The organism is Actinomadura sp. NPDC047616, assembly GCF_040642915.1.
Classification (GTDB): Bacteria; Actinomycetota; Actinomycetes; order Streptosporangiales; family Streptosporangiaceae; genus Spirillospora; species Spirillospora miaoliensis.
The window spans coordinates 1-57,671 of sequence record NZ_JBEYTB010000007.1 but is presented as its reverse complement, the minus strand read 5'-3'; the positions used below and the strand labels follow the sequence as shown (position 1 = coordinate 57,671).

Sequence of the window (57,671 nt, the reverse complement as noted above, 5' to 3'; positions counted from 1 at the left end):
GTGACAGGCTGCGAGTATGCCCAGGCTAACGCAGGACGCCGCCTGGGGGCGGCTCACCTCGGTCCCGGTCGTCCGGCTGGCCACCGTGGACGAGCACGGCCGCCCGCACCTGGTGCCGGTGACCTTCGCCGTGCGCCGGGGCGTCCTCTACACCGCCGTCGACCACAAGCCCAAGCGGTCCCGCGACCTGCGCCGCCTGGCCAACATCCGCGCCAACCCGCACGTGTCGCTGCTGGCCGACCACTACGACGACGACTGGGAGCGCCTGTGGTGGGTGCGCGCGGACGGCCACGCCCGCGTCATCGAGGACGACGCGGGGATGGCCGAACCGATCGCCCTGCTCCGCGACCGCTACGCCCAGTACCGCGACCGCCCGCCCGAGGGGCCCGTCATCGCCGTCACGATCGACGCCTGGAGCGGCTGGTCCGCCTCCGGGTAGCTCAGTCCCACGCCCGGCCGAGACGCGCCAGCCGGTCGGCGTACTCGATCCGCGCCGCCCATTCGGCGGGCCAGGCGTCCATGCCCAGGTGAGCGCCCGCGAACGCCCCCGCCAGGCACGCGATCGAGTCGGAGTCGCCCGAGCTGGCCGCGCCGCGCCGGATCGCGGCCACCGGGTCGTCCGGGAACAGCAGGAAGCACAGCAGCGCCGTGGCCAGCGCCTCCTCGGCGATCCAGCCGCCGCCGGTCGCCTCGCACGGGTCGGCGCCGCGGTCGGCCACGGCGAGGGCCGCGTCCAGGCGGTCGAGCGCCGCCAGGCATTCGTCCCAGCCCCGCGCGATGAACTCCTGCGGGGTGTCCACGCCGGGCCGCTGCCACAGCTCGCCCAGCCACCGCTCGTGGTACGTGGTGCGCTGCGCGTGGCAGCGTTCGCGCAACGCCCGGGGCAGCTCCTCGGGGGTCACCAGGCCCTCCCGCAGCCACCACACCGCGTACGCCGTCAGCTCGCTGGCCGCCAGCCCCGTGGGATGGCCGTGGGTGAGCGCCGCCTGAAGCTGCGCCGCCCCCGACCGCTGCTCGTCCGTCAGCCCCGGGGCCAGCCCCACCGGCGTGACGCGCATGTTCGCGCCGCAGCCCTTGGAGTCGCGGATCGTCGCCTCCGCCCACGGACGCCCCTCGGCCAGCCCCGCGATGGCGCGCAGGCAGGTGTTGCCCGGGGCCCGGTTGTTGTCGGGGCTGCGCGCCCAGTCGATGAACCTGCGCCGCCAGATCGGCGTGATCAGATCGGGTGTGAACGGCGGGTTTCCCAGCGCGTCGAGCAGCCCCTCGCCCACCGCGAGGCCCATCTGCGTGTCGTCGGTGACCAGCGCCGGGTCGCCCTCCGGCTCACGCGGCCCGCCGGGCCCGTACTGCCGTTCGATCCGCCGCATGTCGAGGAACTCCGTCGGCTTGCCCAGAGCGTCCCCGTACGCCAGCCCGAAGATGCTGCCACTGGCCCGTCCCGCCACGACCCCTCCTCACCGTTGCCTCGCCGGGCATTCTGCCGTAATCGCCGCATCACCGGACGGCGCGGCGATACGCGGCGGGGGTGACGCCGTAGCAACGCACGAACCAGCGGGTCAGGTGGCTCTGGTCGGCGAAGCCGGTGCGCGCGGCGGCCTCGGCGATCGGCTCGCCGCGGGCGATGCGGCGGCGGGCGGCGCGCAGGCGCAGCTGACGCTGGTAGTCGCTGGGGCCCATCCCGTACGCCCGCCGGAACGCCCGGTACAGCGCGAACCGGCTGCATCCGGCCTCGCGGGCGAGCTCGTCGGCGGAGAGGTCGTCCAGGAACCCGTCGTGCAGCCGTGCCCGGGCCCGTTCGACCACCCGCGCGTCCCCTCGCCGCAGCGTGGGCGCGGACACGCGGCCAGGGCGGACGGCGGCGCGGCGCACCATCGACGCCACGGCCGAGGTCAGCAGCTCGTCCCGCCGCAGCCGCGACGCGTCGCCGAGAAGCGCGCGGTGCAGGGCCCGCAGGTCGTGCGCCAGCAGCGGATCCTCCACCACGGGAGAGGCGAACAACGGGAGCCCGGCCGGGCGCCCGGCGATGTCGGCGAGCACGTCGCCGACCAGCTCGGGACCCAGATGGACGATCCGGTAGGTGAACCCGATCCGGTCGGCGGGCCCGCCGTCGTGCGGGTCGTCGGGGTTGAAGGCCATGACCATCCCGGCCGCGCTGGTGTGCGCCGCGCCCCGGCACCGGAACGCCTGCTGCCCCTCCTCGGTGACGCCGAAGGAGTACGTCTCGTGGCTGTGTCGGTGGTAGGAGTGCCGTTCGAAGCGGGCGTGCATGGCCTCCAGGGGCCGGTCCCCGGCGCGCCAGTAGCGGGTCCACTCGCCGGTCACGCGCACGAGCGTACAAGACGGCCGGCGACGCCCCCGGCCAGCATGGCCCGCATGCGCTTCGACACCAAGATCGCCATCGTGGTGCGGGACGACCTGGCCGCCTGGCAGCGGCTGAACGTCACCGCGTTCCTGGCCGGCGCGGTCGCCGCCGGGCACCCCGACCTGATCGGCGAGCCCTACGAGAACGCCTCGGGCGACCGCTACCTGCCGACGTTCCGCCAGCCCGTGCTGGTCTACGCGGGCACCGCCGAGGACCTCGCCCGCGTCCACGCCCGCGCCCTGGCCCGCGAGACGAGCATGGCCGTCTACATCGAGGACATGTTCAAGACCGGGCACGACGCCGACAACCGCGCCACCGTCCGCGCCGTCACCGCCGAGGAGATGCCGCTGGTCGGGCTGGCCCTGTACGGGCCGAAGAACCCCCTGGACAAGATGCTCAAGGGCCTGTCGCTGCATCCGTGATCCCGGCGAGCCCGGCCAGCCGGGCCCGATACGCCGCCGGGGACCCGAACAGCTCCTGCGAGGACTTCGCCCGCTTGAAGTACAGGTGCGCGTCGTGCTCCCAGGTGAAGCCGATGCCGCCGTGGAGCTGGACGGCCTCGGCGGCGACGTGGAAGAACGCCTCCGAGCAGTACGCCTTGGCCAGCGCGGCGGCGGCGGGCAGCTCGTCCGGGTCGCCGTCGGCCGCGTCCGCGGCGTGCATCACCGCCGACCGTGCCGACTCCACCAGCACGAACATGTCCGCGCACCGGTGCTTGACCGCCTGGAAGCTCCCGATCGGCCTGCCGAACTGGCGGCGCACCTTGACGTACTCGACCGTCATCTCCAGCGCCCGCTGCGCGCCGCCGAGCTGCTCGGCCGCCAGCGCCACCGCCGCCATGTCCATGACGCGCGGGCCGTGGACCCCGACCGGCCGGGCCCTCACGCCGTGGAATTCCAGGCGCGCCATCTTCCGTGTCTGGTCGAGCGTGGTCAGGGGCGCCCGGGTGAGCCCGTCCGCGCAGCCGCGCACCGCGAACAGCGCGAGCCGCTCCTCCTGACGCGCCACCACCAGGATCAGGTCGGCGACATGGCCGTCCAGCACGTAGGTCTTGACGCCGTCGAGCACCCAGCCGTCCGGAGCGGGCCGGGCGGCCATCTCCACGTGCCGGACGTCCCACCGCTCGTCCTCCATCCACGCCAGCGTGGCGAGCGTGCTCCCGTCGGCGATGCCCGGCAGCAGCTCGCGGGCGGCGTCCTCGTCCCCGGCGTCGAGCAGCGCGTACCCGGCCAGCACCACCGAGGACAGGAACGGCGCGCACACCAGCGCCCGCCCCATCTCCTCCATGACGACGGCCAGCTCCCGCATCCCGAACCCGGCCCCGCCGTACTCCTCGGGGATCGCCAGGCCCTGCAGCCCCACCTGCTCGGCCATCTGCGCCCAGACCTTCGGGTCGTACCCCTCGTCGGTCGCCATCAGCCGCCGCACCTGCGCGCTCGGCGACTTGTCGGTGAAGAACCGCCGCAGCGTCTCCCGCAGCTCCCGCTGCTCCTCGGTGCCGGCCAGCCCCATCCCCGGACCTCCCAACCAAACGCCCGCTTGGTAGTACATCCTGCCGCACGACCGCAGACGCGCACCACCCCCAACCCGTAGGCTGGAAACGAAGGGTTGGTCACTACGATTCGCACACGGAAGGTGGCGCTCTGCTACTGCGATCTCGGCAACGAGGAAGGGAGCAGGGCATGACCGTCATGGCTCATGAACCACAGGCGCAGGAGGACACCCTCCTCGAAGGATTCCTCGCCCTCCAAACTCCCGAGGGTTTCCGAGCAGAGCTGATCGACGGAGAGATCGTCGTGACACCACCCCCCGGCGGCGGGCATGACAAGAACATCTGGAAGCTGGTCCGGCAGGTCGTCGAGAAGAGCGATACACGGTTCGACTTCTGGGGCAACAAGGGCCTCGTCACTCCGAGCGGCGGCCGATGCCCGAAGAATCACGTCATCCCGGACGGCACGTTCGTCCGTGAAGAGGCCGACCTCTACAACGACGACGAATCATGGTCGCCTGCCGAGGGGATCGACATGGTGGTAGAGGTGACCTCCTCGCGACCCGGACCGGATCGGGTGGCCAAGCGGCACTGCTACGCGCGGGCCGGGATTCCGCTGTACCTGCTGGTGGACCGGGAGAAGCAGAGGGTCACGCTGTTCAGCGAGCCCGAGGACGACGACTACCACAGGGTCGTGTGGGTCCCCTTTGGCAAGCCGATCGCGTTGCCGGAGCCGTTCGACTTCGAGCTGGACACCTCCGAGCTGTTCTGACGGCCGCGCGTAGGATCTTGGACGAGATCTACGCGAGGGCGGTGTGATGGAGTACGTGCGGCTGGGCGGCAGCGGGCTCAAGGTGTCGCGGATCTGCCTGGGCATGATGACCTTCGGCGCGAGCGAGTCGCGGGCCTGGGCGGTGGACGAGGCCGCGGCGGCGCCGATCGTGCGGGCGGCGGTCGAGGCGGGCGTCAACTTCTTCGACACCGCCGACATGTACAACGAGGGCACCAGCGAGGAGATCACCGGGCGGCTGCTGCGCGAGTACTTCGCCCGCCGCGACGACTACGTGCTCGCCACCAAGGTCTACAACCCGATGGGGTCCGGGCCCAACGACCGGGGCCTGTCGCGCAAGCACATCATGGACGGGATCGACGCGTCGCTGCGACGGCTCGGCACCGACTTCGTGGACCTCTACATCATCCACCGCTGGGACTACGAGACGCCCATCGAGGAGACGATGGAGGCGCTCCACGACGTGGTGCGGGCGGGCAAGGCCCGCTACATCGGCGCGTCCAGCATGTTCGCCTGGCAGTTCGCCAAGGCCCAGCACGTCGCACAGCTCAACGGCTGGACACGGTTCGTGTCCATGCAGAACCACTACAACCTGGTCTACCGCGAGGAGGAGCGGGAGATGATCCCGCTGTGCCTCGACCAGGGGGTGGGCGTCACGCCGTGGAGCCCGCTGGCCCGCGGCCTGCTGGCGGGCACCCGCGACCGCGGCGGCAGCCGCCACACGCTGCGGTCCCGTACCGACCGGTACGCCGAGAGCCTCTACACCGACGAGGGCGACTTCGACATCGTGGACGCGGTGCGGGCGGTCGCCGGCGAGCGGGGCGTGTCGATGGCGCAGGTCGCCCTCGCGTGGCTGCTCGACCGGCCCGGGGTCGTGTCGCCGATCATCGGCGCGAGCAAGGAGACCCATCTGACCGAGGCGATCGCCGCGGCCGAGGTGACGCTCACCGACGACGAGAAGGCCCGCCTGGAGGCCCCCTACCGGCCGCATCCCATCAGCGGCCACTCCTGATCAGGGGCGGTTCACGGGGACCAGTCGTGCGAGCCGAGGACGAAGCCCGCGCCGCTCGAACGCAGATGGCCCACGGCCAGCAGGTGAGCCAGTGCCGCGCGGATGTCCTCCTCGGGGCGGTCGATCTGGCGGTTCAGCGTGGCGAGGTCGGCGGTGCCGCCGTCCGTGTCGATCTCGGCGACCGCCTCGTACACCGTCAGCTCGAAGTCGGTCAGTTCCTGGACGTCGCCGCGTTGTTCCCTCATGCCCGACCCATGCCCGCAGGGAGGCGGGCGATTCAGCCGTAGCGGTCGAGTTCGTGGAAGAAGCCGGGGACGGTGTGCAGCCCGCCCGCGGCGGCGACGTGCTCGTAGACGTGCAGCGCCACGGCCAGGTCGAGGACGCCCAGGCCGAACGGGGAGAAGATCACGGGCCGGTCGGCGGGCGGGACGAGGGCGCCGGTCAGCACGTCGTGGAGCGTCCCGGCGACGAAGCCGCGGTGCCCGACGAGCTGTTCGGTCAGGTGCGGGGAGGTGCCGGCCTTCAGGCAGTGGTCGACGTCGTCCAGGACGTTCCAGGAGGCCAGGATGATCTCGGGGGACAGGTCGCGCAGCGAGATGTGCAGCACCAGCGGCGCGTGCGCGAACCAGCCGGGGTCGGTGACGTGCGGCTCGCCCGCCACGGTCGCGAAGACCACCAGGTCGCAGGAGCGGATGAGGTCCTCGGCCTTGTCGTGGACGGTGACGGCGGTCTCGCCCGCGCGCCGCAGGTAGCCGCGGAAGCCCGCGGCGTGCGCGGCGGACAGGTCGTGCACGCCGACCTCGTCGAAGACGAACCCGGCGGCGCGCAGGTAGGTGTGGACGTAGCGGGCGATCAGCCCGGCGCCGACGAACCCGGCGCGGCGGGGGCGGGCGCCGCGCGCGTCGGCGAGCCGGGCCGCGGCCAGGGCGGCGGACGCGGCGGTGCGGGCCGCGCTGATGATCGAGCTCTCCAGGCAGGCGAACGGGTAGCCGGTCTCGGCGTCGTTGAGGATCAGCACGGCGGACGCGCGGGGCAGCCCGGCCGCGACGTTCTCCGGGAAGCTGGAGATCCACTTGATGCCGTGCACGTCGCCGAGCGAGGCGGGCAGCGCGATGATCCGCGCGGACGGCCGGTCGGGGAAGCGCAGGAAGTAGGAGTCGGGGTTGACCGTGCCGCCCTCGCCGTGCCGCCGGTAGGCGGCCTCGACGGTCTCGATGACCCGTTGCTCGCGGCCGCTGAGAGCGTCCTGCACCTGGTCGCCGGGGATCACGGCGAAGGAGGGGGGCTGGTTCATGTGCGGCTCCGTCGCGGGTCGGTGAGGTCGGTGACGGCGGTGAGGTCCCGGGCCGCGTCGTCGGCGGTCGCCTCGGCCGGCGCGTCGGCGGGCGGGCCGGGCGCGGTGCCGGGGAACAGGTCCGGCACCAGGTCGGGGAAGTGGCGGCGCAGCCAGCGTTCCTCGTACAGCGAGTCCAGGTAGCGTTCGCCCAGGTCGGGCGCGATCGCGACGGCGACCGGGTCGGCTCCGGGGTACTTGGCGGCCAGCCACCGTTCGGCGCCCGACACCACGGTGCCGGTGGAGCCGCCGAACAGGAAGCCGTGCGCCGACAGCCGGTGCACGGTGCGGATGGTGGCGGACTCGGCGACGTGCACGACGTCGTCGACGTAGGACTCGTCGACCAGCGCGGGGCGGCTGCTGGTGCCCAGGCCGGGGACGAGCCGCCGCTCGGGGACGCCGCCGAAGGTGACCGAGCCGACCGCGTCCACCGCCACGATCGTGACCGGGCGCCGCCGTTCGCGGAAGTAGCGGGCGCAGCCCATGAGGGTGCCGGTGGTGCCCGCGCCGACGAACAGCACTTCCAGGCCGGGGAAGCCGCGGTCGATGGCGGGCGCGGTGCCGTGGTAGTGCGCCAGCCAGTTGTTGGGGTTGGCGTACTGGTTGAGCCACAGGTAGCGGTCGTCGGACGCGCACAGCTCCCGCACGTAGGAGATGCGGCTCTCCAGGTAGCCGCCGGCCGCGTCGGTGCGGGAGACGATCCGGACCTCGGCGCCGAGGGCCCGCATGAGCCGCATGGTGGCGGGGTTGCAGCGCGGGTCGGTGACGCAGACGAACCGCCGGCCGCGGGCGGCGGCGATGATGCTCAGCGCCACGCCCAGGTTGCCCGAGGACGACTCCACCAGGATCGAGTCGGGGGTCAGCGAGCCGTCCCGCTCCGCCGCGTCGATCATCTGCGCGGCCGCCTTCAGCTTGACCGACCCGGCGAAATTGAAGCCCTCGCACTTGAGGTAGAGGGGACAGCCGAGCACCGGCCGGAGGTCCACGTAGAGATCCTCGACATTGAAGTCCTGCGGCGAGCTGATGATGGGCACGCTGCCACCCTCGAACAAATATCAATTGGCGGTTCGGTGGAGGCCCCGGAACCGTGCCGAATTCTCCGGAATGGCTTTCCGTGCGTTTCCCGAGTTCCCCCCGAATCCGCGCCGGGGACGAAGAGCCCCATGGCGGATCATCACCGTACCTTCGGGCATGTCGCCCCGCAACCCCCTACTTACCGATGAGTAGTGTGGAAAGCGGGAATCTTCCCGGAAGGCGCCATAAGCTGGCGCGGCGGTGGTTTTCCGCTGATGACGGGGACGACGTCGGATCTCACGGAGAGTGATCATGAGTGCTCGCGGACGGGCCGTCGACCGGCTGCTCACCCTGGACGAACTGCCCGTCCCGCCGCTTCCGGAGACCGAGGTCGTCCGCGCCCGGGAGCTGGCCGCCCGGCACGGGATGACCCGCGAGCACGCCGTCGACCTGGACGATCCCGTCATCGCGCGGGTGGAGCGGGTCGCGGCCGAACGCGACCGGCCCGCCGTGCGCGACCGCGACCGCTCGCTGACCTACGCCGAGCTGGCCGCCGAGGCGCGCCGGCTGGCCACGCTGCTGGAGCGCTCGGGCGCCGGGCCGGGCACGGTCGTGGGCGTCGGCGGCGAGCGCTGCGCCGCCGTGGTCGCGGCGTTCCTGGCGATCGAGCTGGTCGGCGCCCTGTACGTGCCCGCCGACGCGACCTGGCCCGCCGCCCGTGTCCGCGACGTCCTGGACCAGGCGGGAGCCGGCCTCCTGCTCGTCGCCGACGACGCCTCGGCGGAGGGCTCGGCGCTGGCCGAGGGGGCGCGGGCGGCGGGGTGCCGGATCGTGCGGGCGGCGGACGCGGACGGGTGCCCGCCGTGGGCGGGCCCGGCCCGGCTGCAGTCCCTGGACCAGCCCCGGTACGTGCTGTTCACCTCCGGGTCGACCGGCCGCCCCAAGGGTGCGGTCGTCGAGCACCGCGGCATGATCAACCACCTGTACGCCAAGATCGTCGACCTGGAGCTGACCGGGGCCGACGCGGTCGCCCAGACCGCCCCGCTGGGCTTCGACATCTCGGTGTGGCAGATGCTGTGCCCGCTGCTGGTGGGCGGCCGGGTGGAGGTGGTCGACGACGAGGTGGGGCACGACCCGGTCGCGTTCGCGCAGGCCGTGGAGCGGCGCGCCATCACGGTGGTGGAGCTGGTGCCGACCATGGTCCGGCACCTGCTGGACGACCTGGCGGCCACACCCGGCCAGGCCGGCGCGCTGGCCGGGCTGCGCTGGATGATCGCCACCGGCGAGGAGCTGCCCGCCGAGCTGGCGCGCCGCTGGCTGGCCGCGATGCCGCACGCGCGGCTGCTCAACGCCTACGGCCCCACCGAGTGCTCCGACGACGTCACCCACCACACCGTGACCGAAGGCGACCTGGACCTGCTGCGCCTGCCCATCGGCACGCCGATCCTCAACACGCGCCTGTACGTGCTGCGCGCCCCCTCGCCGGAGGAGGGGGAGGACGGCTCCTGGAGCGCCTGCGAGATCGGTGAGACCGGCGAGCTGTTCGTCGGCGGCGTCTGCGTGGGACGCGGCTACCTGGGCGACCCCGAACGCACCCGCGCCGCGTTCTACCGCGACCCGTTCGACCAGGGGGGACGCCTCTACCGCACCGGCGACGCGGTCAGGTTGCTGCCGCCCGGGGAGGGCGGGCGGGACCGGCCCGTGCTGCAGTACCTGGGACGGGTGGACCGGCAGGTCAAGATCGCGGGCGTCCGGATGGAGCTGGGCGAGATCGAGGCCGTGCTGCGGCGGCATCCGTCCGTCGGCGCCGCCGCCGTGATCGTCCACGAGGCGCACCGGCCGTCATAACGCAACGTAATCACATCGTCCCTTACCGGTTGTCGTCCTTTGTCACATCCCGCGCGTCCGGCGGGCGCGGCGCCGGACGGCGGACGCGCTTTTTTGTCACGGTCGTGAGCATTTCACGTGGTCAACTTCTACTTTTTGGGGGATTGCCAGTCCGCTGGGCGGGCTGGTTGACTGTGGGCCCGCTACTCGGCGGTAGACGAGGTCGGAGGGCGGACCCCCATCCGGGCCGGCGAAGTGGCGGTCGCGCGCACCCGTCCGTGAATCCGGACCGCGACCGCGGCGGCGCGCTCGGTGCGCGGGGCGCCGGGCGGTACTCGGGGAAAGGGGACGGGGAAACAGCCCGAAGTTCGGTGATCACTCTTCGCGAAAATCGAATCCCCCCGCGACCGGGAAAGCATTTGCCTTGATGTCCTCCATTGAGTACGTGCCCCTTTCGGCGGCGCAACGCGCGGTCTGGTACGCCCAGCAGCTGGCGCCCCGGACGCCGATTCACATCGCGCAGTACATCGAGATCGAGGGCCCGGTCGACCACGAATTGCTCGACCGCGTGGCGCGGATCGCCGCGCACGAGGTCGAGGCGATGCATGTGCGCCTGGTCGAACGCGACGGGGAGCCCTGCCAGATTCTCGACCCGGCCCCCTCGGCGGCGATTCCGCTCGTGGACCTGAGCGGGGAGGCGGACCCGCGCGCCGCCGCCCGCGCGTGGATGCGCGCCCGCCTGGCCGAGCCGCTGCCGCTGGACGCCGACCGGCTGTACGTGACCGCGCTGCTGCGGCTGGCGCCCGGCCTGCACTGGTGGTTCATCCGCGCCCACCACGTCATCCAGGACGCCTACTGCGGCTCGATCATCAGCCGCCGCGCCGCCGAGATCTACACGCGGCTGGCCCGCGGCGAGGAGTACGAGCCCGCCCCGCGCGGCTCGTACCGGGAGGTGCTGGCGGAGGAGGCCGCCTACCGCGAGTCCGAGCGCTTCCAGCGGGACCGCGCCTACTGGACGGAACGGTTCGCCGACCGCCCCCTCGCGGTCGGCCTGAGCGACGGCCTGGCCGAGCCGACCGCCGACTACCTCAGCCGCGTCGCCGCGCTGTCACCGGAGGAGACGGCCGCGCTGGCGGCCGGCGCGCGGCGGCTGCGCACCGCCTCGCCCGCGCTGGCGATCGCCGCGACCGCCGCGTACGTCGCGCGGATGACCGGCACCGACGACGTGATCCTGGGCATGGCGGTCACCGGCCGCGCGTCCCGGCTGGCGCTGGACACGCCCGCGATGCTGGCCACGATCCTGCCGCTGCGGGTGACCGTCCGGCCGGACATGACCGTCGAGGAGCTGGTGCGCACCACCGCCCGGGCCGCCGCCCGGCTGCTGCGCCACCAGCGCTACCGGCGCGAGGACCTGCTGCGCGACCTGCGGCTGCTCGGTGAGCGGCGCCGCCTGCACGGGCCGGTCATCAACATCATGGCCTTCGACTACCGGCTGGACTTCGCGGGCCTGCCCGCGCGGATGCACCCCATCACCACCGGGCCGATCGACGACCTGTCGATCAACATCTACGACAACTTCGACGGCGCCGGCATGCGCGTCGACTTCGACGCGCACCCCGCCCTCTACACGCCCGACGAGGTCGCCGCCCACCAGGAGCGGTACCTGCGGCTGCTGCGGGCGCTGGGCGATGTCGATCCGGCCACGCGGCTGGGCGACGTGGAGATCCTGGACGCCGCCGAACGCGCCCTGGTGCTCAAGGAGTGGAACGACACGGCCATGCCGGTGCCGCCGGCCGTCGTGCCGGAACTGGTGGAGGCGCAGGCCGCCCGCACGCCCGACGCGCCCGCCGTCACCCATGGCGGGACGACGCTGACGTATGCGGAGCTGAACGCGCGGGCCAACCGGCTGGCCCGCCATCTGATCGGGCAGGGGGTCGGCCCCGAGGATCGGGTCGGGCTCGCGTTGCCGCGTGACGCGGATCTGGTGGTGGCGGCGCTGGCGGTGCTCAAGACAGGGGCCGCGTATCTGCCGATCGACCCCGCCTATCCGGTGGACCGCATCGCGTTCATGCTGGACGACGCCGCCCCCGCCTGCGTCATCACCATGAGCACGACGAGGCTGCCCGAGGGCGGGCGGCGGGTGCGGCTGGACGCGCTGGACCTCGCCGTGCACTCCGCCGCCGACGTCACCGACGCCGACCGGGTGCGTCCGCTGCGTCCCGGCAACGCCGCCTACGTCATCTACACCTCCGGCTCCACGGGACGCCCCAAGGGCGTCGTGGTGTCCCACGCCAACGCCGTCGACTTCTGTGCGTGGGCGGCACGCGACTTCGGCGCCGAGCGGCTGCGCCGCGTGCTGTTCTCCACGTCGCTGAACTTCGACGTGTCGGTGTTCGAATGGCTGGCGCCGCTCACGGTCGGCGGCCACGTCGAGGTGGTGCGGGACCTGCTGGAGGTCGCCGAACGCGGCGGCTGGCACGGATCGCTGGTCAGCGGCGTCCCGTCGGCGATGTCGGCGCTGCTCGGCGCGGGCCGCCCGGACCTGTCGGCGTCGGACGTGGTGCTGGCGGGCGAGACGCTGCCGCCCCGGCTGGTGCGCGAGCTGCGGGAACTGCTGCCGGACGCGCGTATCTCCAACATCTACGGCCCGACCGAGGCCACCGTCTACGTCACCGCCTGGTACGACGACGGCAACGCCGAGGGCATGGCGCCGATCGGCCGTCCCCTCGCCAACACCCGCGCCTACGTGCTGGACGCGGCGCTTCGCCCGGTCCCCGTGGGCGCCCCCGGGGAGCTGTACCTGGCGGGTGACGGCCTGGCCCGCGGCTACCTCGACCGTCTGGCGCTCACCGCGCAGCGGTTCGTGGCCTGCCCGTTCGGCCCGCGCGGCGAGCGCATGTACCGCACCGGCGACCTGGTGCGCTGGACCCGCTCCGGCGACATCGAATACCTGGGCCGGGCCGACCACCAGGTGAAGGTGCGCGGGTTCCGCATCGAGCCCGGCGAGATCGAGACCGCCCTCACCGGCCACCCCGACGTGGCGCAGAGCGTCGTCATCGCGTGCACCGACGCCGCCGGGGACACGACCCTGGTCGCCTACGTTGTCCCGGCCCCGGGACGGACCGCCGATCCGGCGGCGCTGCGGGCGTTCGTCGCGAGGACGCTGCCCGACTACATGGTCCCGGCGGCGGTCGTCGTGCTGGACGAGCTGCCGCTCAACCCGAACGGCAAGCTCGACCGGGCCGCCCTGCCCGCCCCCGGCTTCGCCGCGTCCCCCGAGAGCCGCGCCCCCCGTGACGCCCGCGAGCAGACCCTGTGCGGCATCTTCGCCGACGTGCTCGGCGTGGAACGGGTCGGCATCGACGACGACTTCTTCGACCTGGGCGGCGATTCCCTCAAGGCCACCCGCGTGGCCGCCCGCGCCCGCGCCGCGCTCGGCTGCGACCTGGCCGTCCGCGCGGTGTTCGAGGCGCCCACCGTCGCCGCCCTGGCCGCGCGCCTCGACGCGTCCGGCGGGCGGCGCCCCGCGCTGACGGCCGGGAGGAGACCCGACCCCCTCCCCGTGTCGTACGCGCAGCGGCGGCTGTGGTTCATCAACGACCTGGACGGCGGCTCGGCCGTCTACAACATCCCGATCCCGCTGCGGCTGACCGGCAGGCTCGACCTGGACGCGGTGCGCGCCGCGATGGACGACATGCTGGCCCGCCACGAGGCCCTGCGCACCGTGTTCACCGAGATCGGCGGCGAGCCGCACCAGCGGATCCTGCGCTACCCCGACGAGGTGGACCCGGTGCTGACGGTCGCCGACCTGGCCGCCGCCACCGACGCCGAACGCCGCCGGGAGATCCTGGCCGCCGCCACCCGCGGCTTCGACCTGACCCGCGACCTGCCCGTCCGCGCGCACGTGTTCCGCCTCGGCCGCCGCGACGACGGCGACGAGCACCTGCTGCTGATCGTGCTGCACCACGTCGCCGGGGACGGCTGGTCGATGGAGCCGCTGGCCACCGACCTGATCACCGCGTACGCGGCGCGCGCCGAGGGCCGGGCGCCGGTGTGGGAGCCGCTGCCCGTCCAGTACGCCGACTACGCGCTGTGGCAGCGCGCCCTGCTTGGCTCCGAGGACGACCCGGGCAGCCTGGCCGCACGGCAGCTCGCCTACTGGAAACAGGCCCTGGCCGGGCTGCCCGACCAGCTCGAACTGCCCACCGACCGGCCCCGCCCCGCGCGGGCGTCCCACCGGGGCGCGCAAATGCCGTTCACGCTGCCGGCCGGCCTGCACGCCGCGCTCGCAGACCTGGCCCGCGAGCACCGCGCCAGCCTGTTCATGGTGCTGCAGGCGGCGCTGGCCGGGCTGTTCACCCGGCTCGGCGCGGGCACCGACATCCCGATCGGCTCGCCGGTCGCGGGCCGCGCCGACCGGGCGCTGGACGGGCTGGTCGGCGTGTTCGTCAACACCCTCGTCCTGCGCACCGACACCTCCGGCGACCCCGCGTTCACCGAGCTGCTGGCGCGGGTGCGTGACACGGACCTGGCGGCGTTCGCCCACCAGGACGTGCCGTTCGAACGCCTCGTGGAGGTGCTGAACCCGCGCCGCTCCCTGGCCCGGCACCCGCTGTTCCAGGTCATGATCTCGATGCAGACCGACCCGTCGGCGCGGGTGGAGCTGCCGGGGCTGACGGTCGCGCTGGAGCCGGTCGACACGGGCGTGTCCCGCTTCGACCTGGCGCTGCTGGTGGACGAGCGCCGCGACGCCGCCGGCGACCCCGCCGGGATCGACTGCCGCCTCGAATACGCCGTCGACCTGTTCGACGCCGGCACCGCCCGGTCGATGGCCGCCCGCCTGGAACGGCTGCTCGCCGCCGTCGCCGCCGACCCCGGCCGGCGGCTCGGCGCGGTCGATCTGCTGGAGGAGACCGAACGCCACCGCCTGTTCGGCGAGTGGAACGACACCGCGCTGCCCGTCCCGGACGCCCTGGCACCCGAGCTGGTGGAGGCGCAGGCCGCCCGCACACCCGACGCGCCCGCCGTCACCCATGGCGGGACGACGCTGACGTACGCGGAGCTGAACGCACGGGCCAACCGGCTGGCCCGCCACTTGATCGCGCGGGGCGTCGGCCCCGAAGACCGGGTCGGGCTCGCGTTGCCGCGTGACGCCGATCTGGTGGTCGCGGCGCTGGCGGTGCTCAAGACAGGGGCCGCCTACCTGCCGATCGACCCCGCCTACCCGGCGGACCGCATCGCGTTCATGCTGGACGATGCCGCCCCCGCCTGCGTCCTGACGACCCGCGGCATCGCGCTGCCGGACGGCGCGCCGCGCGTCGAGCTGGACGCGCTGCCGCTGCCGGAGCACCCCGCCGGCGACGTCACCGACGCCGACCGGGTGCGTCCGCTGCGGCCGGGCCACGCCGCGTACGTGATCTACACGTCCGGGTCCACCGGCCGCCCCAAGGGCGTCGTCGTCCCGCACGCCGGCCTGGCCGACTTCTGCGCGGGCGGCGCGGCGTTCTACGGCGCCGGCCGGCTGCGCCGCGTGCTGTTCTCCACGTCGCTGAACTTCGACGTGTCGGTGTTCGAATGGCTCGTCCCGCTCACCGTGGGCGGCCACGTCGAGGTGGTGCGGGACCTGCTGGAGGTCGCCGAACGCGGCGGCTGGGAGGGCACGCTGGTCAGCGGCGTCCCGTCCGCTTTGGCGGTGCTGCTGGCCCGCGACGGCCTGCGGCTGCGCGTCGACGACCTGGCGTTCGGCGGCGAGGCGCTGCCACCGCAGCTGCTGCGGGACGCCCGCGAGCGCGTGCCCGGCGCGCGCCTGTCCAACATCTACGGGCCCACCGAGGCGACCGTGTTCGTCACCGGCTGGTTCGACGACGGCGACGACGGCGGCGTCGCCCCGATCGGCCGCCCCATGGCCAACACCCGCGCCTACGTGCTGGACGCGGCGCTGCGGCCGGTGCCGGTCGGCGTGCCCGGCGAGCTGTACGTCGCCGGAGACGGCCTGGCCCGCGGCTACCTGGGCCGCCCGTCGCTCACCGCCGAACGGTTCGTGGCCTGCCCGTTCGGCCCGCCCGGCGCCCGCATGTACCGCACCGGCGACCTGGTGCGCTGGACCCGCTCCGGCGACATCGAATACCTGGGCCGGGCCGACCACCAGGTGAAGGTGCGCGGGTTCCGCATCGAGCCCGGCGAGATCGAGACCGCCCTCACCGGCCACCCCGACGTGGCGCAGAGCGTCGTCGTCGCCCGCACCGACGCCGCCGGGGACACCGTCCTGGCCGCCTACGTCGTCCCCGCGCCGGGCGCCACCCCGGACACGGCGGCGCTGCGGGCGTTCGTCGCGAGGACGCTGCCCGACTACATGGTCCCGTCGGCGATCGTCGTGCTGGACGCGATGCCGCTCACCCCCAACGGCAAGCTCGACCGGGCCGCCCTGCCCGCCCCCGACCTCGCCGCCGCCTCCGCCGGGGGACGCGCCCCGCGCGACGCCCGCGAGGAGATCCTGTCCGGCATCGTCGCCGACGTGCTCGGCCTGGAACGGGTCGGCGTGGACGACGGGTTCTTCGACCTGGGCGGCGACTCGCTGAAGGCCACCCGCGTCGTCGCCCGCGCCCGCGCCGCCCTCGGCGTGGAGCTGCCCGTCCGGGCCCTGTTCGAGACCCCCACCGTCGCCGGGCTCGCCGAACGCGCCGCGTCCGGCGCGCGGGCCGAACGCCCCCCGCTGCGGCCCGTGCCCGCCGAACACCGCCCCGACCCGCTGCCCGTCTCCCACGCGCAGGAACGCCTGTGGTTCCTCAACCGCCTGGAGGGACCGACCGCCACCTACAACATGCCGATCCCGCTGCGGCTGACCGGCGCGCTGGACTACGCGGCCATGCGCGCCGCGCTGCGCGACGTCGTGGCCCGGCACGAGTCGCTGCGCACCGTCTTCGGCGACCACGACGGCCGCGCCCATCAGCGCGTCCTCGACGACGCCGACCCGCCGCTGGAGATCACCGACATCGCGCCCGGCGGCGACCTGCGCGGCGCGTTGTTCACGGACGCCACGCGCGGCTTCGACCTGTCCCGCGACCTGCCGGTCCGCGCCCACCTGTACCGGCTCGGCGAGCACGAGCACGTGCTGCTGATCGTGCTGCACCACATCGCCGGGGACGGCTGGTCCATGGCGCCGCTCGCCCGCGACGTCATCACCGCCTACCTGGCCCGCCGCGACGGGCACGCCCCCGGCTGGGAGCCCTTGCCCGTCCAGTACGCCGACTACGCGCTGTGGCAGCGCGACCTGCTCGGCTCCGAGGACGACCCCGGCAGCCCGGCCGCACGGCAGATCGCGTTCTGGCGGAAGGCGCTGGCGGGCCTGCCCGACGAGATCGACCTGCCCGCCGACCGGCCCCGCCCCGACCGCGCCTCCTACCGGGGCGGCCAGGTGACCTTCGACGTGCCGGAACGGCTGTACGAGGCGCTCACCGCCCTGGCCCGCCGCCACCACGTCAGCGTCTTCATGGTGCTGCAGGCCGTGCTGGCCGGGATGCTCACCCGGCTCGGCGCGGGCACCGACATCCCGATCGGCTCGCCGGTCGCGGGCCGCACCGACCACGGCCTGGACGACCTCGTCGGCGTGTTCGTCAACACCCTCGTCCTGCGCACCGACACCTCCGGCGACCCCGCCTTCGCCGAACTGCTGGCGCGGGTGCGCGAGACGGACCTGGCGGCGTTCGCCCACCAGGACGTGCCGTTCGAACGCCTCGTGGAGGTGCTGAACCCGCGCCGCTCCCTGGCCCGGCACCCGCTGTTCCAGGTCATGCTCACGTTGCAGAACAACCCCGAGGCGTCGACGGACCTGCCGGGCCTGCGGGTGGCCGTGGAACCGGTGGACGCCGCGGTCGCCAAGTTCGACCTGGAGTTCCTGCTGGAGCGGGCCCGGGACGGCCGCGGCGGCCTGACCGGGACCGTCGAGTACGCCCTCGACCTGTTCGACCGCGCCACCGCCGAACGCCTCGCCGCCTGGTACGTCGACGTCCTGGAGGCCGTCGCCGCCGACCCCGAGGTCACGATCGGCGCCCTGCGGCTGCCCGGCGCCGACGACGTCCGCCGCCCCGCCGCCGCGGCCCCGGTGAAGAGGCTCGTCGCGTACGTCGTCCCCGCCCCGGGCCAGACGGTCGACATCGAGGAACTGCGCGCCCACGTGCGCGAGCACCTGCCCGAGGCGATGGTGCCGTCCGCCGTCGTCGTGCTGGACGAGCTGCCCCTCACGCCCAATGGCAAGGTCGACACCAAGGCCCTGCCGCACCCCGAGCCGTCGGCGGTGCCCGCCACGGCGCCCTACCGCGCGCCGCGCGACGCCCGCGAGGAGACCGTCGCCGCCATCGTCGCCGACCTGCTCGGCGTCGCCCGCGTCGGCGTCGACGACGACTTCTTCGAGCTGGGCGGCAACTCGCTGATCGCGATGCGGGTCGTCAGCCGCGTCCGCCGCGCCCTCGGCGTCGAACTGCCCGTGCGCGCCCTGTTCGAGGCGCCCACCGTCACCGGGCTGTGCGCCCTGCTCGGCACCGCCCGCGAGACGGGACGTCCGCCGCTGGAACGACGGGACCGGCCGGACGTGATCCCGCTGTCGTACGCGCAGCGGCGCCTGTGGTTCCTCAACCGCTTCGAAGGCCCGTCCGCCACCTACAACATCCCCCTGGCGCTGCGCATCCGCGGCGCCCTCGACCACGACGCGCTGCGCGCCGCCCTCGGCGACGTGGTGACCCGGCACGAGTCGCTGCGCACGATCCTGCCCGACAGCGGCGGCGTACCGCGCCAGCTCGTCCTCGACCCGGCCGCCGCCCGGCCCGAACTGCGCGTCACCGACACCACCGACGCCGAACTGCCGGTCCACCTGGCCGCCGCCGCCGGACACCCCTTCGACATCTCCGCCGAGCCGCCGCTGCGCGCCCACCTGTTCCGCCTCGCGCCGGACGAGCACGTTGCGCTGCTGGTGCTGCACCACATCGCCGGTGACGGCTGGTCGCTGGCTCCGCTGGCGCGTGATGTGATCATCGCGTATGCGGCGCGGGTGGAGGGGCGTGCGCCGGGGTGGTCTGCGTTGCCGGTGCAGTATGCGGATTATGCGTTGTGGCAGCGGGAGTTGTTCGGTTCGGAGGATGATCCGGGGAGTTTGATCTCGCGGCAGATCGCTTTCTGGCGTGAGGCGTTGGCGGGGTCGCCGGAGGAGCTGGTGCTGCCGGGTGATCGGCCGCGTCCGGTCGAGGCGTCCTACCGGGGCGGCACGATCCCCTTCCGGCTCTCCGCCGGCCTGCACGAGGCACTGCTGCGGGTCGCCCGGGAGACCGGCGCCAGCCCCTTCATGGTCGCCCAAGCCGCCTTCGCCGCGTTGCTGACGCGGCTGGGCGCCGGGACCGACATCCCGATCGGGTCGCCCGTCGCCGGGCGGACCGACGATGCCCTGGACGACCTGGTCGGCATGTTCGTCAACATGCTGGTCTTCCGCACCGACACTTCGGGTGACCCGTCGTTCCGTGACCTGGTGGCGCGGGTGCGGGAGACCGATCTGGCCGCCTACGCCCACCAGGACGTGCCGTTCGAACGCCTGGTGGAGGTGCTCAACCCGCCGCGCCACCTGGGCCGCCACCCGCTGTTCCAGGTCGGCCTGACGTTCCAGAACAACCCCGAGGCCCGGCTCGAAGCCCCCGGCTTCAGCGCGGAACCCGAACCGCTGCACGCCGGGGTGTCCCGCTTCGACCTGCTGATGATCCTCACCGAACGGCTGGACGCCTCCGGCCGGCCCGGCGGGCTCGACGGTGAGCTCGAATACGCCCTCGACCTCTACGACCCGCCGACCGTCGAACGCCTCGCCGCCCGCTTCGAACGCTTCCTCACCGCCCTGCTCGCCGACCCCGACACCCCGATCAGCGCGATCGACGTCGTGGACCCGGCCGAACGGCGCGTCCTGCTCGAAGAGTGGGCCGGCGGGACCGTCGCCGCGCCGGTGGACGAGCCGACGATCGTCGAGTTGTTCGAGGCGCAGGTCGCCGCTCGTCCGGGTGCGGTGGCGGTGACTTGTGAGGGCGCGTCGCTGACGTACGCGGATTTGAATGCTCGTGCCAACCGTCTGGCGCGTCGTCTGGTGGCGCAGGGGGTTGGTCCGGAGCAGTTCGTGGCGTTGCGGTTGCCGCGTTCCGCTGATTTGGTCGTCGCGATCCTGGGGGTGTTGAAGGCGGGGGCGGCATATGTGCCGATCGACCCGGACTACCCGGCCGACCGCATCGCCTACATGCTCGGCGACGCCCGCCCAGTGCTCACCCTCGGACCGGATGACGTGGACGCCCCCGGCTACGAGGACACGAACCCCAACGTCCCGTTGTCACCGGACCATCCGGCGTATGTCATCTACACGTCCGGTTCGACGGGCCGCCCTAAGGGCGTGGTCGTCCCGCATCGCAATGTGGTGCGTCTGCTGCGGTCGACGGAGTGTTGGTTCGATTTCGGTCCGGATGATGTGTGGACGTTGTTCCACTCCTATGCCTTCGACTTCACGGTGTGGGAGTTGTGGGGGGCTCTCGCCTACGGGGGTCGTCTTGTTGTCGTGCCGTACCTGACGTCGCGCTCGCCGGATGACTTCTTGAAGCTGCTGGCGGCTGAGCGTGTGACGGTGTTGAGCCAGACTCCGTCGGCGTTCTACCAGCTGATGGCCGCCGATCGGGAGAATCCGGGCGTCGACCTGGCGTTGCGGTATGTGGTGTTCGGCGGTGAGGCGCTGGAGCCGGGACGGCTGGAGGACTGGTACTCGCGGCACGCGGACGATGCCCCGGTGCTGGTGAACATGTACGGGATCACCGAGACGACCGTGCACGTCACCTACCAGGCTCTCGACCGGGCGTATGCGGCGACGGCTGCGGGGAGCCTGATCGGTACTGGGATCCCTGACCTGCGGGTCTATGTCCTGGACGAGAAGTTGCGTCTGGTCCCGCCGGGTGTGGTGGGGGAGTTGTACGTGGCCGGGGCGGGGTTGGCGCGCGGGTATCTGTACCGTCCGGCGCTGACCGCCGAACGGTTCGTCGCCGACCCCTACGGCCCGCCCGGCACGCGCATGTACCGCACCGGAGACCTGGCTCGGTGGCGCGGTGACGGACGCCTGGAGTACCTCGGCCGTTCCGATCAGCAGGTGCAGTTGCGCGGGTTCCGGATCGAGTTGGGCGAGGTCGAGGCGGTGCTGGCGCGGCATGAGGCGGTCGCCGACGTCGCCGTGATCGTCCGCGACGACCGTCTGATCGCCTACGTCGTCGCCTCCGGCGACATCGACCCCTCGGAGCTGCGCGGGTTCGTCGGGACACAACTGCCGGGGTACATGGTCCCGGCGGCCGTGGTGAAGCTCGACGCGCTGCCGCTGACGGTCAACGGCAAGCTCGACCGCACCGCCCTCCCTGACCCCGACTTCTCCGTGCGCGTGTCGTCGCGGACGCCTCGCACGGCCGAGGAGGAAGTCCTCGCCGGGTTGTTCGCCGAGGTGCTCGGCCTGGAACGCGTCGGGGTGGATGACGGGTTCTTTGATCTGGGCGGCGATTCGATCATCGCGATCCAGTTGGTGTCGCGGGCCCGCCAGGCCGGGTTGGTGCTCTCGCCTCGGGAGGTGTTCCAGCACCAGACCGTCGAGGAACTCGCCGCCATCGCCAAACCTCTCGCCGACGCCGACGCCGTCGAAGCGGAACCGCCCGGGACGGGCATCGGGCCGCTGCCGGTCACGCCGATCATGGCGTGGCTGCGTGACCGGGTGGGCGGCGACGCCTCCCTGATCGGCGGGTTCCATCAGTCCATGCTGCTGCGCACCCCCGCCGACCTGGGGCTCGACAGGCTGACGGCCGCGTGGCAGGCGGTCCTCGACCACCACGACATGCTCCGGCTCCGCCTGGACGTGGACGACGACGGCGACGGGGCCGGTGCCGGGGAATGGCGGCCCGTCGTCCGGCCGGTCGGGGACGTGCGCGCCGACGACCACGTGACCCGGGTGGACGTGGCCGGGCTGGACGCCGACAAGCTCGCCGCCGTCATCACCGAGCAGGCCCTCGCGGCCCGCGACCGGCTCGACCCGCGGGCCGGGGCGGTCGCGCGGCTGGTGTGGTTCGACGCGGGCACGGCGCAGGGCAGGCTCCTGGTCATGCTGCACCACCTCGTCGTCGACGGGGTGTCGTGGCGCGTCCTGCTGCCGGACCTGGTCACCGCGTGGGCCGGCGGCGCGCTGGAACCCGTCGGGACGTCGTTCCGGCGCTGGGCGCAGCGCCTCACCGCCGCCGCGTCCGACCCGGCCCGCGCCGGCGAGCTGGACACCTGGCTCGACATCGTGGACGGCCCCGACCAGCGCATCGCCGACCGTGCTCTCGACCCGCGCGTGGACATCGCGGCACGGGCCCGGTCCCTGACGCTCGGCCTGCCCGCCGACGTCACGGCGCCGCTGCTGACCGACGTGCCCGCCGCGTTCCACGGCCGCGTCAACGACGTGCTGCTCACCGGGCTGGCCCTGGCCGCCGTCCAGCACCGGCGGCGGCGCGGCGGACGCGGCACGAGCGTCCTGGTCGACCTCGAAGGGCACGGCCGCGAGGACGTCATCCCCGGGGTGGACGTCACCCGGACGGTCGGCTGGTTCACCTCGATCCACCCGGTCCGCCTGGACCCGGGGACGGTCGAGCCGGGCGAGATCCGGGCGGGCGGCCCGGCCCTCGGCACCGCGTTGAAGAAGGTGAAGGAGCAGCTCCGAGAGATCCCCGACAACGGCATCGGCTACGGCCTGCTGCGCCACCTCGACCCGGCGGCCGCCGAGGAGCTGGCCGCCCTGCCGCCCGCGCAGCTCGCGTTCAACTACCTGGGCCGCGTCGCCCCGGGCGACGGCGGCGCCGACTGGAGCCTGGCACCGGAGGAGACGCCCCCGGGCGAGGACCCGCGCATGCCGATGGCGCACGTCCTGGAGATCAACGCGATCACCCGTGACCTGCCCGGAGGGCCCGAGCTGAGCGCCACCTGGACCTGGCCGGACGGCCTGCTCGGCGAGGACGACGTGCGCGAGCTGGCCGAGGCGTGGTTCGCCGCGCTGCGCGGCCTGGCCGCCCACGTCACCGCCGGGCCGGCCGGCGGGTTCACTCCGTCCGACCTGCTGGTGGACCTCGACCAGGGGGAGATCGACAAGCTCCAGGACGCGTGGAGGAAGCAGCAGTGACCCGGTCCGATCTCGAGGACATCCTGCCTCTGGCACCGCTGCAGCAGGGGTTCTTCTTCCACGCGCTCCACGACGCCGAGGCCGCACCGGGCACCGGCGGCGTGGACGTCTACACCGCCCAGCTCGTCCTGGACCTGGAGGGTCCGCTGGACGCGGCCGTGTTGCGCGCGGCCGCGGGGACGCTCCTGCGCCGTCACCCCAACCTGCGCGCCGCGTTCTGGCACGAGGACCTGAGCCGCCCGGTCCAGGTGATCCCGCGCCACGTCGAGACGCCCTGGGAGGAACTCGACCTCGCCGGTACCGCCGACCCCGACGCCGAGGCCGCCGCGGTCGCCGAACGCGAACGGGCCCGCCCGTTCGACCTGGCCGACCCTCCGCTGCTCCGGTTCGTGCTGCTCAGGCTCGGGCCGCTGCGGCACAAACTCATCCTCACCAACCACCACATCCTGCTGGACGGCTGGTCGACGCCGCTGCTGGCCACCGAGCTGTTCGCGTTGTACGCGGCGGGCGGGCAGGACACCGGCCTGCCGCGCCCCGCCCCCTACAAGAGCTATCTGGCCTGGCTCGCCGGGCGGGACCGGGCCGCCGCCGCGGACGCCTGGCGGGCCGCCCTGGCCGGCGTCGACGGGCCGACCCTGGTGGCGCTCGAGGCGGCCGGACGTCCCGCGACGATGCCGCGGCGCGCCGAGATCGAACTGGACGAGGCGCTGACCAGGAAGCTCACCCGGCTGTCGCGCAGGCACGGCGTCACGCTCGGCACGGCGCTGCAGGGCGCCTGGGGCCTGCTCGTCGCCCACCTCACCGGCCGCGACGACGTGGTGTTCGGCGCGGCCGTCTCGGGGCGTCCCGCCGAGCTGCCGGACGTCGAGTCCATGATCGGGCTGTTCGTCAACACCGTGCCGGTGCGGGTGCGGGCCCGGCCGGGGGACTCGTTCGCGGCGGTCCTCGAACGGATCCAGGACGAGCAGGTCGACCTGCTGGCCCACCATCACCTCGGCCTCACCGACATCCAGCGCGCGGCCGGGCAGGCGGGGGTCTTCGACACCGTCACGGTGCTGGAGAACTTCCCGTTCGACCCGTCCGCCACCGGCGCGGCGATCAACGGCGTGCGGGTGACCGGTGTCGACTCCCACGACGCCACGCACTACCCGCTCTCGCTCGCCGCCGTCCCCGGCCCACGGCTCACCCTGCGCCTGTACTACCGGCCCGACCTGTACGAACGCCAGGACGCCGACCGGCTGCTCGGCCGCCTGCGGCGGCTCATCGAGACGTTCGCCGCCGACCCCGGCGGGCCCGTCGGGCGGGCCGACCTGCTCACCGGGGACGAGCGCCACCGGATCCTCACCGCGTGGAACGACACCGCGGGCGCCGTCCCGGACGCCACGATCACCGACCTGTTCGAGGCGCAGGCGGCCCGGCGGCCCGACGCCCCCGCCGTCCTCGACGGGGACACCGTCCTCACCTACGGCGAGCTCGACGCGGCGGCGAACCGGCTCGCCCGCGTGCTGACCGCCCGTGGCGCCGGTCCCGAAGAGATCGTGGCGGTGGCGCTGCCACGCTCGGTCGACCTGATCACGGCGACCCTCGCCGCGGGCAAGGCCGGGGCCGCCTTCCTGCCCGTGGACCCCGAGTACCCGCCGGAACGCATCGCCCACATGCTCGGTGACGCGCGCCCGATCCTGACGATCAGCACGTCGCGGTACGCGGACCGGCTGCCCGAGGCCGACCGGCTGCTGCTGGACGACCCCGCCACCGCCGCGCTGATCGACGCCCAGGACCCGGGCGGACCGCGCGAGCGCACGGCGCCGCCGCGGCCCGACCACCCGGGCTACGTGATCTACACCTCCGGGTCGACCGGCCGCCCCAAGGGCGTGGTCGTCACCCACGCGGGCATCGCGAGCCTGGCCCGCGCGCAGATCGACGGCATGGCGGTCGGGCCCGACGCCCGCGTCCTGCAGCTCGCGTCGCCCGGCTTCGACGCCTCGGTGTTCGAACGGCTGGCCGCGATCGGCTCCGGCGCCGCCATGGTGGTCGCCCCGGCGGACGTGTACGGCGGTGAACGCCTGCGCGACCTGATCCGCGAGCGGGCGGTCACCCACGCGGTCATCACGCCCTCGGCCCTGGCCACCGTGCCGTCCGAGGACCTCGGCGGGCTGCGGACCGTGCTGGTCGCCGGTGAGGCGTGCCCGCCCGACCTGGTCGGCCGCTGGGCGCCGGACCGCCGGATGATCAACGGCTACGGCCCCACCGAGACGACCGTGTGCGCCACGATGAGCGGGCCGCTGCCGGACGGGGCGGTCCCGTCGATCGGCGCGCCGATCCGCAACACCCGCGCCTACGTCCTGGACGGCGCGCTCCGGCCGGTGCCGCCCGGAATCCCCGGAGAACTCTACGTCGCGGGCCCGATCCTGGCCCGGGGGTACCTGGGACGGCCCACGCTGACCGCCGAACGCTTCGTCGCCTGCCCCTACGGCCCGCCGGGGGAGCGGATGTACCGCACGGGCGACCTCGTGCGGTGGCGTGACGACGGCACGCTGGACTACCTGGGCCGGGTCGACCACCAGGTGAAGATCCGGGGGATCCGGATCGAACTCGGCGAGATCGAGGCCGTGCTGTCGGCGCACGAGACGGTGGCGCGGGCCGTGGCGGCGGTCCGCGACGGGCGCCTCGTCGGCTACGTCGTCCCCGCCCCCGGCGCCGCCATCGACGAGGCGGAACTGCGCCGTTTCGCGGGCCGCTCGCTGCCGGACCACGCCGTTCCCGCCGCGGTGGTGGCGCTGGACGAACTGCCGCAGACCCCGAACGGCAAGCTGGACCGTGCCGCCCTGCCCGCGCCCGAAGCGCGGGCCGAGGCCGGCCGCGCCCCCCGCACCCCGCGCGAGGAGATCCTCTGCGGCCTGTACGCGGAGGTCCTCGGGCTGGAACGGGTCGGGGCGGACGACGACTTCTTCCTGCTGGGCGGTGACTCGCTGACCGCCGTCCGCCTGGCCGGCCGGGTCCGGTCCGCGCTCGGCGTCGAACTGCCGCTGCGCGCGCTGTTCGAGGCGCCGACGGCGGCCGCGCTGGCCGGGCGCCTGGACGAGGCGCAGGGATGGGTCCGGCCCCCCCTCGTCCGGCGGGACCGCCCGGACGTGATCCCGCTGTCGCACGCGCAGCGGCGCCTGTGGTTCCTCAACCGCTTCGAAGGCGCCCGCTCGGCGACGTTCAACATCCCGGTCGCGCTGCGGCTCACCGGCCGCGTCGACCACGACGCGCTGCGCGCCGCCCTCGGTGACGTGGTGGCCCGGCACGAGCCGCTGCGCACGATCTTCCCGGACGCCTCGGGCACGCCGCGCCAGCACATTCTCGACCCGGCGACCGCGCGGCCCCGCCTCCCCGTCGTCGAGACCGACGAGGCGCACCTGCCGGCCGCCCTCGCCGACGCCGCCGGACAGGGCTTCGACCTGTCGGTCGAGCCGCCGCTGCGCGTCCGGTTGTTCGCCCTGGACGACGACACGCACGTCCTGCTGCTGGTGCTGCACCACATCGCCGGTGACGGCTGGTCGCTGGCTCCGCTGGCGCGTGATGTGATCATCGCGTATGCGGCGCGGGTGGAGGGGCGTGCGCCGGGGTGGTCTGCGTTGCCGGTGCAGTATGCGGATTATGCGTTGTGGCAGCGGGAGTTGTTCGGTTCGGAGGATGATCCGGGGAGTTTGATCTCGCGGCAGATCGCTTTCTGGCGTGAGGCGTTGGCGGGGTCGCCGGAGGAGCTGGTGCTGCCGGGTGATCGGCCGCGTCCGGTCGAGGCGTCCTACCGGGGCGGGACGATCCCCTTCCGGCTCGACGCCGATCTGCACGCCGGGCTGGTGGCCCTGGCCCGTCAGAGCGGCGCCAGCCTCTTCATGGTGATGCAGGCCGCGTACGCCGCGTTGCTGACGCGGCTGGGCGCCGGGACCGACATCCCGATCGGGTCGCCCATCGCCGGTCGGACGGATGACGCCCTGGACGATCTGGTCGGCATGTTCGTCAACATGCTCGTCCTGCGGACCGACACTTCGGGTGACCCGTCGTTCCGTGACCTGGTGGCGCGGGTCCGGGAGACGGACCTGGCGGCGTTCGCCCACCAGGACGTGCCGTTCGAACGTCTGGTGGAGGTGCTCAACCCGTCCCGGTCGATGGCACGGCACCCCCTGTTCCAGGTCGTCCTGTCGTTCCAGAACAACCCGGAGGCCCGTCTCGACCTGGACGGTCTCACCGCCGCCGCCGAGCCGCTCCCGTCCGGCGTGGCCAAATACGATCTGTCCCTCTACCTGGAAGAACGCGACGGCCATCTCGAAGGCGGGCTGGAGTACGCCGTCGATCTGTTCGACCGGTCCACCGCCGAAGTGCTCGTCGCCCGCTTCGAACGCCTGCTCCGCCAAGTCGTCGCCACGCCGGACGCCCCCATCAGCGCCGCCGACATCCTCACCCCCGGCGAACGTGACGCACTGCTGGGCGAATGGGCCGGCGGCACCACCACCGGACGGACAGAACGCTCGACGATCGTCGAGTTGTTCGAGGCGCAGGTCGCCGCTCGTCCGGGTGCGGTGGCGGTGACTTGTGAGGGCGCGTCGCTGACGTACGCGGATTTGAATGCTCGTGCCAACCGTCTGGCGCGTCGTCTGGTCGAGCGTGGGGTCGGGCCGGAGCAGTTCGTGGCGTTGCGGTTGCCGCGTTCCGCTGATCTGGTCGTTGCGATCATGGGGGTGCTCAAGGCGGGGGCGGCATATGTGCCGATCGACCCCGACTACCCGGCCGACCGCATCGCCTCCATGCTCGCGGACGCCGATCCGGTCGTGACCCTGCGCCCCGAGGACGTGGACGCCCCCGGCTACGACGAGTCCAACCTGGCGAGGGACATCTCCCCGGATCACCCGGCGTATGTCATCTACACGTCCGGTTCGACGGGTCGTCCCAAGGGCGTGGTCGTCCCGCATCGCAATGTGGTGCGTCTGCTGCGGTCGACGGAGTGTTGGTTCGATTTCGGTCCGGATGATGTGTGGACGTTGTTCCACTCCTATGCCTTCGACTTCACGGTGTGGGAGTTGTGGGGGGCTCTCGCCTACGGGGGCCGTTTGGTCGTCGTGCCGTACCTGACGTCGCGGTCTCCCGAGGACTTCCTCAGGCTGCTGGCGGCGGAGAAGGTCACGGTGTTGAGCCAGACTCCGTCGGCGTTCTACCAGCTGATGGCCGCCGATCGAGAGGCGCCCGGTACTGATCTGGCGTTGCGGTATGTGGTGTTCGGCGGTGAGGCGCTGGAGCCGGGACGGCTGGAGGACTGGTACTCGCGGCACGCGGATGACGCTCCACTACTGGTGAACATGTACGGGATCACCGAGACGACCGTCCACGTCACCCACCAGCCGCTGGATCGCGTCCATGCGGTGACCGCTCCGGGGAGCCTGATCGGTACCGGGATCCCTGACCTGCGGATCTATGTCCTGGACGAGAAGCTTCGGCCCGTGCCCCCGGGTGTGGTGGGGGAGTTGTACGTCGCCGGGGCCGGATTGGCACGCGGGTATCTGCACCGACCGGCGCTGACCGCCGAACGGTTCGTCGCCGACCCCTACGGCCCGCCCGGCACGCGCATGTACCGCACCGGAGACCTGGCTCGGTGGCGCGGTGACGGACGCCTGGAGTACCTCGGGCGGTCCGATCAGCAGGTGCAGTTGCGCGGGTTCCGGATCGAGCTGGGCGAGGTCGAGGCGGTGCTGGCGCGGCATGAGGCGGTCGCGGATGTCGCGGTGGTCGTCCGTGACGATCGTCTGATCGCCTACGTCGTCGCCTCCGGCGACATCGACCCCTCGGACCTGAGGCGCTTCACCGGGTCCCAGGTACCGGAGTACATGGTCCCGGCGGCCGTGGTGAAGCTCGACGCCCTGCCGCTGACCGTCAACGGCAAGCTCGACCGCACCGCCCTCCCTGACCCCGACTTCTCCGTGCGCGTGTCATCGCGGACGCCCCGCACGGCCGAGGAGGAAGTCCTCGCCGGGTTGTTCGCCGAGGTCCTCGGCCTGGAACGCGTCGGTGTCGATGACGGGTTCTTCGATCTGGGCGGTGATTCGATCATCGCGATCCAGTTGGTGTCCCGGGCGCGCCAGGCCGGGTTGGTGCTCTCGCCTCGGGAGGTGTTCCAGCACCAGACCGTCGAGGAACTCGCCGCCATCGCCAAACCCCTCGCCGACGGAGGGGCGACCGAGACCGAGCCCCCGGGCACCGGACTGGGGGTCGTGCCCGCGACCCCCATCATGCGCTGGTTCCAGGAACTCACCGGCCCCACCGACGACTACAGCCAGCGGACGCTGCTCCAAGTGCCTCCGGGCCTCGCCGTGGACGCCCTGGTCGGCGCCCTCCAAAGGGTCCTGGACCACCACGACATGCTGCGGCTGCGCGTCGACCGCGCCGAACCGCACTGGGAGTTCGAGGTCGCGGAGCCCGGCACGGTGGACGCCGCCGCACTCGTCCGCCGCGTGGACGTGTCCGACGTCCGCGACCTGCATGCCGTCCTCGCCGAGGAGGCCGCCACGGCCCGCGCCGGTCTCGACCCCGAAGCCGGGATCATGACCCGGCTGGTGTGGTTCGACGCTGGGCCCGCACGGTCCGGACGGCTGCTGGTGACCGTCCACCACCTGGCCGTGGACGCGGTGTCCTGGCCGATCCTGCTGCTCGACCTGGTGACCGCCCTGACCGGCGGCGGTGAGTTCGACCCGGTCGGCACGTCCTACCGCCGCTGGGCGCAACGCCTGGTCGCCGAGGCGGCCGAACCCGCCCGCACCGCCGAACTGCCGCTGTGGACCGACATCCTCGCCACACCCGACCCGGCGCTCGGGGACCGCCCCCTCGACCCGGCCGCCGACGCGTTCGGCACGGCCCGGCACCTCACCGTGGACCTGCCCGCCGACGTCACGGCGCCGCTGCTGACCGACGTGCCCGCCGCGTTCCACGGCCGTGTCAACGACGTCCTGCTCACCGCGCTCGCCCTCGCCGTCGCCGGATGGCGGCGCGACCGCGGCCGCGCCGACGACACCGCCGTCCTGGTCGACCTGGAGGGACACGGCCGCGAGGAGATCATTCCCGGGGTGGACCTCACCCGGACGGTCGGCTGGTTCACCTCCATCCATCCGGTCCGCCTGGACCCGGGGACGGTCGAGCCGGGCGAGATCCGCGCGGGCGGCCCGGCCCTCGGCACCGCGTTGAAGAAGGTGAAGGAGCAGCTCCGCGAGATCCCCGACAACGGCATCGGCTACGGCCTGCTGCGCCACCTCAACCCGTCCACCGCCGGACGGCTCGCCGCGCACCCCGCCCCGCAGATCGCGTTCAACTACTTCGGCCGCTCGCCCCTGCCGGAGGTGACCGACTGGGCGCCCGCCGCCCGCGAGGAGACCGACGCGCTCGGCGCCGGCCAGCACTCGCGCCTCGGCCTGGTCCACGCGATCGAGGTGAACGCGCAGACCCGCGACCTGCCCGGAGGGCCCGAGCTGAGCGCCACCTGGACGTGGGCGGGCGGCCTGTTCGGCGAGGACGAGATCGCCGACCTCGCCGACCGCTGGCAGGCGGCGCTGCGCGGGCTGGTCGCGCACGTGGTCGACGGCGCGGCGCACGGCCCGGTCGGCGGGTTCACCCCGTCCGACCTGCCGCTGGTGTCGGTGAGCCAGGAGGAGATCGACGAGCTGGCCGCCGAGCTGGACGCGGAGGACGAGGCATGGGATCCGGAGTGAAGTCGCAGCTCGAAGACATCTGGCCGCTGTCGCCGTTGCAGCAGGGGCTGTTCTTCCACGCGCGGTACGACTCCGGCCGAGGGGACGTCTACACGGCGCAGATCGTGTTCGACATGGTCGGGCCGCTGGACACCGGCGCGTTGCGGTCGGCCGCCGAGGCGTTGCTGTGGCGGCACGCCAACCTGCGGGCCGGGTTCCGGCAGCGCAAGGACGGCAGCGGCGTGCAGATCGTGCACCGGCGGGTGCGGCTGCCCTGGGCGGAGGCCGACGTGTCCGACCTGCCGCGGGAGCGGCGCGAGGACGAGGCCCGGGTGCTCGCCGAGGCCGATCGCGCCCGGCCGTTCGACCTGGCCAGGCCGCCGCTCCTGCGGTTCCTGCTGATCAAGCTCGCCGCCGACCGCCACAGGATGGTGTTCACCAACCACCACATCCTGCTGGACGGCTGGTCCACCCCGGTGCTGCAGACCGAGTTGTTCGCGCTGTACCTGGCCAAGGGCGACGACACGGGCATGCCCCGCGTCACCCCGTACAAGAACTACCTGGCCTGGCTCGCCCAACAGGACCGTGGCGCGGCCGAGGACGCGTGGCGGCGCTCGCTCGACGGACTGGACGAACCCACGCTCGTCGCCCCGCACGCGGGCGACGACCCCGGGGCCGCACCCCCCGACAGGGTGCGGCGCCTGCTGTCCGAAGACCTCACCGTCGCGTTGTCCGCGCGCGCCCGCGCGCACGGCGTCACCCTCAGCACCGTGCTGCACCTCGCGTGGGGCGTGTTGCTGGCGCGCCTGACGGGCCGTACGGATGTGGTGTTCGGCGCGGCGGTGTCCGGTCGTCCCCCCGAACTACCGGGGGTGGAGCAGATGATCGGGCTGTTCATCAACACGCTGCCCATCCGCGTACGGGTCCGCCCGGGCGACACCGTGGCCGAGGCCCTCACCCGCCTGCAGCGTGAGCAGGCCGACCTGATGGCCCACCACCACCTGGGGCTGACCGACATCCAGCGCCTCACCGGCATCGGGTCCCTGTTCGACACCATGACGGTGCTGGAGAACTACCCGTTCGACCCGGACACGGCGGGCACTGACCTGGGCGGGCTCTCCCTGCACGGCGTGGACGGCTACGACGCCAGCCATTACCCGTTCACCCTCGCCGCCGTACCGGGACGGCGCCTGTCCCTGAGGCTCGACTACCGCACCGACCTCTACACCGCCCACGACGCCACCCGCGTCATGGAGCGGCTCCTGCGCGTCCTTGAGGCGATCGCCCACCGGCCCGGCACGCCCCTGGCGCGCGTCGACGTTCTCGGCGATGCCGAACGTGCCCTCGTCCTGCGCGACTGGCAGGGCACGGCAACCGGACGCCCCCGGCAGACCGTCACCGGGCGGTTCGCGCGTCGCACGGCCGAACACCCGGACGCCGTCGCCGTGCGTTCGGCGGCGGGGGAGTCGCTCACTTACGCCGAGCTGGACGCCCGCGCCAACCGGCTCGCCCACCGCCTGGCCGGGCTGGGCGTGCGCCGGGAGACGCGGGTGGCGGTGCTGCTCGAACGGTCCGCCGACGTGATCGTGGCGAGCCTGGCGGTGCTGAAGGCGGGCGGCGTGTACGCGCCGATCCATCACGGGTATCCGCGTGACCGCATGGCCTGGGCGGTCGAGGAGGTCGACGCGCCCGTCCTGCTCGTCAACACCCCCATGAAGGACCGCGTGGCCGACCTGGACGTCCGCGCCCGCGTCCTCGTCGTGGACGACGACCCGGAGCTGGCCGCGCAACCCGGCACCGACCCCGGTGTGCCCGCCCACCCCGAACAGCTGGCGTGCGTGCTGTTCACCTCCGGGTCCACGGGCGTCCCCAAGGGCGTCATGCTGCGGCACCGCGACGTCGTGGACCTGGCCGCCGACGCCTGGCTGCGCGGCCCCGCGCACGAACGCGTGCTCGTGCACTCCCCGCACGCCTTCGACGCGTCCATCTACGAGATGTTCACGCCGCTGCTGAACGGCGGCACCAGCGTCGTCGCCCCGCCCGGACGCCTCGACGGCGACACGCTGGAACGGCTCGTCGCCGCCGAGGACGTCACCGCGCTGTTCCTCACCACCACCCTGTTCAACCTGGTCGCCGAGGAACGGCCGCACGCCTTCGCGTGCCTGCGCCAAGTGCTGACGGGAGGCGAGGCGGGGTCCCTGGCGGCGATGCGCAAAGTCCTCGCGGCGTGCCCGGACACCGAGGTCGGCCACGTGTACGGGCCCACCGAGGCCACCACCTACACCACGGTCGCCGGTATGCGCGACACGCTCGCCGACCCGGACGAGACCTCGACGGTGCTGGGCCGGCCCATGGACGACACGCGCGTGTACGTGCTGGACGCCGGCCTCCGCCCGGTGCCGCCGGGCGTCCCGGGCGAGGCGTACATCGCCGGCGCCGGGGTCGGCCGCGGCTACCTCCACCGGCCCGCCCTCACCGCCGAACGCTTCGTCGCAGACCCGTTCGGAGCCCCCGGCGACCGCATGTACCGCACCGGCGACCTGGTGCGGTGGCGCGAGGACGGCACCCTCGAATACCTCGACCGGGTCGACTTCCAGGTCAAGGTGCGCGGGTTCCGCATCGAACCCGGCGAGATCGAAACGGCCCTCGCCGCCCACCCCGCCGTCGCCAACGTCGCCGTCGTCGCCCGGCAGGACGCCCACGGCGTGAAACGCCTCGTCGCCTACGTCGTGCCCAAGGGCGGCGACGCCGACGCGGCCGAGCTGCGGCGGCACACGGCCGCGCGGGTGCCCGAGTACATGGTCCCGTCGGCGTTCGTCCTGCTGGACACCCTGCCCACCAACCCCAACGGCAAGCTCGACCGCGACGCGCTGCCCGCACCCGGCTACGACGTCGCCGCCGCCGGGGGACGCGCCCCCGCCACCCCCGACGAGGAACGGCTGTGCGAGGTGTTCGCCCAGGTGCTCGGCCTGGAGCGGGTCGGCGCCGACGTCAGCTTCTTCGACCTCGGCGGCGACAGCATCACCGCGCTCAAGCTCGTCACCCGCGCCCGGGAGGCCGGGGTCGAGCTGACGCCCCGGGACGTGTTCACCCACCAGACCGTCGAGGCGCTCACCCGCCACCTCGCCGACGACACCGGCCGGCTCGGGTTCGAGGTGCTGCTGCCGATCCGCACCACCGGGACGCGGCCACCGGTGTTCTTCGTCCATCCAGCCGGCGGCCTGGCCTGGGGCTACCTGCAGTTCTCCCGCCACCTCGGCCCCGACCAGCCCGTCTACGGCCTGCAGGCGCGCGCGTTCACCCAGGCGGAGCTGCCCGGGTCGGTGGAGGAGATGGCCGCGGACTACCTCGAACAGATCCGCGCCGTGCAGCCGTCCGGGCCGTACCACCTGTGCGGCTGGTCGCTGGGCGGGCTGGTCGCCTACGAGATGGCCTGCCGTCTGCAGGCGGCGGGGGAGCGGGTCGCGCTGCTCGCGCTGATGGACGCCTACCACGGCCAGGACCTGGACTCCGAACGCCGCGAGGTCCTCCCGGAACTGCTGGAGGCCATCGGTGTGGACGCGCGCATGGTCGCCCCCGACGGCCACCCCGACATCAAGCAGATCATGGCGCTGCTGGCCGAACGCGGCGACGCCCTCGCCACGCTCGGCGAGGACGACCTGGTGAACGTCTACCGCAACTACGAGAACGGGGTGCGGCAGGCCGAGGCGTACCGGCCCGGACGCTTCCGCGGCGACCTGGTGTTCTTCACCGCCCGCAGGGGACGCGCCGCCGGGGCGCCGACCGCCGCCGCCACCTGGGGGCCGCTGGTCGACGGCCGCGTCCACGACCACCCCGTCGACGCCGAGCACCACGAACTGCTGGGACCCGGTCCGGTCGCCGAGATGGGCGCCGTGCTGGCCGCCCGCCTCGCCGCCACCTCACAACGCTAAGGAGAACCGATGACCAACCCCTTCGAGGACCCCGACGGCACCTACCTCGTCCTGGTCAACCACGAGGGCCAGTACTCGCTGTGGCCGTCGTTCGCCGAGGTCCCCGCCGGATGGACGGTCGCCAAGACCGAGGACACCCGGCAGGCGTGCCTGGACCACATCGCCGAGCACTGGACGGACATGCGGCCGAGGAGCCTGGCCGAGGCGATGGGCGACTAGCCGTGCCCGCGCGGCGTCCGGCCGGGCGCCGGAGGTCGCCGCGGCCGCTGCCGTACGATCCTCGCGTGAGCCCGCCTCCGGCCGAGGACGAGGAGTTGATCACGTGACGTGGTTCCGCTGCGCCGAGACCCGCCCCTGGGCGTCGCTGCGGCTGTTCTGCTTCCCCCACGCGGGCGGATCGGCGGTGTTCTACCGCCCGTGGGCCACGCGGATCGGCCGTGCCGTCGAGGTGCAGGCGGTGCAGTACCCCGGCCGCGCCGACCGCCTCGCCGACCCGTTCGTCGACGACGCGCACCAGCTCGCCCGCCTGATCGCCGGGGCGATGGCGCCGCTGCTGGACCGTCCCGCCGCGCTGTTCGGGCACAGCATGGGCGCGGTCGTGGCCTACGAGACGGCCCGGCTGCTGCAGGAACGCGGCACCGCCCCCGTGCACCTGTTCGTGTCCGGCGCGCGCGCCCCGCACGACCGCGACGACGAACGCTTCTCCCACCTCGACGACGACGGCCTGGTCGCCGAGATGGTCACCCTGGGCGGCTCGGACGCCGAAGCCCTGCGCGACCCCGAGCTGCGCCAGCTCGTACTGCCGTACGTGCGCAACGACTTCCGGCTGGTCGAGGAGTACGAGCACCGTCCCGGACCGCGGCTCACCGTCCCCGTGACGGCGCTGGTCGGGGACGCCGACCCCCGCGTCACCGCCGACCAGGTGCCCCGCTGGGGCGAGCTGACCGACGGCGCGTTCCGGGTCGAGGTGCTGCCCGGCGACCACTTCTACCTCGTCCCGCAGCGGGACAAGGTGATCGCGGAGGTGCAGCGCGCCCTGGCGGTGCCCGCGGGCCCCTGACCCCGCGCCCGCACCGGGCGCGGGATCAGAGGCACCGCACCGCCGGTCAGTACACCTCGACGCCGTAGGCGCTGAGCGCCTCGCCCACCGGCTGGAAGAACGTCGTGCCGCCCGACGAGCAGTTGCCGCTGCCGCCCGACGTCAGGCCCAGCGCCGTCGACCCGGCGAACAGCGAACCGCCGCTGTCGCCCGGCTCCGCGCACACCGTCGTGCGGATCAGCCCCGTGACGGTGCCCTCGGCGTAGTTGACGGTCTGGTCCAGCGCCGTCACCTCGCCCTCGTGCACCTGCGTCGTGCTGCCGCTGCGGGTGACGCGCTGGCCCACGGTGGCCGCACCGGCCTGCGTGATGTCCTGCGTGCCGCCGTAGAGGCTGACGGTGCCGCGGGTGTCGGCGGGCGTGCCCGCGTATCGGACGATCCCGTAGTCGTCGCCCGGGAAGCTGCTGCCCGCGTTGTCGCCGAGCTTGGCGGTGAGCCCGGAGTTGGAGAACCACGACGTGCCGGCCTCGGTGCAGTGCCCGGCCGTCAGGAAGAAGTACTCCGAGCCCCGGCGGACGTTGAAGCCGAGCGAGCAGCGCCCGCCGTTGGTGTAGACGGCCTCGCCGCCCGCCGTGAACAGGCGGAACTCGCCGTCCACGCGTTCGGTGCGCACCGCGGCGCCCTGCGCGGCGGCGGCCGCCCGCACCTTGGCGAGCCGCTCGCCGGTGACGGTGCGGTCCATGGACAGCACCACCTGGTTGGCGGCCGGGTCCACGGCCCACGCGGTGCCCGGGACGGCGGCGTCGCGCTTGAGCGCCGACATGACCTTCCTCAGGTCGTCGCCGCCGCGCGGCACCGTCCTGGGCCGGGCGCCCGCCGCGCGCACGGCCTCGGCCGCGCCCGCGTCGGTCACGGTCACCGTCAGCTCGCCGGTGGCCCTGTCGATGTACGCGCCCGCCGTTCGCGCGCCGAGCGTCCTGGTCAGCGTGCTCGCGGTCGCGGCCTGCCGGGTCTGGGCCGCGGTGGCGGACGGCGCGGCCGCCGCCGTCGCGGCGCCGCCCGCCGAGGCGTGCGCGGCCGGGACGGCGGCGACGGCGGTCGCCGCCAGCGCGACGGCCGTCCCGGCGACGGCGGTTCCCCTGATACGGGGGTGACGGATCTTCACTGAGCCTCCAGTGGGGATTGGGCGCGCCCCTGTGGCGCGCCGGAGGTCACCGGCCATGGTGAAAGACCCGTAAAGAGCGGGGAAAGACGAGAAAGTGCCCAATATCGGAAGATTCGTTGGCAGATTGGGTGCGGGATGGTCTTCGCGCCGCCGGGCAGGATGAGGAGTTCAGCGGACCACGACACCCGCCGGGACCGCGCCCGCCGGCGTCCGCCCCGGCCCCAGTAGCGTTCCGTGCGTGACCGGCGCCAGTGAACCCGGCCGCGGCCCCGCCCCGCCGCCTCAGGTGGGCCTGCTCACGATCGCCCGCGAATGGGGGCGCATCGGCTGCGTCGGCTTCGGCGGGCCGCCCGCGCACATCGCCCTGCTGCGCCGGTTGTGCGTGCGCGACCGGCGCTGGCTGAGCCCCGCCGAGTTCGAGGACGGCATCGCCGCCTGCAACCTGCTGCCCGGCCCCGCGTCCACCCAGCTGGCGATCTTCTGCGCGTGGCGGCTGCGCGGCGCGCCCGGTGCGCTCGTCGGCGGGCTGTGCTTCATCGTCCCGGGCCTGCTGCTGATCCTGGCGCTGGCGGCGCTGTTCGGCGTGGGTGGCGTTCAAGGTGGGCGCGCTGTCGTACGGCGGCGGCTTCGTGATCATCCCGCTGATGCAGTCGGAGGCCGTCGGCGACCACGGGTGGATGAGCGCGGGCCAGTTCACCACCGCCGTGGCGCTCGGCCAGATCACGCCGGGCCCGGTGGTGCAGACCGTGGCGGTCGTCGGCTACGCCGCCGCCGGGCTCGCGGGCGGGCTGCTGGCGTCGGTCATGGCGTTCGCGCCGTCGTTCGCGCTGGTCCTGGCGGGCGCGCCGCGGTTCGACCGGCTGCGCTCCAGCGGCGCCGTCCAGGCGTTCCTGGACGGCGCGGGCCCCGCCGTGATCGGCGCCATCGGCGGATCGGCGATCACACTCGGCCTGGCCCTGGAGCACCTGTGGCAGGTCGCCGTCCTGGCCGCCGCGATGCTGTGGCTGCCGGTGCTGCGCCGCGGCGTCGTCGGCACCCTCCTCGCCGCCGGAGGCGTCGGCGTCCTGGCCGCCCTCGCCGGCCTGCCCACCGGCTGACGGCACAATGAGCCGGGTGACGCTGCTGCTGAACCGCTCCGACCTGGAACGACTGCTCGACCCCGCGGACTGCCTGGCCGTCCTGCGGCACGGATTCACCGCGCCGCCGGCGGAGACGGCGCCGCTCAGGGTGGTGACGGGCCTGCCGGAGGGCAGCGCGACGGTGCTGGTCCCCGGGCTGGTCGAGGGCATCCCCGCCTACACGGTGAAGGTGAACGCCAAGTTCCCCGGCTCCCGGCCCGCGCTGCGCGGCGTGGTGTGCCTGCACGACCTGCGCACCGGCGAGCTGCTCGCCCTGCTCGACTCGGCGACTGTGACGGCCTGGCGCACCGGCCTCGCCGCCGCCCTCGGCACCGACGCGCTGGCCCGCCGCGACGCCCGCACGGTGGCCGTCGTCGGCGCCGGCGCCCAGGCCGAGCTGGTGATGCGCGGGCTGGCGTCGCTGCGGACGATCGAGGCGCTCACCGTCTGCGACCTGGACCCGGGCCGCGCCGCCGGCTTCGCCGAGCGGCACGGGGCGTCGCTGGGCATCCCCGCGTCGGTCGCCGCCGAGCCGCGTGCCGCCGCCCGCGCCGCCGGCATCGTCGTGCTGGCCACCTGGGCGCGGCGGCCGCTGCTGCACGCCGCCGACGTGCCGCCCGGCACCCACCTGACCTCGCTGGGCGCCGACGAGCCCGGCAAGACCGAGCTGTCCGCCGACCTGCTGGACGGCGCCCGCGTGGTCGTCGACGACATCGACCTCGCCACGCGGATGGGCGTGCTCGCCGGGGCCGCCCCCGCCGTCCTGCGCGCCGCGACCACCCTGCGCGACCTGCTGTGCGGCCGTGCGGCGGGCCGCGGCCGCGACGACGAGATCACCGTCTACGCGCCCGTCGGCCTGCCCTGGCAGGACCTGGCCCTGTCCTGGGCCGCCTACCGGGCCGCCGCGCACGCCGGAGTCGGAACGACCGTGGACCTGCTCGCCTGAACCACCGTATTGAAACACGTTCTACATCGGGCTTACGCTGGCCGCAGCCGAGCAGCCGGAAGGTGACGCCCGTGATCCTGGATCGCTTCCGAGTCGAGGGAAAGGCCGCCGTGGTCACCGGCGCGGGCCGCGGCATCGGCGCCGCGACCGCCGTGGCGCTGGCCCAGGCCGGTGCCGACGTCCTGGTGTCCGCCCGCACCGAGGACCAGTTGCGCAAGGTCGCCGCCGAGATCGAGGCGGCGGGACGGCGCGCCGTGGTCGTCCCGGCCGACCTGTCGGACCTGTCCGCGGCGGCCGCCCTCGCCGACCGGGCCGCCGCGGATTTCGGCCGCCTGGACATCGTCGTCAACAACGTCGGCGGGGCGCTGCCGCGCGCCTTCCTGGACACCGGCTACGACCATCTCGAGAACGCGTTCCAGTTCAATGTCGGGATCGCGCACGCGCTCACCCGCGCCGCCGTCCCGCACCTGCTGGCGGCGGACGGCGGCGCGGTCGTCAACATCTCCTCGGTGATGGGCCGCGTCGCGGGCCGCGGATTCCTCGCCTACGGCACCGCCAAGGCCGCCCTGGCCCACTACACCCGGGTCGCCGCGCTCGACCTGGCGCCGCGCGTGCGGGTCAACGCCATCGCGTGCGGGTCGGTCGCCACGTCCGCCCTCGACATCGTGATGACCAGCGACGAGCTGCGCACCCAGATGGAGGGCAACACGCCGCTGGGCCGCATCGGCGACCCGGAGGAGATCGCCGCGTCCGTCCTCTACCTCGCCTCGCCCGCCGGCGCGTACGTCACCGGCAAGGTGCTGGAGGTCGACGGCGGCATCGACCGTCCCCAGCTCGACCTCGGCCTGCCCGACCTGCGACCCCCGGCCCCCCAGGAGTCCCGATGACCTACCGCGTCGTCCAGTGGAGCACCGGCAACGTCGGCCGGCACGCCATCGCCGGGATCGCCGGCCACCCCGACCTGGAGCTGGCCGGGGTCTGGGTGTCCAGCCCCGCCAAGGTCGGCCGGGACGCCGGGGAACTGGCCGGGCTCGGCCGCGCCCTCGGCGTCACCGCGACCGGCGACGCCGACGAGGCCCTCGCCCTGCGCCCGGACTGCGTCGTCTACACCGCGATGGCCGACGTCCGCCTCACCGAGGCCCTCGACGACCTGTGCCGCATCCTGCGAGCCGGGGTGAGCGTGGTGTCGAGCAGCCCGGTGTTCCTGCAGTTCCCCGACGGCGTCGTCCCGCCGGAGATGTCGCGGCCGGTGCGCGAGGCCGCCGCCGCGGGCGGCGCGTCGATCTTCGTCAACGGCATCGACCCCGGCTTCGCCAACGACACGCTGCCGCTGGCGCTGACCGGCATCAGCGAACGCGTCGACGAGGTCCGCTGCATGGAGATCCTCAACTACGCCACCTACGACCAGCCGACCGTCCTGTTCGACATCATGGGCTTCGGCCGTCCGCTGGACGAGACGCCGATGCTGCTGCACCCGGGCGTGCTCACCATGGCCTGGGGCAGCGTGGTGCGTCAGCTGGCCGCCGGGCTCGGCGTCGAGCTGGACGAGGTGACCGAGTGGCACACCCGTGTCCCCGCCCCGGAGACCTTCCAGATCGCCTCCGGCACGATCGAGAAGGGCACGGCGGCCGCGCTGCGCTTCGAGGTGCGCGGGCTGCGCGGGGGCCGTCCGGTGGTCGTGCTGGAACACGTCACCCGTCTGCGCGACGACCTGGCCCCCGACTGGCCCCGGCCCGCCGGGGCGGGCTGCTACCGCGTCGAGGTCCGCGGCGAGCCGAACTACACCCTGGACCTGCGGCTCCTCGGCGCCGACGGCGACCACAACACCGCCGGCCTCAAGGCCACCGCCATGCGCCTCGTCAACGCCGTCCCCGCCGTCGTCCAAGCCCCGCCCGGCCTCCTCACCGCCCTGGACCTCCCCCTGATCACCACCCGCAACATCAGCCGATAACCTCGCCCACCCCGACCACCAGGCGCCCGACCCGCCTGCCGGTCGCGTTGAAAGGATCTGCGCAAGAAGATCGCCGATGAGAAGAAGGCAGAGGCGTGGGCGTTACCGCCCGTCCTGCGCACTCTCTCAGCAAATGGGGAGTATCCCCATCGCGCGGCAGGCCGCGGCGTTGCTTGCGGAGACCAAGGTCAAGCCGGTCGGGCGCAGAAACCGAAACACGCCCCTGGACGAGAACCCGATCACCTGGCGGTGCCGCCCGCCCCGGACGTGGAGGACGAACCTGCTGCCCGGAGGGATCTGCTGCCACACCCGAATGGCTCCGGCTCAGCACGGCGCCCCGGAGCACGGAAGTGTGTACCGCCGGGCCAGGTCTGCACACGGATGATGGAGCCATGGTCACAGTGGACATCGAACGCCTCGATGGCCAGTGCACGCGAAGGCACTTCGCTGAGATACAGGCGGTCTATGCCGCGGCGTTTCCCGCCTACGACCTCGTCGATCACCGGCGCCGAACGCTCCGCCAGACCGAGTCGAGCGGCTTCGAGGCGGTGACCGCCAGGACCGATCACGTGCTCGTGGGGTTCGCCTACGGGCTGCCGCTGTCGGCCGGGTCAGGCTGGTGGGACGACCTGGAGCCTCCACCGCCACCGGGCTTCACGACCGAGACCGGCGCCCGGACATTCGCTGTGATCGACCTTGCGGTGGCGCCGTCCTGCCGGGGCCGCGGGATCGGGCGGCGGCTCATGGACGAGCTGCTGCGGCCGCGCCCAGAAGAGCGCGCGACACTCGCCACGGGGGCGGACGAGCGCCAGGTGCAGCAGATGTACGAACGGTGGGGCTGGCGAAAGGTAGGACGGACGCCGGGGGGTGAGGGGGAGACCGAGCCGTGGTTCGACCTCTATGTGATCGCCTTGCGCCCGGAGTCGGCCAGCAGTTCGCGGTAGTCGATGACGACCTGCTCACCCCGGTGCTGAAGCGGGACGGCCTCAAGAACCTGGTCGGCCAGGCTGGTCACCATGGTGGTTCGGTGCTCGACCGGCTGACGGCTGTAGACGACTTGGGCGAGCCTGACGCCCTCACCTGCGTTGCCGGCGCGAACGTGACCGAATGCCTGCAGAAGGCCGAGCTGCGCACGTATGCGCCGATCCTCGGCGGCCGCGATCCGGTGCGCATGCGCGACCGCATCGTCGAGCTGATCCCGCTCGCCGAGATGGGCGTACACCCACGCCTGGGTGTACCGGAGCCGATCCTCGGCCCAGCCGGCGATGGAGCACACGTCGCTGGTGATCGACGACGGAAGCTTCCCGAACATCTCGCCGCACAGCTCAAGCTCTGTCGTCGCCTCGTCGGCGTCCCCCGACAGCGCCAGCAACTGCGCGCGCACCGTCCGGACGTGCAGCAGGCCGCGGGAAGGGACTTTTGACACGGGTTCAAGAATCTTGTCCGCCTTGGCAAGGAGGATGGCGGCCGGGCGACGTTCATAGAGCCCATGCACCAGTCGTTCCCCGGCGATCCACAGGGCGAGATCTGTGTCGCCGGACGCGTCCGCGGCGCTCTGTGCGGTCCCCCACCAGTCGCGGGCCTCGCGCGGTCGCCCCAAGTTGCACAGCGTCTTGGCCATGAGCGCGGAGAGTCCGGCGGCGACGCGGCTCCAGGGCGCGGACGTGCGGTGAGCCCGATTCCTCCGGGCGTCCTCACGCTTCTTGCGCCTGGTGATCTGCTGAACGGTCACCAGGTCGCCGGCCAGGTCGAGCAGCAGCCGACGCGGAGGTGTCAGCACGTACAGGTGACCGTATTCGGCGACGATCTCGTTCCACTCATCGATGTGGCCGTCCTCGCTGCCACCGAACGTGCGATCGATGCTGACCCGAATGTTCTGGAGGGCTTCGGAAACGGGAGACGGGGGCACACCGAGCGCCGCGAGCGCCTGCAAGAGCGTGCGCCGTTCCATATCTGCCTCATCCTCCTCCCAATCCTTCGGATCCAGCGAGCGGACCTCACCATCGGGCCGGAGCGCCGCAAGCCGACCACCCGCACCGAGCGCAGAGTCGACGGCTCGCGCGAGTTGGGGGGACGGCGTCTTCACGTCACGCGCGATCCTCGACAGATACCCGTCGTCACAGTGAACCTTCGTCGCCAGCTTGCGGTACGACAGTCCGCGCTCGGCCATCAGCTCCCGCATCCTCTCACCGAACGTCGCCATCCGCTCACCTCCTGACGCTCTTGAGCGCTGTCCAGATACTGCCTGCTGCGTGACCATCGGACAGCGGACAGTGACTACCACCGTAAGCGCGGGCGCGCTTGCATGAGGGCTGCGCGACGAAAACGGCCCCGGCCGCTGCGGCAACAGCGGGGGAGTTCCAGGGGCCTTGCCGGACGAAAGGGGGCCGACTGCCATGAGCGTAGATCAGGCGATAACGGTGCTCGAAGAAGCGTTCCCCGGTTGGGAAGTCCGCCTGGACGGCGACCGGTGGGTGGCTGAGCGCGTCCCTTCTGGCGGCGTTCGGCTGGGTGCTTTGGTGGTCACCGCCGTGTCGACGCCATCGGCCCGGGACCTGCGCGCGGCTCTGGAGGTCTTTACGCGCACCGACGCGGAGATCCTGCTGCGGAGGCTCGCCGAGGCGCTGCGCCGGCGCGGCCATGGGGGTCGCGTGCGCGGCACCACGCTGACGATTTGCGATCCGCACGGCGGTGAACGCGTCATCACCTGGAGCGATGGCAAGTACCGGTCCGACGGCGGCTGGCCGATCGGCTCTGTCGCCGAGGTGGAGGCCGTCGCCGACCTTATCGACCGGAAACTCGCCAACCACAGGCTCGGGCGGTCGCGATGACGCCCGGCAGGCGGTGGGCACGCCGACGCCGTTGCCGGGGTCATGGCGGCGTGTCCACCTCCGTCTCCCCGAAAGGGGAGCGGCGGCGGCGCGTACGGCGGTGGGCAGCTCCCGTCCGCGCCGCCGCCCCTGCACGTCCCGGGGACGTGTCCGGCGAAACGCGGCGGCCGACCGCGTCCCCGGGGCTGACGTGCGGCGCCGTCGCGGCCATTACCCCGCTGGCCGGATCGTGCCGCACCACGACGTCGTACGGCCGCCCGTCCAATGGCGAACCCGGGCGCGCAACGGCGGGGGCCGTATGACGTCCCATGCTGCATTCCGGATGCCCACCGCGCGCGCCACTTCCCCCGCCGCGCGCGGCTCCTGGCGGGCGGCCACGCCCCGCGTCGCCCGCCGCCGCACGGCCCGGCCCTGGCCGGGGTGGGCCCGGCCGGGCCGTGCGGCCTTCCCCAGGCGCTTCGGCGCCACCCCTCAAGCGAGACGACCCCGGGCCGGTGCGCACTCACCGGGACCCCCGGGGCCTCGCCGGACGCTGGAGGTCCGACTGATGTACGAGTATGACCCATTGTTCGCGCTCGGCGCCCAGCTGGGCGCGGACGGCCTGACGATCAACTACGCGGCGGACGGGATCTTCGTCATGGACGACACCGTCCCCGGCGCCACCGACAAGATCACCTGCAGGGCGCGACCGGACGACGGCGGCCGGATGTGGTTCTGGACAGGGCGCGGCAAGCCGATCGCCGAGGCCGACCCCGACCACCTGGCGGACGCGGTCCTGGAGGTGCAGGCACACCTGAACCGGTGCACCGGCAAGGCGACGGGAGCCGAGCGGTGACGGCGCCGTCGGCGCCCACGGTGGGGCCGGTGCAGTGGGACACCAACGCCATCACCGCGTACCTGCAGCGCCGGTACCCGCGGGTGCAGGTGTGGTGGAGCGACCGCAACTGCCGCTGGTTCGCGATCGTGCTGCGGCCGACGAGTCACCCCGTCGGTGACGAGCTGCTCGAAGCGGCCACCCCGGCGGAGTTGGAGCAGCGCCTGCAGGCCGCGGGTGTGCGGCCCGTCGACCCGCCGCAGTCGCCGGCCGTGCCCGCACGGCGCCCGATACCGGCCCGGCCCACCTCGCCCCGGCCGGTGCCCCGACCGGCGCCGCGCCCGATGTACGGGCGACACGAAGCGCCTCGGCCGCCGTGGTGGCGGCGGGTGGTCGGCGCGTTCGTTCAGCTCGACAACGAGTGGTGACCGCTCAGGTGCCGCCAGCGCTCCGGACACGCACCGAGGACTGCCCGGGGAGGCACCCGCGCGAGCCGCTCCAGGGCGCTCCGTCGCTGACGTGGTACCCCCTGGTCGACGTTGACGCCTGTCGCGTGCTCAACGCCACCTGCTGGCGGTGCGGCCCAAAGACGTACGCGCTGGTGTCGTACGGCGGGGCCTACGCCATCCAGTGGACGGACCAAGACGGGCGCCGTTCACGAGACGCCGCGCGTACGACGAGGCCGCGCCGACGAATGGTGGCAGGCGCTGATGCTCGGCGCGGCCACGTAGGCCACGTAGACCCCGCGCCCCGCAAGCTGACGGCGTGCGCCTGCGGGGGCGCGGTTCCAGACGACGGGGCGGCCGGAAACGCGGCCGGCCGCCCCGTCCCGAAAGGAGAGACATGCACGAGTTATCCCAATGGGGGCAGCCGCCCGAACCGCACGACACGCTCCCGCCCTGCTCGATGGTGCTCACCTCCGGCGGCCTGCTCGCCGCGAAGATCGCCAGCCTGGACGGGATGCTGTACGGACTGGTCGCCTACGTCGCCGACATCGGCGCCCCGCGCTACTGGGGCACCTGGACGCGATTCCTGGGCGAGGACTGGCTGCGCACCCTGAACCTGCCCTACCACCTGTACGCCCCGCTCATCCGCGACCGTCAGCCCGGCGCGCTGGTGCCCCGCCTCGGCAGGATCGCGGCCATCGCCCCCGACAGCATCGTCGCGACCCGCTCCGCCCAGGACCCCGTGCTGCTGGCCAACCACGCCAAGACCCTCGACGCGCTGGCCGCCTGGACCGGCATCCACCGCGACAAGATCGGCATCTACGGCTCGGCCATGTACAAACGGGCGCCGGAGGCCCAGGACCTGGACATCGTGATCTACGGTGCGGCCGCGTCCCGCCGCGTTCACGCCCGCGCCGCCGGGACCATCCCGCCCCGCCCCCTGAACCACCGACACCATCCGCACTTCCGCGTGCCCGGCCATACGACCGTCCTGGACCCGCGGTACATCTCCGGCGAGCACGTCATCACCCGCGCCCTGGTCTGCGGCGACTACACCGACGACGGCGTCCAGCCGATCGACGGGCTGTGGGTCGTGGACGCCGGGGACGGGATCTTCTTCCCTGCCCGTTACACCCTCAGCGACGGGTCGGTCCTGCTGTCGTACCGGGCCGGACACGCAGGATGGCTGCGTCCCGGCGACGAGCTGGCCGGGCCCCCGCTGCCGGTGTACCGGCGGCCCACCCGTTACGGCGACACCGCGGGAGGCGTCCGGTACCGGGTGGTGCTGGAGTGCCAGACTCTGAGCGTCCGCCGTACCGAAACCGAGCACCCGGAGAGCGAGTGAACGATCGGGGGACCGTCCCGGTATCCGCCGACCCTTCGGGGCGCGCGGCCCGATCAGCTGGCCTGGACGCCACCGCGGGAGCGCCGGCTGATCGGGCCGTGTGGATATCCGCCCAGTTCGGCCAGGCCATTCGCCGCCTCGGCCTGCTTCCCAACGGGCGCCTGGTCCGCGGGGTCGCCGACCGCACCCTGAGCGGTCGCGTGACCGACCCCGCCACCGGCGCGGCCCGCTGGCTGCGCGTCCTGGCGCTGCCCACCGACAAAGCCCGCGGCCTGCTGTGGGACGGCCCGCTCACCGCCCCGACTGATCCCGGAATCCGCCGCCCTGACCTGCTGACCACCGAGCGGTGGACCACCGACGGACACACGGTCCGCGCCGAGCTGTGGGAACTGGTCGACGAGCCGCCCTGCTCCCCGCACGAGGCATTGACCCCAGAGCAGGCCCGCTCGCTGAGCCTGACCGGCAGCTGGTGGGCGGCCCTGGAAACCTCGCTGGAACGGCTCGCCGACCACGCCACCGACCGCGTTCCCCGCACCCAGGAACAGATCACCGCCGCCATGCGCCACGCCTATGGCCCGGACATCGACACCCGGGTCGACCAGTGGATCACGCAGCACGGCGACCTGCGCTGGACCAACCTGACCGCCCGCACCCCCTACCTGCTCGACTGGGAGTTCTGGGGGCTGGCCCCGACCGGCACCGACGCGGCCACGCTGTACTGCACCAGCCTGCTCGCCCCCGACGTCGCCGCCACCGTCTACCAGCGGTACCGGCACATCCTCGACACCCCCGACGGACGCCTCGCCCAACTGTGCGTGTGCATTCAGCTCCGTCGCCACCCCGACGTCGGCGCCCTCGACCAACCGCTCCGGCGCCTCGCCCACCAGTTGGCTCGCCAAGCCGGGGAGGTCCAGTGATCGGCAAGATGATCGTCTGGTGGGCGACCACCTCCTCCAGTCCGGCTGGATGGCGCGCGGTAGAAAGACGCGATGGTGGCCAGCTGTAAGAGCGCCCCGCCCCCGAAGGGGCGGGGCGCTCGCACGCTGGTCGCGACGCCGGACGCGTCCGACACGATCACGTGCCGGGAGCGTGAGGACGACGGCGGCCGGTGGTGGTTCTTCGCGTCGGACGGCACACCGATCATCGAGGCCGACGACGCGCACCTCGATGACGCCGCCATCCTCGTCCTCGGGCACCTCGCACGGTGCGCCGAACACCCCAAGGGAGTGCGGTGACCGTGCCGCCAGCGCCCGCGGGCCCGGTGAAGTGGGACACCCACGCCGTCACCGCCTACCTGCGGCGCCGATACCCACGGGTGCAGGTGTGGTGGAGCGAACCCAACCAGGCGTGGATGGCGATCGTGCTGCGGCCGACCAGCCACCCGGTCGGTGACGAGTTGCTCGAAGCCGCCACCCCCGCCGAGCTGGAGCGGCGCCTGCAGGCCGCTGGCGTGCGCCCCGTCCGTCCGCAGCAGGCGGCCCCCACCCCCGCGCAGCATCCGGCACCGGATCGGTCGTCGCCGCCCAGGCCCGCGTTGCGCCCGGTGTACGGGCGTCACGAAGCACCCGGCCGCCGTGGTGGCGGCGGATGGTCGGCGCGTTCGTTCAGCTCGACGACAACGAGTGGTGAGCCGGGGCGGCGCGCGGTGGACACGATCCCGTGCAGCCCCCCGCCGCCACGCCGCGCCGCCGCCCAGACCACCGCGCCCCCGGGCTCAACGTGACCCGACCCCCGGGGCGCGGTGCCGGACGGCGGGGCAGCCGGAGACAGCGCGGCCGGCCGTCCCGCCCGCCCCCGGCCAGAGCATGACCGCCGAGGAGATCGACGCGACGCTGCCCGCGCTGCGCGCCACCGGCTACGCGGTCGACGAGGAGTTCTGGAACGGCCCCGGATACGGGTGCTGCCCGCCCGACCCGTGCGTCCGCGCGGTGCCCGCCAAGTGCGGCGGCGACACCGGCGCGCCGCCGCCCGCCGTGTCCCGGGCCGCGGACGCCTGATCCCCTGGCAGGCTTCTCGCGCATGGCCGAGTTCACCCGAACCCCACGCGTCGACTGGGAGGGCCTGCCGCTCGCGCTACGCGAGGCCGTAGCCGAGCAGGTCGGTCCCCCGGCCAAGGTGGAGACGATCGTGGAAGGCCGCCGCACGCCGCTGGTCGCCACATTCACCACCCGGTCGGGGGACCGCCTGTTCGTCAAGGCCGCCCCCGACGACGGCACCCGCGCCGGCGAGCAACTCGCCCGCGAGCTGGCCATCGCGCCGTACCTCACCGCCATCGCGCCCGAGCTGCTGTACGCGGCGGAGGCGGGCGGGTGGCGGCTGGCGGCCTTCGAGTGGGTCGACGGCACCCGCGCCAACTACATGATCGACTCACCCGACATCCCGAAGGTCCTGCAAACCCTCGCTGACCTCGACCGCCTCCAGGTGCCCCCGGACGTCCCGCTGATCTGGTTCGAGCGCCGCTGGTCCAGCTACGCCCCCGCGGGGCGGGAGCTGACCCGGTTGGCCGGCCCGGCGCTGCTGCACACCGACATCAACCCCACCAACCTGCGGATCGGCCCGGCGGCGACGCTGGTCGACTGGGCGGCGGCCAGCCGCGGCGCGCGCTTCGTCAACCCCGCCGACTTCGTCATCTGCCTGATCGCCTCCGGTCACCCGCCACGCGACGCCGAGGCGAGCGTGTCCGACCTGCTCGCCTGGCGTGACGCCGATCCGCTCGACATCGACTACTACGCGCGCACCGTCGCCACAGCGTGGCTGCACGCGTTCGGGAACCTGACCAACCCCTGGGCCAAGGCGGTCATGCACGCGGCCCAGCAGTGGGCCATGCACCGCCACGACCAGACTTAGGGACGGCGAACCCGCCGGCGGCGTCCCGAGCCAAGCACCCTCTCCCGAGGAGGGGCGCACGGGTGCCGCACCCTTCGGGAGGGGCAGTGTCGAGACGGCCTCTCCGGACACAGAGCCGCGGTTGAACCGGCGCCGCCGTCAGCGCCGCCGAGCCCGTCGCCGTGTGCGCCGACACGGTGCTGATCCGCAGCGTCGAGGGGGCCGCGCGCATGCACCCGCCACTTCGCCGCCCAGGCGGCCGGGGGCGGTGCTCGCCCTCATCGAGGGCCGTGCCGCCCTCAGACCGTGAACGGCGGGCTCAGAAGGAGGACGCGCCGCCGTTGCGGTACCGCCTCGGGAGCCGGGACGAGTCGAGCCGCTCCGGCCTGGCCGGGGGCGCGACCGGATGCTCGGGGGGCGCGACCGGGTGTTCGGGGGGTGTGGGCGGCGGTGATGGGGGCTCGGTGAGGGAGACGAAACCGTCCTGCACCAGGGTGGCCAGGTCCGACATGACCGGGAACAGGCCGCGTCCCAGGGTGAAGGCGATGTCGCGCGGGGTCCGCCGCCCGTTGACGCGGCCGAGGACCTCGCGCCGGGCCGGGTCCACGATCTGATCGGGTTCGGCCCGCACGACCCGCGGCCTGGACCGCACGGTCAGATCCAGGACGCGCCAGCCGTCGGCCACCTCCAGCCGCCGCGTGATCTCCCGGACCAGGCGGTCGGTGTCCAGCCCGGGCTCCACCGGCACCAGCGGTCCGGGCGTGCCCGCGTCGGCGGGCTCCACCGTGCAGGTGCGCACCCCGGTCAGCGCCATCGCGAACAGCGCGTCGACGACCGCCGTCCGGGCCAGCACCTCGACGCCGACCTCGCCGAGCAGGCCCCGCTCGACCAGTTCGTCCGGCAGCCGTCCCGCCGGAGCCGCCGCCGCGAACGCCCGCGACCACTCGGGCTCGGCGATCCGGCCCGACCGCAGCAGCAGCGACTCGGGACCGGGCGCGGCGGGCGTGGCGGCCGCGACGATCCGGCCGTCCCGCATGGTCACCGTGCCGCCCGGGTTGCCGTCCAGGCGCAGTGTCCCCGAGAAGCGCTCCTGGCCGCGGCGCCTGAGAGCCGAGATCAGAATGCCCGACGGCCTACCGGCTGCGGTGCCCGCGGGCGTGATGGGAGAAGCGGTCACGTCGTCACTTCCAGCCGAACGCAGCTTGGTGATTGCTGACGGTAGCAACATCATGCCAGGGTCCCCGGCTCGGTCAGGCACCGGACGAGGACGAACCCCGCGGACGAAGACAACTTTCGGTACCGGAGCGAACCGGGTGGAAAAAAACGTTTGCGAAATGCCCCGATCTTCCTCGCCGGGAGTGTCATAGATCGTTACGTTGTCTTCCGGCACTGCTGGGTGGTCCGGTTCAGGGAGTGGAAGACCGATGAACATCGAAACCGCGCTCAAGGAGACGATGGCCATCGACGGGGCGCTCGGGGCGGCACTGGTCGACTACGACAGCGGGATGGCCCTCGGCACGGCCGGCGGCGGCGACCTCGACATGGAGGTCGCGGCGGCCGGGAGCACCGAGGTCGTGCGGGCCAAGAAGCGCACCCTGGAGTCGCTGAGGATCAGCGACTCGATCGAGGACGTCCTCATCACGCTCGACCACCAGTACCACCTGATCCGGCTGCTCGCCCACGGCGCCGGCAGCAGGCTCTTCCTCTACCTCGTCCTCGACCGCGAGCGCGCCAACCTGGCCCTCGCCCGCCACCACCTGCGGCGGATCGAAGGCGAACTGAGCGTCTGAGGCGACCGACATGACCAACGAGGCCGTGCTCACCGAACTGCAGGCGCTGCGCGAGCAGGTGACCGGCGTGTCCGACGCCGCCGTCGCCTCCTCCGACGGGCTGCTGGTCGCCTCCGACACCGGCGAGGTCCGCCCCGACGTGCTCGCCGCCCTCGCCGCCGCCGCGCTCGGGCTGAGCAAGAGCGCCGGCAAGGAGGTCGGCATGGGGGAGCTCCGCGAGGTGACGATCCGCTGCGCCGGCGGCCACATCGTCGTCTACGCGGTCCGCGACAAGAACCTCCTCGTCGTCCTCGGCGACGAGGGGCTCGACATCGCCCACCTCCACCTGCAGTCCCGCCCCGTCGTGGACCGCCTCGCCAAGCTCCTCAACCCCGCCTGAGGCGTCCGGGTCGTGCGGTTTCCCCGTCGGGGGCTGATCACCGTGCCTAGGCTGTCGGCGTGCGTCGAGACCCCTCCCTCACCTACCAGGGTGCGCTGAAGATTCTCGGTCAGTACGACCGTTCCCGCCTGGACAGGCTGAACGGGCTTCTCGGCGGCGTCATCCTCGGCACCGGCGTCGCCGCCGCCACCGGGACGCCGCTCGGCGGCCTCGCCGCCATCTGGGGCTGGGTCGACCAGAAGAACGAGGCCACCTCGCTGGTGCGGCGCATCCTCGACGCCGCGTCCGACCGCCTCAACGACACGACGGGCCACGAACGCCACCGGCTGGTCGCCGCCGCCCACACGACCCTCGTCGGCGCCGCGTTCTTCGAGGCGCTGGAAGAGCACCTGGGCAGGGACGCGCTCAGGCGTCTGGCCGTCACCGAGGCCGAACGCCACGCCCTGACCCTCGGTGACCGCCGCCACGTGCGCGAGGACCTGATCACGGACCTGTACGAGGGGTCGGTGCCCGTGCCCTCGCCCACGTGCGGTTTCGAGGAGAACGTCGAGCACGTGCGGCTCTGGATGGGCCGGATCCGGCGGCGGAGCCAGGAGTTCTTCGGCGGGCTGACCGCCTGGGAGACGGTGAACCGCCCGCTCACCGACGCGTTCGTCGAAGCGGCGGTGGAGCGCTACCGCTCGCACTACCTGCGCATGGCCGCCACCGTGCCCGAGTTCCTCGTCTGGGCGTCCCTCGGCGAACACGCCGCCACGCGCAGCGGCGTCCGCGACCTCCGCGACGACATCGAGGCGGCCTTCACCGGCCAGAACGCGGCGTTGTCGCGCCTGGAATCGCTGCTGCGCCTCATGGCCGCGCCCCGTGAGGAACGCGATCTGTGCGGCGTCCTGCACCGCGCCAACCGTGGCGCCCTGGACGAGCACATCGTCTCGCGCGACGCCATGCGCGCCAGCCCCGAGCTGACGTTCCCCACGCTGCGCGAGGCCTTCATCAACCCCCGCTACCGGCTGGGCGCCGAGGGCGTGGACACCCGCGCCGCCGACGAGTCGTGGTGGAGGGAACGCCCCGTCGACGACGACATCGACCTACTGCTCGCGGCCCACCTGACGGCTCCCGACGCCACGCGCCGCCCGCTGCTGCTTCTGGGGCACCCGGGCGCGGGCAAGAGCCTGCTGACCAAGATGCTCGCCGCCCGGCTCCCGTCGTCGGGATACACGGTGGTGCGCGTCCCGCTGCGGCGCGTCGACGCCGAGGCGCCCGTGTACGAGCAGATCCAGCAGGCCCTCGACCAGGCCACGCACCGCCGGATCAACTGGTGGGAGCTGGCCGACCAGAGCGCGCCCACGATCCGCGTCGTCCTGCTCGACGGGCTGGACGAACTGATCCAGGCCGCCGGAGACCGGGGCTCCTACCTGCTGGACGTCCTCGACTTCCAACGACGCGAGGCCGAACAGGACCGTCCCGTGGTCGTCATCGTGACGTCCCGCACGGTCGTGGCCGACCGCGTCCGCATCCCCGGCGGAACGCCCGTGGTCAAGCTGGAGGACTTCGACGAGGAGCAGACGAACGCCTGGATCCGCATCTGGAACCGCGCCAACGCCGCCGCGATCGAATCCGGACGGGTCCGTGCGCTGACCCCGGAAACGGCGTCGGCTCAACCCGAACTGGCGCGCCAACCGCTCCTGCTGCTCATGCTCGCGCTCTACTGCGCCGACGCGTCCGTCCCCGCCCTGGAAAGTGACGTGTCGAATGCCGTCCTCTACCGGCGTCTGCTGGAGACCTTCACACGTCGGGAGGTCGCCAAGACGCTGGCCGGAAAACGCCCGGACGTCGTCGAGGAGGCGGTGCGCGACCAGCTCTGGTGGCTGGCGATCGCCGCGTTCGCCATGTTCAACCGGGGCCGGCAGGACGTCACCGACGCGGAGCTGGGTGCCGACCTGGCCGTTCTCGACGATGGTTTCTCGGGCTGGGACCGACTCGACGAACTCGGTCAGCGGATCATCGGTCAGTTCTTCTTCGTGCACACCTCCGAGGCCCGCACACACGGAGCAGACAGCCGCCGCAGATCCTATGAGTTCATGCACGCCACTTTCGGCGAGTACCTGCTGGCGGCGCAACTGGTCGAGACGCTCGCCGAAATCGCCGACGTGGCGTTCGCCGGGCGCCGCGGCCCCCGCGATCCCAACGACGACCTGCTGTACGCCCTGCTGTCTCACCAGCCTCTCAGCGACCGGGCGACGGTGCTCGTCTTCGCCGGGCAACTGTTCCAGGAACAGAGCGAGGACACGCGGAGACGCATCCTGCACACACTGGGAATCCTCGCGGCCGGGTACCGGCAACGGCGGGACTCGGGACGATACGCCGCGTACCGTCCTCTGCCCGTTGACGACGTTCGGCAATTGGCCGCCTATTCGGCCAACCTCGTCCTGCTGCATGTCTTCCTGTCGTCTGATCGCGTCCCGCTGGACCGGCTGTTGGGAGGCGTCGACGATCCCGGGGCGCTGTGGCGCTCCACCGTCTCGCTATGGCACGCCGGTCTCGGCCGTTCGCATTCCCTCCTGCGAGTTCTGAGGCACGAGAACGGGCTCGTCGGCGTCAAGGCGGGTGCCGGCCGGCAGAAGCCGGAGTTCGACCACGCGCGGCTGATGGCCGATCGGGACCTCCAGTCGCGGTTGCTTCCCGGAGTCGCCATCTACGACGGGTACGTATCCGTGAACGCGGGGCGCTGGGAAGAGGTGATGCTGTCGTCTCTCCTCCGGCTCGTCGCTCCCGACGAGGACGGCCGGCGAGGCTCGGTGCTCCTGCTGTTCCGTCCGCCGGAGGGAACGCCCCGGCGCGTGCGGGAACGAGTACTCGATCTGCTCGCCATGGTCGTGAAGCTTCGGGCCGGTGAGCTGACGCGGGGCAGCGCCATCAAGGTCGCGCGGTGGGCACTGGCCAACTGCGCACCCGGCGATTTCGACGGCCACGCCTTCGCCGCCTTGGTCAAGGCGCATCCGGCGCTGCTGGACGAGGTTCCCGAGCTCCGTGATCCCGCGCATTACTGGAACGCACACGGTGCGGCGCTGATGTTGAGATCGGCCATCGCCGGCTCCGGCGCGGCCGCGGCCGCCCGGCTCGCCCGCCTGTGCGACGACATCGAGTCGGTCCAGCGTGGCCGCTGGACCGACGATGCCGACAAGTTCGACCACATGTTCCGCGGAGTGCTGTCCGCCCACCAGCTGTCGTGGCAGAGGGAGGTCCACGTGGCGATCGTCGACGACGAGGACGGCGCCTCAGGGGGTGAGTAGGCCTTCGCGGTGGGCGAGGGCGGCGGCCTGGGTGCGGCTGGTGACGTCGAGTTTGGCGAGGATGTTGGAGACGTGGACGCTGGCCGTCTTGGGGGAGATGAACAGGGTCTCGGCGATCTGCCGGTTGTTGCGGCCCTCGGCGACCAGGCGGAGGACCTCGCGTTCGCGGGCGGTCAGCGTCGCCAGCGGGCCTGAGGCGGCGGCGGGGGACGCGGCCGCGAGGCGGGCGCGGGTGCCGAGGTCGGCCAGGGCCTTCCGGAGCGGGCGGGCGCCCAGGCGTTCGGCCACGGCGACGGCGGAGCGCCATTCGGCGGCGGCCTCGTCGCGGGCGCCGTGTTCGACCAGGGCTTCGGCGAGGCGCCAGCGGGAGCGGGCGACCTCGTAGACGAAGCCGCCGCCGGGCGTGCCGTACTCGAACGCGGTGACGGTGCGGCGCCACAGCTCCGGGTCGTTGGCGCCGCGGGCGCGGGCGTGTTCGGCCTCGGCGCGGGCGAGCCAGGCGCGGCCCTCCAGGCCCAGCCAGGCGCGGGGGCCGCCGTCGAGCGTGGTGGACGCGGCGGTCCGGGCGAGGGAGAGCAGCTCGTCGGCGGCGTCGCAGCGGGAGCCGAGGTCGGCGTGGGCCCACAGGCCCGTCGCGGCGATGCGGATGCCCGCGGCGTCGGCGGGGCGCATGTCGTCGAGCACGGCGGCGACGTGGTCGAGCGCGGCGGCCGGGTCGCCGTCCCACAGGGCCCGTTCGGCGGCCAGCCCGCGGGAGATGTAGGTGAGCAGCTCGTCCTCGCCCCACAGCGGTTCGAGCCAGCGCATCCGTTCGGCGGCGGTGTCGTCGCCCTGCGCCACCTCCAGGAACAGCGCGTACGCCGACACCTGCGCCTCGGCGGGGCGGGTGACCCGGATGCCGAAGTCGGCGGCCAGGCGGGCGGCGTGCGCCCACTCCCCGGCGGTGTAGTGGATCAGGTAGCGCAGGCACCGCAGGGCCGCCCCGTAGGAGGACCAGCCGAGGCCGTTGTCGAAGGTGAAGCGCACGGCCTCCTCGGCGGCCTCGGCGGCGCCCGCCAGGTCGCCGCGGTCGAACCGGGCCCGCGCGTGGTGGAACGCGGCGCGCAGCGCGACCTGGTAGTTGCCCGCCCGGACGGCCAGGTCGCGGGCCTGGGCGAACAGGTCCTGCGCCCGCAGGCGGGTCTCGCGCTCCTCGCGGTAGAGGCCGAGCGACACCAGGGCGCTGGCCTCGGCGTCGGCGGCGCCGGTGGCGCGGGCGGCGGCGATGGCCTCCTCGGCGAGGGCGGGCAGCTCCTCGTCGTGCCTGCGGTACCCGGGGTTGTTGTGGACCCTGACCAGCAGGGTCCGGACGTAGGTGGCCAGGGCGGCGGCCCGTTCCGGGGTGGGCGGGTCGGCGGGGAGCATGTCGACGGCCTCACGGGCGGTGTCGGCGGACTCGATGTCCATGTCGAGGTCGCCCAGGTAGTACGCCAGGTTCTCGCGCAGCAGCACGCCGAGCCGCCGGTCGGCGGGCTCGGCGGTCTCCAGCAGCCGGCGCAGCCGGGACACGGCCCGCCGTGCCTCGCCGGACCGTCCGCACGCCCGCACCGCGGCCAGCGCGAGCCGGACGCGGTCGGTGCCCGCCGCCGTCTCGGGGTCGGGCACGGCGTCCCACAGCGACAGGGCGCGGTCGTAGTGCTCCAGGGCCTCGGCGGGCGCGCCCACCCGCTCCGCCTCGCGTCCCGCCCGCACGGACGCGGCGAACGCCACCGGCAGGTCGTGCGCGGCCAGGCTGTGATAGGCGAGCTCGGCGGCCGACCCCGAGTCGCCGCCCAGCAGGGCGGCGAACGCGGCGTGCAGGCGGGTCCGCTCGCCCGGCAGCAGGTCGGCGTACACGGCCTCGCGCAGCAGCGCGTGCCGGAAGATGTAGCCGTCGGCGCCGTCGGGCACCAGCAGCCGGTGCGAGACGATCTCCCGCAGGGCCGCGCCGACCTCGGCCTCGTCCAGCCCGGACACCCGGCGGACGAGCTCGTCGCCCACGCGGCGCCCGGCCACGGCCGCGACCCGCACCACGCGCTGGGCGTTGTCGCCGAGCCGTTCGACGCGGGCCAGCAGCAGGTCGGCGAGCCCGGCGGGCAGTTCCTCGCCGGTGCGGGCCGCCGCGTACAGCTCGGCGGCGTAGAACGGGTTGCCCTCGGAGCGGGCGTGCACCCGTTCGGCCACGTCGGGGGGCAGGGCCTGGCCGGAGGACAGCGCGGTGAGGAACGCGGCGGTCTCGTCGGGGGCGAAGGGACGCACTTCGACGGCCGACACGTCCGGCAGGCGCAGCAGCTCGGCCACCACGGGACGCAGCGGGTGCCGCCGGTGCAGGTCGTCGGAGCGGTACGTGCCGACCAGGCAGACCCGTTCGCGTTGCAGCACCCGGCTGAGGAAGGTCAGCAGGTGGCGGGTCGACCGGTCGGCCCAGTGCAGGTCCTCCAGCACCAGCAGCACCGGCCCCGTGCGTCCCAGCTCGCCCACCAGGCCGAGCGTGGCGCCGAACAGCTGCTGCTGGCCCAGCTCGGAGGCGTCGCCGGAGTGGCCGTCCCCGTCCGGCAGGAGCCGTTCCAGCACCGGACGGGACGCCAGCGCCGCGCGGACCGCCTCGCCCTGCCGGGGATCCCTGGCGGCCCGCCACAGCGCGTCGACGAGCGGCAGGTACGGCATGCTCTCGCCGAGCTCGGCGCACTGCCCGACCAGGACGGTGCCGCCGCGGTCGCGTACGACGCGGGCCAGCGTGCTCACCAGATGGGTCTTGCCGACCCCGGCGTCCCCGCTGACCAGCACCGTCGCGGCGGTCCCGGCGGCGGCCCGGTCCAGCGCGGCGGTCAGCGCGGCCAGCTCGGCCCGCCTGCCGATCAGCACGCTCTCGTCCCGCCCGTCGTCCGCCACACCGCGAGTATGGCACCGGGGAAGCGGTGGCCGGACCGCCGGAACCGTGGAACGCCCGGACCGGGGTGGAACTTCCACGGGCAGCAGGCCACCTCACGGCACCTGCCCGGCGTCCGGTACACCGGCATCACCCATCCCGGACTGTTCGGCAC

Annotated in this window: 37 protein-coding genes and 2 pseudogenes; 29 read left to right on the top strand and 10 right to left on the bottom strand. The window is 73.4% G+C overall.

The features are described 5' to 3' along the window. Positions 1 to 16 precede the first annotated feature (16 nt). The gene (locus ABZ801_RS18135) at positions 17 to 439 is read left to right on the top strand and encodes a TIGR03668 family PPOX class F420-dependent oxidoreductase (protein ID WP_360698975.1); all 423 of its coding nucleotides are present in this window, start codon (positions 17 to 19) and stop codon (positions 437 to 439) included. 1 nt (position 440) lies between these two features. Here the strand turns inward: ABZ801_RS18135 and ABZ801_RS18130 are convergent, their stop codons facing one another. Further along, positions 441 to 1,445: an ADP-ribosylglycohydrolase family protein gene (locus ABZ801_RS18130; protein ID WP_360698973.1), complete on the bottom strand. Its 1,005-nt coding sequence runs from the start codon at positions 1,443 to 1,445 to the stop codon at positions 441 to 443. A 49-nt stretch (positions 1,446 to 1,494) separates the two neighbouring features. Next, positions 1,495 to 2,322 carry an AraC family transcriptional regulator gene (locus ABZ801_RS18125; RefSeq protein WP_360698971.1) on the bottom strand — a complete coding sequence of 276 codons (828 nt, stop codon included), beginning with the start codon at positions 2,320 to 2,322 and terminating at the stop codon, positions 1,495 to 1,497. Between the two features lie 51 nt (positions 2,323 to 2,373). Here ABZ801_RS18125 and ABZ801_RS18120 point away from each other — a divergent pair, with 51 nt between their 5' ends. Then, on the top strand, positions 2,374 to 2,784 hold the full coding sequence (locus ABZ801_RS18120; RefSeq protein WP_360698969.1) for a DUF2000 domain-containing protein: 411 nt from the start codon (positions 2,374 to 2,376) through the stop codon (positions 2,782 to 2,784). Here ABZ801_RS18120 and ABZ801_RS18115 read toward each other — a convergent pair. Next, the gene (locus ABZ801_RS18115; protein WP_360698967.1) at positions 2,759 to 3,874 is read right to left on the bottom strand and encodes an acyl-CoA dehydrogenase family protein; all 1,116 of its coding nucleotides are present in this window, start codon (positions 3,872 to 3,874) and stop codon (positions 2,759 to 2,761) included. The genes ABZ801_RS18120 and ABZ801_RS18115 overlap by 26 nt on opposite strands. 170 nt (positions 3,875 to 4,044) lie before the next feature. On the opposite strand from ABZ801_RS18115, the gene ABZ801_RS18110 reads away from it, so the two are divergent. After that, complete coding sequence (locus ABZ801_RS18110; protein WP_360698965.1) at positions 4,045 to 4,623, top strand: Uma2 family endonuclease; 579 nt, start codon at positions 4,045 to 4,047, stop codon at positions 4,621 to 4,623. 46 nt (positions 4,624 to 4,669) lie between these two features. After that, positions 4,670 to 5,653: an aldo/keto reductase gene (locus ABZ801_RS18105; protein WP_360698962.1), complete on the top strand. Its 984-nt coding sequence runs from the start codon at positions 4,670 to 4,672 to the stop codon at positions 5,651 to 5,653. Positions 5,654 to 5,664: 11 nt separating this feature from the next. Here ABZ801_RS18105 and ABZ801_RS18100 read toward each other — a convergent pair whose 3' ends face one another. From ABZ801_RS18100 to sbnA, 3 genes are read right to left on the bottom strand one after another with little or no spacing between them, the layout of a single operon-like run. Then, positions 5,665 to 5,898: a hypothetical protein gene (locus ABZ801_RS18100; protein ID WP_344940897.1), complete on the bottom strand. Its 234-nt coding sequence runs from the start codon at positions 5,896 to 5,898 to the stop codon at positions 5,665 to 5,667. Between the two features lie 32 nt (positions 5,899 to 5,930). Further along, a complete protein-coding gene (gene sbnB / locus ABZ801_RS18095; RefSeq protein ID WP_360698960.1) occupies positions 5,931 to 6,947 on the bottom strand; it encodes a 2,3-diaminopropionate biosynthesis protein SbnB in 1,017 nt (338 codons plus the stop codon). Continuing rightward, entirely contained in the window at positions 6,944 to 8,020 is a 1,077-nt protein-coding gene (gene sbnA, locus ABZ801_RS18090; RefSeq protein ID WP_360698958.1) for a 2,3-diaminopropionate biosynthesis protein SbnA, read from the bottom strand. The genes sbnB and sbnA overlap by 4 nt, the downstream gene beginning before the upstream one ends. Positions 8,021 to 8,312: 292 nt before the next feature. Here sbnA and ABZ801_RS18085 point away from each other — a divergent pair, with 292 nt between their 5' ends. From ABZ801_RS18085 to ABZ801_RS18060, 6 genes are all read left to right on the top strand, one after another. Then, positions 8,313 to 9,848 carry an amino acid adenylation domain-containing protein gene (locus ABZ801_RS18085; RefSeq protein ID WP_360698956.1) on the top strand — a complete coding sequence of 512 codons (1,536 nt, stop codon included), beginning with the start codon at positions 8,313 to 8,315 and terminating at the stop codon, positions 9,846 to 9,848. A gap of 406 nt (positions 9,849 to 10,254) precedes the next feature. Next, positions 10,255 to 23,022, top strand: a complete 12,768-nt coding sequence (locus tag ABZ801_RS18080; RefSeq protein ID WP_360698954.1) for an amino acid adenylation domain-containing protein — start codon at positions 10,255 to 10,257, stop codon at positions 23,020 to 23,022. Beyond that, positions 23,019 to 30,758: an amino acid adenylation domain-containing protein gene (locus tag ABZ801_RS18075; protein ID WP_360698952.1), complete on the top strand. Its 7,740-nt coding sequence runs from the start codon at positions 23,019 to 23,021 to the stop codon at positions 30,756 to 30,758. Before ABZ801_RS18080 ends, ABZ801_RS18075 begins: the two co-directional genes overlap by 4 nt. Beyond that, positions 30,743 to 34,669, top strand: a complete 3,927-nt coding sequence (locus tag ABZ801_RS18070) for an amino acid adenylation domain-containing protein (protein WP_360698950.1) — start codon at positions 30,743 to 30,745, stop codon at positions 34,667 to 34,669. Before ABZ801_RS18075 ends, ABZ801_RS18070 begins: the two co-directional genes overlap by 16 nt. Positions 34,670 to 34,678: 9 nt before the next feature. Continuing rightward, the gene (locus tag ABZ801_RS18065; protein WP_344940876.1) at positions 34,679 to 34,888 is read left to right on the top strand and encodes an MbtH family protein; all 210 of its coding nucleotides are present in this window, start codon (positions 34,679 to 34,681) and stop codon (positions 34,886 to 34,888) included. Positions 34,889 to 34,991: 103 nt separating this feature from the next. Continuing rightward, positions 34,992 to 35,729 (top strand): alpha/beta fold hydrolase, encoded by a 738-nt coding sequence (locus tag ABZ801_RS18060; RefSeq protein WP_360698948.1) that lies wholly within the window; start codon positions 34,992 to 34,994, stop codon positions 35,727 to 35,729. Between the two features lie 46 nt (positions 35,730 to 35,775). Here ABZ801_RS18060 and ABZ801_RS18055 read toward each other — a convergent pair whose 3' ends face one another. Further along, on the bottom strand, positions 35,776 to 36,873 hold the full coding sequence (locus tag ABZ801_RS18055) for a S1 family peptidase (RefSeq protein WP_360698946.1): 1,098 nt from the start codon (positions 36,871 to 36,873) through the stop codon (positions 35,776 to 35,778). Positions 36,874 to 37,111: 238 nt separating this feature from the next. Between ABZ801_RS18055 and ABZ801_RS18050 the strand changes: the two are divergent. From ABZ801_RS18050 to ABZ801_RS18025, 6 genes and pseudogenes are all read left to right on the top strand, one after another. Further along, positions 37,112 to 37,393 (top strand): annotated as a pseudogene (locus ABZ801_RS18050) (chromate transporter); the annotation flags it as partial. A 67-nt stretch (positions 37,394 to 37,460) separates the two neighbouring features. Further along, entirely contained in the window at positions 37,461 to 37,970 is a 510-nt protein-coding gene (locus ABZ801_RS18045; protein ID WP_360698944.1) for a chromate transporter, read from the top strand. 16 nt (positions 37,971 to 37,986) lie between these two features. Continuing rightward, on the top strand, positions 37,987 to 38,937 hold the full coding sequence (locus tag ABZ801_RS18040; RefSeq protein ID WP_360698942.1) for an ornithine cyclodeaminase family protein: 951 nt from the start codon (positions 37,987 to 37,989) through the stop codon (positions 38,935 to 38,937). A 71-nt stretch (positions 38,938 to 39,008) separates the two neighbouring features. Next, positions 39,009 to 39,824: an SDR family oxidoreductase gene (locus ABZ801_RS18035; RefSeq protein WP_360698940.1), complete on the top strand. Its 816-nt coding sequence runs from the start codon at positions 39,009 to 39,011 to the stop codon at positions 39,822 to 39,824. Continuing rightward, the gene (locus tag ABZ801_RS18030; protein ID WP_360698938.1) at positions 39,821 to 40,888 is read left to right on the top strand and encodes a dihydrodipicolinate reductase; all 1,068 of its coding nucleotides are present in this window, start codon (positions 39,821 to 39,823) and stop codon (positions 40,886 to 40,888) included. Before ABZ801_RS18035 ends, ABZ801_RS18030 begins: the two co-directional genes overlap by 4 nt. A gap of 392 nt (positions 40,889 to 41,280) precedes the next feature. Further along, positions 41,281 to 41,832 carry a GNAT family N-acetyltransferase gene (locus ABZ801_RS18025; protein ID WP_360698936.1) on the top strand — a complete coding sequence of 184 codons (552 nt, stop codon included), beginning with the start codon at positions 41,281 to 41,283 and terminating at the stop codon, positions 41,830 to 41,832. On the opposite strand, the gene ABZ801_RS18020 is transcribed toward ABZ801_RS18025, so the two are convergent. Continuing rightward, entirely contained in the window at positions 41,787 to 43,091 is a 1,305-nt protein-coding gene (locus ABZ801_RS18020) for a helix-turn-helix transcriptional regulator (RefSeq protein WP_360698934.1), read from the bottom strand. The genes ABZ801_RS18025 and ABZ801_RS18020 overlap by 46 nt on opposite strands. A 193-nt stretch (positions 43,092 to 43,284) precedes the next feature. Here ABZ801_RS18020 and ABZ801_RS18015 point away from each other — a divergent pair, with 193 nt between their 5' ends. The 9 genes from ABZ801_RS18015 to ABZ801_RS17975 all read left to right on the top strand — a co-directional run bounded on the left by ABZ801_RS18015 (position 43,285) and on the right by ABZ801_RS17975 (position 49,171). Next, a complete protein-coding gene (locus ABZ801_RS18015) occupies positions 43,285 to 43,719 on the top strand; it encodes a hypothetical protein (RefSeq protein WP_360698932.1) in 435 nt (144 codons plus the stop codon). 547 nt (positions 43,720 to 44,266) lie between these two features. Continuing rightward, on the top strand, positions 44,267 to 44,554 hold the full coding sequence (locus tag ABZ801_RS18010) for a hypothetical protein (RefSeq protein WP_360698930.1): 288 nt from the start codon (positions 44,267 to 44,269) through the stop codon (positions 44,552 to 44,554). After that, entirely contained in the window at positions 44,551 to 44,961 is a 411-nt protein-coding gene (locus ABZ801_RS18005; RefSeq protein ID WP_360698928.1) for a hypothetical protein, read from the top strand. Before ABZ801_RS18010 ends, ABZ801_RS18005 begins: the two co-directional genes overlap by 4 nt. Positions 44,962 to 45,376: 415 nt before the next feature. Next, positions 45,377 to 46,324: a hypothetical protein gene (locus ABZ801_RS18000; RefSeq protein ID WP_360698926.1), complete on the top strand. Its 948-nt coding sequence runs from the start codon at positions 45,377 to 45,379 to the stop codon at positions 46,322 to 46,324. 98 nt (positions 46,325 to 46,422) lie between these two features. Next, positions 46,423 to 47,241: a hypothetical protein gene (locus ABZ801_RS17995; RefSeq protein WP_360698924.1), complete on the top strand. Its 819-nt coding sequence runs from the start codon at positions 46,423 to 46,425 to the stop codon at positions 47,239 to 47,241. A gap of 72 nt (positions 47,242 to 47,313) precedes the next feature. Further along, positions 47,314 to 47,559 (top strand): hypothetical protein, encoded by a 246-nt coding sequence (locus tag ABZ801_RS17990; protein ID WP_360698922.1) that lies wholly within the window; start codon positions 47,314 to 47,316, stop codon positions 47,557 to 47,559. After that, positions 47,556 to 48,047: a hypothetical protein gene (locus ABZ801_RS17985; RefSeq protein WP_360698920.1), complete on the top strand. Its 492-nt coding sequence runs from the start codon at positions 47,556 to 47,558 to the stop codon at positions 48,045 to 48,047. The genes ABZ801_RS17990 and ABZ801_RS17985 overlap by 4 nt, the downstream gene beginning before the upstream one ends. Before the next feature lie 82 nt (positions 48,048 to 48,129). Beyond that, on the top strand, positions 48,130 to 48,321 hold the full coding sequence (locus tag ABZ801_RS17980) for a hypothetical protein (protein ID WP_360698918.1): 192 nt from the start codon (positions 48,130 to 48,132) through the stop codon (positions 48,319 to 48,321). A gap of 22 nt (positions 48,322 to 48,343) precedes the next feature. Next, complete coding sequence (locus ABZ801_RS17975) at positions 48,344 to 49,171, top strand: hypothetical protein (RefSeq protein ID WP_360698916.1); 828 nt, start codon at positions 48,344 to 48,346, stop codon at positions 49,169 to 49,171. A 298-nt stretch (positions 49,172 to 49,469) separates the two neighbouring features. On the opposite strand, the gene ABZ801_RS17970 is transcribed toward ABZ801_RS17975, so the two are convergent. Beyond that, on the bottom strand, positions 49,470 to 50,327 hold the full coding sequence (locus ABZ801_RS17970) for a DUF4388 domain-containing protein (RefSeq protein WP_360698914.1): 858 nt from the start codon (positions 50,325 to 50,327) through the stop codon (positions 49,470 to 49,472). A 247-nt stretch (positions 50,328 to 50,574) separates the two neighbouring features. Here ABZ801_RS17970 and ABZ801_RS17965 point away from each other — a divergent pair, with 247 nt between their 5' ends. Genes ABZ801_RS17965 through ABZ801_RS17955 form a run of 3 tightly spaced genes read left to right on the top strand, consistent with a single transcriptional unit; the run spans position 50,575 to position 54,609 of the window. After that, complete coding sequence (locus tag ABZ801_RS17965) at positions 50,575 to 50,940, top strand: hypothetical protein (protein ID WP_344940829.1); 366 nt, start codon at positions 50,575 to 50,577, stop codon at positions 50,938 to 50,940. A gap of 10 nt (positions 50,941 to 50,950) precedes the next feature. After that, positions 50,951 to 51,319: a roadblock/LC7 domain-containing protein gene (locus ABZ801_RS17960; RefSeq protein ID WP_344940826.1), complete on the top strand. Its 369-nt coding sequence runs from the start codon at positions 50,951 to 50,953 to the stop codon at positions 51,317 to 51,319. Positions 51,320 to 51,378: 59 nt separating this feature from the next. Further along, entirely contained in the window at positions 51,379 to 54,609 is a 3,231-nt protein-coding gene (locus ABZ801_RS17955) for an AAA family ATPase (RefSeq protein WP_360698911.1), read from the top strand. Here the strand turns inward: ABZ801_RS17955 and ABZ801_RS17950 are convergent. Next, positions 54,595 to 57,519 carry an AAA family ATPase gene (locus tag ABZ801_RS17950; protein ID WP_360698909.1) on the bottom strand — a complete coding sequence of 975 codons (2,925 nt, stop codon included), beginning with the start codon at positions 57,517 to 57,519 and terminating at the stop codon, positions 54,595 to 54,597. The genes ABZ801_RS17955 and ABZ801_RS17950 overlap by 15 nt on opposite strands. 66 nt (positions 57,520 to 57,585) lie before the next feature. Between ABZ801_RS17950 and ABZ801_RS17945 the strand changes: the two are divergent. Next, positions 57,586 to 57,671, top strand: a pseudogene (locus ABZ801_RS17945) (acetamidase/formamidase family protein); the annotation flags it as partial.

Bases quoted from the DNA above. Each gene is read 5' to 3' on its own strand.
- ABZ801_RS18135 (WP_360698975.1), top strand. From the start codon at position 17: ATGCCCAGGCTAACGCAGGACGCCGCCTGGGGGCGGCTCACCTCGGTC.
- ABZ801_RS18120 (WP_360698969.1), top strand. From the start codon at position 2,374: ATGCGCTTCGACACCAAGATCGCCATCGTGGTGCGGGACGACCTGGCC.
- ABZ801_RS18115 (WP_360698967.1), bottom strand. From the start codon at position 3,874: ATGGGGCTGGCCGGCACCGAGGAGCAGCGGGAGCTGCGGGAGACGCTG.
- ABZ801_RS18110 (WP_360698965.1), top strand. From the start codon at position 4,045: ATGACCGTCATGGCTCATGAACCACAGGCGCAGGAGGACACCCTCCTC.
- ABZ801_RS18105 (WP_360698962.1), top strand. From the start codon at position 4,670: ATGGAGTACGTGCGGCTGGGCGGCAGCGGGCTCAAGGTGTCGCGGATC.
- ABZ801_RS18100 (WP_344940897.1), bottom strand. From the start codon at position 5,898: ATGAGGGAACAACGCGGCGACGTCCAGGAACTGACCGACTTCGAGCTG.
- sbnB (WP_360698960.1), bottom strand. From the start codon at position 6,947: ATGAACCAGCCCCCCTCCTTCGCCGTGATCCCCGGCGACCAGGTGCAG.
- ABZ801_RS18085 (WP_360698956.1), top strand. From the start codon at position 8,313: ATGAGTGCTCGCGGACGGGCCGTCGACCGGCTGCTCACCCTGGACGAA.
- ABZ801_RS18080 (WP_360698954.1), top strand. From the start codon at position 10,255: ATGTCCTCCATTGAGTACGTGCCCCTTTCGGCGGCGCAACGCGCGGTC.
- ABZ801_RS18070 (WP_360698950.1), top strand. From the start codon at position 30,743: ATGGGATCCGGAGTGAAGTCGCAGCTCGAAGACATCTGGCCGCTGTCG.
- ABZ801_RS18065 (WP_344940876.1), top strand. From the start codon at position 34,679: ATGACCAACCCCTTCGAGGACCCCGACGGCACCTACCTCGTCCTGGTC.
- ABZ801_RS18030 (WP_360698938.1), top strand. From the start codon at position 39,821: ATGACCTACCGCGTCGTCCAGTGGAGCACCGGCAACGTCGGCCGGCAC.
- ABZ801_RS18025 (WP_360698936.1), top strand. From the start codon at position 41,281: ATGGTCACAGTGGACATCGAACGCCTCGATGGCCAGTGCACGCGAAGG.
- ABZ801_RS18020 (WP_360698934.1), bottom strand. From the start codon at position 43,091: ATGGCGACGTTCGGTGAGAGGATGCGGGAGCTGATGGCCGAGCGCGGA.
- ABZ801_RS18015 (WP_360698932.1), top strand. From the start codon at position 43,285: ATGAGCGTAGATCAGGCGATAACGGTGCTCGAAGAAGCGTTCCCCGGT.
- ABZ801_RS18010 (WP_360698930.1), top strand. From the start codon at position 44,267: ATGTACGAGTATGACCCATTGTTCGCGCTCGGCGCCCAGCTGGGCGCG.
- ABZ801_RS18000 (WP_360698926.1), top strand. From the start codon at position 45,377: ATGCACGAGTTATCCCAATGGGGGCAGCCGCCCGAACCGCACGACACG.
- ABZ801_RS17990 (WP_360698922.1), top strand. From the start codon at position 47,314: ATGGTGGCCAGCTGTAAGAGCGCCCCGCCCCCGAAGGGGCGGGGCGCT.
- ABZ801_RS17980 (WP_360698918.1), top strand. From the start codon at position 48,130: ATGACCGCCGAGGAGATCGACGCGACGCTGCCCGCGCTGCGCGCCACC.
- ABZ801_RS17975 (WP_360698916.1), top strand. From the start codon at position 48,344: ATGGCCGAGTTCACCCGAACCCCACGCGTCGACTGGGAGGGCCTGCCG.
- ABZ801_RS17965 (WP_344940829.1), top strand. From the start codon at position 50,575: ATGAACATCGAAACCGCGCTCAAGGAGACGATGGCCATCGACGGGGCG.
- ABZ801_RS17960 (WP_344940826.1), top strand. From the start codon at position 50,951: ATGACCAACGAGGCCGTGCTCACCGAACTGCAGGCGCTGCGCGAGCAG.